This window comes from Williamsia sp. R60 (assembly GCF_054063855.1).
Genome location: NZ_JBSSGR010000001.1, coordinates 1,206,105 through 1,263,148, shown reverse-complemented (window position 1 = coordinate 1,263,148; position 57,044 = coordinate 1,206,105). Strand labels below are relative to the sequence as shown.

Sequence of the window (57,044 nt, the reverse complement as noted above, 5' to 3'; positions counted from 1 at the left end):
TACTGTCAGATATCGACTAAAGCGGATTTCGGACATAACTGGCCGCGATCCGATGAACCCGCGAGATGCGTACGTACTTAGGGTTGCCACAACTGTCGGCAGATTGGCACGAGTTCGACACGACATGCGCACAGTTTTCTCTTCAGTCACACGAGCAACAGGACACTAGGGGCCAAGGTGACAATTGTGCATCACTTCACATTCGGCTAACGCATATCGATGTGGTGACGATGCAGGCACGCTGATGTGGTCATTTGTGGGAACCCCACAAAGGCCTTGCTCAAGGTTCATCGCGTCCAACACCCTCACCACAGGCCGATAGGGTGTTCTCTTGTCAGGTGCTCTCCTTGCTTGCGCCCGGACAGGGTTCCCAGACCGTCGGTATGCTCACCCCTTGGCTAGAGCTGCCCGGCGCCCGCGACCAGGTTTCGACCTGGTCGAAGATGACGAAACTCGACATCGCACGACTCGGCACCATCGCGACGGCTGACGAAATCACCGATACCGCCGTCACCCAGCCGCTGGTCGTGGTGTCCGCACTGCTCGCATTCGACGAACTCTCCAAACGCTCTCCCCTGCCGGTCGACGCTCTCGTCGCCGGCCACTCTGTGGGCGAGCTGGCCGCAGCCGCCATCGCCGGTGTACTGACTGCCGACGAGGCCGTGGCCCTGGCTGCTGTCCGCGGCGCCGCGATGGCAAAGGCATGTGCACTCGAACCCACCACCATGGCTGCGGTGCTTGGTGGCGACGAAGCTGCCGTCCTGGCCCGTCTCGAAGAACTCGACCTGGTTCCGGCCAACCGCAACGCGGCGGGACAGATCGTCGCTGCGGGCGCAGTCGCGGCCATCGACGAGTTGATCGCGAACCCGCCGGAGAAGGCGCGCATCCGTAAGCTCGCGGTCGCCGGCGCCTTCCACACCAAATACATGGAGTCTGCGCAGGAAGCGGTGGCCCAAGCTGCCGCGGACATCGTCCCGCAAGACCCGAACAGGACGTTTCTCTCCAATTCCGACGGCCAGCCCGTCACCTCCGGGCGCGATGCGCTCGACAAACTGGTCGCCCAGGTCACCAGCCCGGTGCGGTGGGACCTGTGCTCAGCCACGATGCGCGACAAAGCCACCACCGCGCTCGTCGAGTTGCCGCCCGCCGGCACACTCACCGGAATCGCCAAGCGCGAACTCAAGGGAACTCCCACCCGGGCCCTCAAGACCCCCGACGACCTCGAGGGACTCACCGATCTTGGATAGCGGTGGCGACGCGCCTCGCGTCTCCATCCCCGGAAAGTGACAGACCGAGCACGCAGGTCGTCACAGTCCAACGCGGCGTTCGCACGCCGTCCGGAAGACACCCGCAATACGAAGAAGAAGGGAGCCACATAGTGGCCGCCGCACAGGAAGAAATCATTGCCGGACTCGCTGAGATCATCGAGGAGGTCACCGGCATTGAGCCCTCTGAGGTGACTGTAGAGAAGTCGTTCGTCGACGACCTTGACATCGACTCGCTGTCGATGGTCGAGATCGCAGTGCAGACCGAAGACAAGTACGGCGTGAAGATCCCGGACGAGGATCTGGCCGGACTGCGCACCGTCGGTGACGCCGTGTCGTACATCCAGAAGCTCGAGGCTGAAAACTCCGACGCCGCTGACGCGATCCGCGCCAAGATCGAGGCCGACAAGACCACCGGTGAGTGATTATCAGTGACTAACTCTCTTCGCGATTACTCCACCCTCGGCGGGAATTTCCCGAACGTCGTCGTGACATCGATGGTTGCCACCACTTCCGTCGGCGAAGACCTCGATTCCACGTGGAAGGGTCTTCTCGCCGGAGAGAGTGGCATCAAAACGCTCACCGACGACTGGGTCGAGGAGTACGACCTCCCGGTCCGGTTCGGTGGGCGGCTTGTCAAAGATCCGACCGACGAGGTCTCGCGGGTCCAGGCCCGCCGCATGGCCTACGTCGAGCGGATCGCCTATGTGATGGGCAAGCGTCTCTGGGTACATGCCGGCGAGCCCGACGTCGAGAAAGATCGTCTCGGGGTTGTCATCGGCACCGGACTCGGTGGCGGCGACGCTCTCATCGAGGCCGACAGGGTCATGAAGACCACGGGCAACTACCGCAAGGTGTCCCCGCTGGCAGTACCCATGTCGATGCCCAACGGTCCCGCCGCGGTCGTCGGCCTCGAGATCGGGGCCAAGGCCGGCGTCATCACGCCGATCTCCGCCTGCTCCTCGGGATCTGAGGCCATCGCTCACGCGTGGCGTCAGATCGTCATGGGTGACGCCGACATCGTCGTCACCGGTGGCGTCGAGGGTCACATCGACTCGGTGCCCATCGCGAGCTTCGCGATGATGCGTGCGATGAGCACCCGCAACGAGGACCCGGCCGCAGCCTCGCGCCCGTTCGACAAGGACCGCGACGGCTTCGTCTTCGGCGAAGCCGCTGCACTCATGGTCATCGAGCGTGAGGACCACGCTCGTGCCCGTGGCGCGCACATCCACGCGCGCGTGCTCGGTGCGGGCATCACATCCGACGGCTACCACCTGGTCGCACCCGACCCGGAGGGAACCGGCGCCGCGCGGGCAATGAAACGCGCGATGTCGACAGCTGGGCTGAGTGCCTCGGATATCACCCACGTCAACGCCCACGCCACGTCCACCTCGGTGGGCGATACGGCTGAAGCGTTCGCGATCAACGCGGCCGTCGGCGATCATGCCGCGGTCTACGCACCGAAGTCTGCCCTCGGGCACTCCATCGGTGCGGTGGGGGCACTCGAATCGGTTCTGACCATCAAGGCCATCGAAGAGGGAGTCATCCCTCCGACCTTGAACCTCGACAATCAGGATCCGGAAATCAACCTCGACGTGGTTCACGGTGAACCCCGTTACGGCCAGATCGAATACGCCATCAACAACTCGTTCGGATTCGGTGGGCACAATGTCGCGCTCGCCTTTGGGCGCTACTGACCCGTTGCCCCCTGTTCCTTCACGACAGGGCGCTTGAAGATCTACCTGTAAGGAGATTCCATGACCACCATGGCCCCGATCACCAAGCACGAAGAGTCGGTCGATCCGCGAGATCCATTGCTGCGCTTGACCAATTTCTTCGACGAAGCGTCGATGTCGTTGCTGCACCCCCGCGACAAGTCGGGAGTGCAGGCTGCAGTCGGGCGAGTCAACGGTGTTCGCACCGTCGCCTACTGCACCGACGGCACCGTGATGGGTGGGGCCATGGGGGTGGTGGGATGTAAGCACATCGTCAACGCCATCGACACCGCCATCGCCGAGCAGGCGCCGGTCATCGGTATCTGGCATTCCGGCGGAGCGCGGTTGGCCGAAGGCGTCGAAGCTCTGCACGCCGTCGGCGAGGTGTTCGAGGCGATGGTCCGCGCGTCGGGTTACGTCCCGCAGATCTCCGTGGTCGTCGGCTTCGCAGCCGGCGGCGCCGCATACGGCCCAGCCCTCACCGACATCGTGATCATGGCCCCGGCCGGACGCGTGTTCGTCACCGGCCCCGACGTGGTCAAGAGCGTCACCGGCGAGGTCGTGGACATGGAGTCGCTCGGCGGCCCACTCACCCACGGCAAGAAGTCGGGCGTCTCGCACATCACCGCAGACTCCGAGCCCGACGCCTACTGGCGAGCACGCCGGCTCATCGCCACCTTCAGCCAGCAAGGACACTTCAGCCGCCAGAAGGCCGAAGCCGGCGACACCGACCTGCGGGCCCTGCTGCCCGAGTCGAACCGTCGCGCGTACGACGTCCACCCGATCGTGCGGGCCCTGCTCGACACCGACATCGCGGCCGACGGCGAAACCGAGATCTCGAGTTTCGAAGAGCTGCAAGCAAAATGGGCTCCGAACATCACCATCGGGTTCGGCCGACTGTCCGGCCGAAGTGTCGGCGTCATCGCCAACAACCCGCTGCGCATGGGCGGCTGCCTCAACTCCGAAAGCGCCGAGAAGGCTGCACGTTTTGTGCGTCTCTGCGATGCATTCGGCATCCCCCTGATCGTGATGACCGACGTCCCGGGCTACCTCCCCGGAGTCGGCCAGGAATGGGACGGCGTCGTCCGACGTGGAGCCAAACTGCTCCACGCATTCGCCGAATGCTCGGTTCCCCGCGTCACCCTGGTCACCCGCAAGATCTACGGCGGCGCCTACATCGCGATGAACTCGCGTGCCCTCGGTGCCACCGCCGTGTTCGCATGGCCGGGATCCGAGGTCGCCGTCATGGGTGCCAAGGCTGCGGTCGGCATCCTGCACAAGAAAGCCCTGGCAGCAGCGCCCGACGACGAGCGCGAAGCACTGCATGAACGTCTCGCCGTCGAGCACGAAGCCATCGCCGGCGGCGTGGGTCGCGCACAGTCGATCGGCGTGGTCGACGAGATCATCGATCCCGCCAAAACCCGCAGCATCATCGCCGAAGCACTCGCATCGGCGCCGGCACGTCGCGGACGCCACAAGAACATACCGTTGTGAATTGTTCGCTTCGGTGTGGGCCTTGTTGCGTGCTCTTCGCTCGTCACGTGGCCGCTTCGCGACCGCGTTCCTCACTGCATCGCACGCGGCCCACACCTTCGCTCACGTAGGGCCGCGTTCCTCGTTGCATTGCGCGCGGCCCACACCTTCGCTCACGTGCGGCTAGCTAGCTGACATTCAACGCAAAGCGGGCCCGGACTTTTCAGTCCGGGCCCGCTTTGGTCTGTTCTCTACGTTCAGCCCACGCGCTGATGCAGCCAGGTGACCTCTGCGCCATCGCCGCCCATGCGGAACGACTCGAGGGCCTCGTCCCACGCGGTGCCGAGCGCAGCATCGAGCGCGCCGGCCAATTCCATTCCGTCGGTGTGCGATTCGATGAGTGCGCGCAATTGCATCTCGCCCACGATCACGTCGCCGTTGGCGCTCATCGAACCGCGCCACAATCCGAGACCGGGCACATGGCTGAAACGTTCACCGTCCACACCTTCGCTGGCGTTCTCGGTGACCTCGAAACGCAGGACCGTCCATTCACGGAGGGCATTGGCCAGTCGGGCACCTGTACCCACGGGCCCCACCCAGTCGACCGTGGCACGCTGCAACCCCGGCCCTGCGTCCTGCGCCGACCATTTCAGGTTGGCGCGGGCGTCAAGGGTCGACGAAAGAGCCCACTCGACATGTGGGCACAACGCGACGGGTGCGGAGTGTATGTACACAACACCCGATGTCACGTCCGCAAACTGATTCAGATTGCGCACTTTCCACCTCCGGTTTCGACGAGAACGTCTTCCCCAACGTCTGTCGCACCAGGAGCAGATATCACACCTTTGGTGTTTATTGTGCCTTAAGTGACCCGTGTTGCGCTAGTGCACGGTGATTTCAATGTGTTAGCGACTTGACAACTGAATCGTTGAACTCGCTCCACAACGGCTTCGCCCACGGCCCAAAAGCGCGGTCGGTCAACACAACGCACGCAGCCGACAACGCCGGATCGACCCATAAGAACGTGCCCGACTGGCCGAAGTGCCCAAAGGTCCCCGGGCTGTTGGCCGCACCGGTCCAGTGCGGATCTTTGTTCGAGCGCAATTCGAACCCCAGACCCCAATCGCACGGACGGTGCTTTCCGTACCCCGGCACGAAGCCGTCGAGCCCGGGAAACTGAACCGACGTCGCATCGGCGAACAACGAGGGCGACACCAATTTCGGGTTGAGCAGCTCGACCGCAAAAGCCGTAAGGTCCCCGACCGACGAGTGCGCCATGTGCCCCGCCGACCCCTGCAATGATGTGGACCCCATGCCGAGTGGCTCGCACACGCCCTGCTGCAGGTAGTCCGCGAACTCGATGCCCGTCTCCGCCCCGATCAGATCGGCGAGCACCTCGAATCCTGCACTGGAGTAGATCCGCTGCTCCCCCACACCCGCCGTCGGGGCACGGCCCTCGAACGGCAGGCCCGATGCGTGCGCCAACAGATGGCGAACGGTGGAGCCCTCCGGCCCGGCCGGCTGATCGAGCTCGATCGCCCCCTCTTCGACCGCAACCAGAGCTGCATGCGCTGTGAGCAGCTTGGTGACCGACGCGAGCAGGAACACCCGCTGCTGGTCGCCATGGCTTTCGACGACCTCTCCGCCGGCAACCACCGCGGCCGCCACCGTGTCGACCGGCCATTCCTCGAGTTGACTGAGCATGGGTTCATGCCATCACGACCGAGGCGACACGAGCAACACGCGGCAGCTACACACCTTGGAAATCGTTGCGGCGCATCGGTTGGGCACCGCCCGCGCGATGTGTCCGCCCGCGCCCGGAAGAAGAAGAAAAAATGGGGCCGGCGAGTGTGCGCTCGCCGGCCCCGGTGAGAGGGTTTCGGGTTGATCAGACCGCGTGGTCTTCTTCGGTGAAGCGGATGACTCCACGAATGTTCTTGCCGTCCAGCATGTCCTGGTAGCCCTCGTTGATCTGGTCGAGGCGGTACTGGCGGGTGACCATGTCGTCGAGGTTCAGCTTGCCCATCTTGTACAGCGACAGCAGCTGCGGGATGTCGAGCTTGGGGCTGGCGCCACCGAAGATCGTTCCCTGCAGGTTCTTCTGGAGCAGGGTCAGCATCGCGAGGTTGAGGGTGACGTCGGACTCCATCATGTTGCCCATACCGGTGAGCACGCAGGTGCCGGCCTTGGCCGTGATGCCCATCCAGAGATCGACATCCTTGCCGTGCACCTCACCGACGGTGACGATCACCTTCTTTGCCATCTGCCCGGCGGTCACCTCGGCGATGGTCATGGCTGCTTCTTCGACGCTGGCGAATGCGTGCGTGGCCCCGAATTTCATGGCCTGCTCGCGCTTCCACTCCACCGGGTCGATCGCGAAGACATAGCGCGCGCCCGAGAGCACAGCTCCCTGGAGAGCGGAGATACCGACACCACCGATGCCGACGATCGCGACGTCTTCACCCGCCTGCACGTTCGCACTGTGGGTGGCCGAGCCGTAACCGGTGGGAACACCGCAACCCACCAGGCAGGCGACCTCGAACGGGATCTCTGGATCGATCTTCACCACCGAGGTCTCGTGGACCACCATGTAGGGCGCGAACGTACCGAGCAGGGTCATCGGGTAGACGTTCTCGCCGTCTGCGGTCTGCACACGGAAGGTGTGGTCGGACACCGCTTCTCCCTGCAGGAGCATGGCCCCCATGTCGCAGAGGTTGCTCAGCCCGGAACGGCACGACGGACATTTGCCGCAGGAGGGAATGAACGAGAGGACCACATGGTCGCCGACCTGGAAGTCGGTGACGCCTTCGCCGATCTCGTCCACGACTCCGGCGCCCTCATGGCCGCCGAGCACCGGGAACCCAGCCATCGGGATGCCGCCGGTCACCAAGTGGTGATCGGAGTGGCACATCCCGGCGGCTTCCATCCGGATCTTGACCTCACCCTTGCGGGGGTCACCGATCTCGATCTCTTCGATCGCCCACTTCTCGTTGAAGTTCCGGAGCAAAGCGCCTTTGGTCTTCATTCAAACCCTCCACTCGCGGCGCCCGACGCGGCACCGCTCTTCTGCATTGAAGGTGACCACGTCACCACGGTTCGACCACTGCAGTGACGACGGTCACTGGTCTTCGAGAAGTGTAACGTGTTTCAGTTTTCAGGGCCAGAACGGGTCTTGACCTGTGTCAGAAGACTTTCCGAAAATCGGGCAAACGGCGAGAAATTACGAGGACCCCCGACCGTCTCGCAAAGAGTCGATCGGGGATCCCGCGGTGTCTCCTGGGTGTCAGTGCTTGAGACCGGCGTCCTTGCCGCCGTACTCCTTGCGCAGCGACGGCTTGACGACCTTGCCTGACGCGTTGCGTGGCAATTCGTCGATGACGATCATTTCCTTGGGCTGCTTGAAGCGCGCGAGATGTTCGTTCAAGAACTCAATCAGTTCGTCGAAGGTCAGCTCTTCGCCGGGCTTGAGCACCACGATCGCGACAGGTACCTCACCCCAGCGGTCATCGGCCTTCCCGACCACCGCTGCCTCGAGGATCTTCGGATGGGCGAACAGTGCATTCTCCACCTCGGCGCAGTAGATGTTCTCGCCGCCGGAGATGATCATGTCCTTCTTGCGGTCCACGACGTAGATGAAACCCTCGTCGTCCATGCGGACCAGGTCACCGGAATGGAACCAGCCGCCGGCGAATGCGTCGGCGGTGCCCTGCGGGTTCTGCCAGTAGCCCTCCATCATCGTGGGACCGCGGTAGACGATCTCGCCCACCTCGCCCGGAGCCACATCGTTCATCTCGGCGTCCACCACACGGGCCTGAACCGCGGGGATCACCTGGCCCACCGAACCCAGCTTCCGGAGCGCGTCCTTGCCCTCGAGCACACAGGTGATCGGCGACATCTCGGTCTGACCGAACACCGCGACGTTGATCGCTTCCGGGAAGGTGTCGGCCATGGCCTGCAAGACCGTGTCCGATGCGGGAGCCGCACCCCAGGAGATCACGCGCAACTTGAGGTTGCGGGGCTTGGCCTGCTGCACCGCGCACACCACCTGCCACTGAGCCGGGACCAGGAAGATCGAGGTGATCCCTTCCTTCTCCAGCACGTCGAGCAGCGATTCCGGGTCGAAGGCCCCGAGGGGATGGATCACGGTGCGGATGCCCATGTAGAACAGCGGAGCCATCGCACCCATCGCGGCGATGTGGAACATCGGAGCCACACAGGAGCCCACGTCATCGTTGCGGATGTGCAGAGCCGAGATGCAGGTGACCGCCTGCGCCTGCATGTTCGCGTGAGAAAGCATGGCGCCCTTAGGGTTACCTGTGGTTCCCGAGGTGTACATGATCATCGCGATCGAGTTCTCCGGCACGTCGATCGCCGGCAGATCGGAGGGGTCCTCTGCAACAAGGTGCTCGTAGTCGAGCGCGTCGGCGACGTCGGACGGGCCGACGATGATCAGGTTCTCGATGCCATCGGTGCCCTTGCGGACCGCATCGGCCAACGGCGCCAGCAGCGACTCGGTGATGACAACCTTCGCACCGCTGTCGGCCACGAGGAATCCGACCTCGGGAGGCGTCATCCGAATATTGACCGGCACCGCGATCGCGCCGATGAGGTTGGCGCCGAAGATCGCCTCGACGTACTCACTGCGGTTCAGCATCAGGATCAGCACCCGGTCGCCGAAACGCACACCCCGTCGGTACAGGGCCGCAGCGAACGCGACCGACCGGTCATTGAGTTCTTTCCACGTGGTGTCCTGGCCCTGGAAACGCAACGCCACGTCGTTCGGCTTCATCGTCGCGTGCCGCCGCACGTGGGTGTTCCAGTTGTTCCGGCGCGACCGGAAAGGCTCTTCTACCAAGTGGTCTGATTGGGCCAACGTGGTGCTCGTCATGTTCTGCTTCCTGTCGTGGAACCGCCCATTCGCGTCGAACGGGCCATTGTTGTCAATTACTGGTTGGACGCCGATACGGGCTTGCGTGCCTTGCCGCGGGAGGCGAATGCTTCGATGAGCGCCGCGAACTCGGGCGACTGCAGCAGTTCGATCTGACCCTCGCGTTCGAGGTCGAGTGCGAGGTCGAACCCAGCCAGCGTCTGAGCGTCGACTGCCTGTTTGGTCAGCTCCAATGCCCGTGGCGATGCGGCCAGCAGTTTGTCGATGACCTTGTCGACCTTGGCCTGCAGCGCATCCGGTTCCACCACCGCCGTCACCAGACCGTCTGCCCAGGCCTGCGCGGCCGGCAGCTTCTCTCCGAGGAGCGCCATCGCGTTCGCCCGGGCCCGGCCGACCGCGGCAGCGACAGTGGCGGTGGCGGCACCGTCCGGCATCAGCCCGATGTTCACAAAGGCGAGCAGGAAGTAGGCGTCAGACGCGGCGTAGACGAGGTCCGAGGCAAACGCGATCGATGCCCCGATACCGACAGCCGCCCCACCGACCACGGCGACCACGGGAACCTTGATCGCGCGAATGGCGCGGACCACATCTGAACCGGTGTCGATGGTCTGTTCGGCACGGGCCCTGGCTTCTTCCGGCGACTGCGGCGGCTCGGCTGTCGCCATCGCCACGATGTCTGCCCCGGTGCAGAAGTCGCGACCCGGTGCGCCCAGTACAACCACACGCACGGAGTCGTCCCTTGCCCACGCGGTCATCACCTCGATGAACGCCACACTGGTCTCGGAGGCCATGGAGTTCTTTCGCTCAGGCCTGTTGATCATCAGCCGAGCCACTCCACGTTCGTCGATCGACGTTGTCAGGCCGTCTTGCCCTTGCATAGATGCCACCCTCGGCTCAGATCTGGCAGCTGCGACACAGATCACGTGAATCCACATTAACTTCTCAGATCGTGGTCGGGGGCGTCAAGTGACGTCGCACCTCGCCTGTGGCGACGCACAACACAGGCGGACCACCCCTGCGCCCACGCGGTACCTGCAGCTAGCATGATCGGATGGCATCTGCCAACGGCCGGTTGAAGACGGCCCAGACAACCACCGGCGACACGCCGAAACCTCGGCAACGACCGAAGGATCGACGCGATCAGATCATTCGCGTCGCTGCCGAGTCGTTCAGCCAACGAGGATATTTCGCGACGGGCGTGGACCAGATCGCCGGCGAGGTCGGGATCAGTGGACCCGCCCTGTATCGCCACTTCCCCAACAAGTACGCGCTCTTCTCAGAGACGGTGCGGACGCTCGGCTCCGACCTGGAACGTGCCGTCGAAGTTGTCCCCGAGTTACCGGAAGACCCCGAACAGGAACTGCGCCTGTTGATCACCGAATTGACCCGGACCACGATCGACAACCGGTCGCGGGGGGCGCTGTACCGGTGGGAGGCGCGATACCTGACTCAGCCTGATCGGCAGGCACTGGGCGAGATGGTCGGCCGCATGCACACCCGCTTCGCAACGCCCCTCGGCAGGATGAGACCAGAACTCACCGAGACCAATCCGACCGTCGCCGGCCGACTCAACACCGATGCCAAATACCTCAGCGGATCGGTGCTGAGCGTGATCGGCTCGATCACCACGCACCGGGCGTCCCTGCCGCGCAAGCGCATCGAAGCGATCATCATGTCCGCGGCGATGACGGTGGCGTGCACCGAACTCCCGCCCGTGGAGGCCCCTGTCGGGGACGCCGCCGCCGGCCCGGTCGGAATGGCGATGGCGTCCAAACGCGAAGCCCTTCTGACCGAGGCCATTCGGCTGATGCGTGGGCGCGGTTTCCACGACGTCACGATGGAAGAGATCGGCGCAGCCGTCGGCATGAATCAGTCCGGCGTGTATCGGCACTTCGACACCAAGGTCGCGATGCTGACCGCCGCTTTCCAACGTGCCAGTGAGCGTCTCACGGCCGGGATCAGCGACGCCCTCGCGGAATCGGCCACCCCGCGAGAGGCCCTCGACAACCTGGTGTCGCGGTATGTCGAAATGTCTTTTGTCAACAGTGACCTGCTGAACCTGTACCTCTCCGAAATCGGTAGCGTGCCCGACCCGCTACGCGCCGAGCTACGCGACCAGCAACGCCGCAATGTCGAGGAATGGGCGCAACTGGTCGTCCAGATCAGGCCGGATCTCAACCCCGTGGAGGCACGGTATCTCGTGCACGCCGCCACCAACACCGTTCTGGACCTTGGGAACTGGGAACGCTACGACGCACGTCCCTCCACCCGCAGACGCATCGAAGCGGTCATGTCGGCGATCCTTCTCGGCAACGGGCAAAACATCACCTGACTTGCTTCAGATCACCTTGAAGTCGGCCAGCTTCCAGCCGTCCGGCATCCACTGGAGTGTCACCTCGACGCGCGACTGGTAGGGCACGCCGTCCGGGAACTGCTCCGCGGTCCCAGGCGCCGTCACGGTCTGGTCGATGGCCAGAAGGACAACTGCCTCGGTGGACGACGCCGAGACCACACCAGCAGAGACCACCTCGGCCTTGGCGACCGCCTGGGCGTTCGCCGTCCCTTCGCGGGCCTGCCGCGACCCTTCGATGAAGTCTCGGGCGAATGCCGGTGTGGAGATCTCGGTGATGCGCTCGTCGAGCGCGGCAAAGTTTGCCGAGTCATAGGTCAGGAGTGTGGTTGCGTACTCGCCGGCGAGCTGGACTGCGCCGGGGCGCAACTGGTTGACCTGGTCTGCCGAGTCGGCGCGGCTGTCCGCATCTCGGTAGAGGTAGACGAAGACACCTGCGACGGCCAGTGCGACAACAAGCAGTACCGACAGCATCCGAACGGTCCAACGGCCATCGCCGGATCGCTCGAGTTCGGCATCGGCGGACTCTGATTCGACGGCCGTGGCCGGTGCGGCGGCGGCCGACCGCCGCCACCACCGGCCCGACCGTCTGCGCGCGCGAGCCTCCTCCTTGGCACGGCGCGCTTGGGCAGCGGCCCGCATCTTGTCGCGGTTCCGGCGGTTGGCCTCGAGGAACTCCGCAGAATCGAACGGAGAAGGATCGTTCCCGGCCGCGGCGTCTCGGCCGGGGTTCGACGAAGTCGTGTCCGTCTCGGGAATGTCAGGAGCATCGGGCGGCGTCGAATCGGCACCACGATCGCCGGTTCCCCCCAGCTTGGCTTTCGGGCTCATGCCGACAATGTAGGCCCTGTGGCCCCTGACACAGCAACAGGCCATCAAATATATTTGATGTGATACCTTCGCGACAGCAGGCCACGAACTGATCTAGGAGCCATTTTCATGTCGATTCTCACCCCCGAGCAGACCGACTTTGCCAAGTCGGTCGCCGATTTCTGTCAACGCGAAGCGGGGACCCGCGAGCAGCGCGATGCCCTCACCGCCGCCGGTGCCGAACTGCACTCGGTGGAGCTGTACAAGAAGATGGCCGACCTCGGCTGGGCAGGCATCCTCGTTCCCGAGGAGTTCGGCGGAGCCGGCGCCGGCAATGTCGAGATGTGCATCCTCCTCGAAGAGGCCATGCGCGGCAACGCCCCCATCGGCGGCATCGGCCCCACCTTGATCGCCGCCGGCGCTTACCAGAAGTTCGCCGACGAGCAGCTCAAGAAGGAAGTTCTCGCCGATGTTGTTGCGGGTGAATCACTTTCCATCTCGATGTCGGAGCCCGAGGCCGGTTCCGATGTTGCCGCACTGACCTGCCGTGCCGAGAAGGTCGACGGCGGCTGGGTCATCAACGGTCAGAAGACCTGGTGCTCCAACGCGCACTTTGCCAAGAGCATCCTCCTCGTGGCTCGAACCGATCGCACCGGCAAGAAGCACGAGGGACTGACCTTCTTCCACATCCCTGCCGGCACCGACGGACTAGAGATCAAGGGCATCGACACGCTTGGCGGCCGAGAGGTCAACGACCTCTACTTCACCAACGTCCGTGTTCCCGACAGCGCAGTGGTCGGCGAGGTCGGAGGCGGCTGGATGCAACTCATGAGTGGCCTCAACACCGAACGCCTGATCCTGGCTGCCATGCAGCTCGGTGTGGCAGAACGGTCCTTCGCCAACACCCTCGAGTTCGTCACCGAGCGCAAGCAGTTCGGCCGCCCGGTCGGCACATTCCAGTCGCTGCGTCATCGGCTGGCCGACCACGCCACCGAGATCGAGTGCACCAAACTGCTCGTCTACAGCGTTGCCCAGAAATCTGACGCCAATCCCAAGAAGATGCTGCCGCGTGAGGCATCGATGGCCAAGCTCAAGGCCACCGAGGTGTCGAAGGCGATGACCATCGACGGCATGCAGATGATGGGTGGTTACGGCTACGCGACGGAGTTCGATGCAGAGCGTCTGATGCGGGGTGCGATCATATCGACCGTGTATGGCGGAACCAACGAGATCCAGCGCGACATCATCGGCAAGACGTACGGTCTCTGACGTCTTGACGACACCACCGCGAGCGACGATGCGCCGGCGACCTGGCCTCTCCGAGGAGGTCGCCGGTCATCTGCGTCACCTGATCATGTCCGGGACGATTCGGCCCGGCGAGTTCATCAGGATGGACGAGACCGCGGTGGAACTGGAGGTCAGCGTCACCCCCGTGCGAGAAGCCCTGCTGACGTTGCGGGGCGAAGGCATGGTCAACCTGGTACCGCATCGGGGGTACGTGGTCGCCGACCTCACCCGCCAGGACGTGGCCGACATCTTCTGGCTGCAGAGTGTGCTGGCCGTGGAACTGGCGGTGCGGACTGCTTCGACCATCACCTCTGCCGAGCTCGACCGCCTCGCCGAATTGAACGAGGCCCTGCAGGACGCGCTGGCCGCCGGCCGAGTGTCCGAGATCGTGTCGGCCGAGTTCGAGTTCCATCGGGTGCACAACCGAATCGCCAATGGCGACAAGTTGGCGTGGTTCCTGCTCAACGCCACCCGGTACACCCCGCAGGAGCTCTACGCGAACGACCCACAGTGGGGGCAGGTCGCCTACGACAGTCACCTCAAGCTCATCGACGCGTACCGGCGAGGCGACCGCGACGAGGTCGTCGAACAGACTCGCCGGCAGTTCACCGACGGCGCCGAGCGGCTGATGCGCCACCTCGAGAGCATCGGGTTGTGGTCTGACGACGCGGACAACGCGGCTGCCCCGGGCTGAACCGCCCGACAGGATCGTGGAGTTCGCCGGGTGATCTACCCGCTCGGGTGTCGAAGGTGCACCGATGTCTCTATCGTCGGTGTCTATGTCTGACATCTCGGTGCGAGTTCTCGGCGCACTCACCGTCATTCGCGACGGTGAACCGGTCACCCTCGGTGGTCCTCTCCCCCGCGCCTTGCTGGCGAGATTGATCATGTCGAACGGCCACATGGTCCCCGACTCCACCCTGATCCAGGATCTCTGGCGCGACAACCCGCCTCGTTCGGCCCAGCTGACGCTCCAGACATACGTGGCAGCTCTGCGCAAAGCCCTCGAACCCGAGCGCGGACGCGCGGCACCGGAAATCCTGGTCCGGCGGGGCACCGGGTATGCGCTGGTGGTCGACCCCGGCCAGGTCGACGCCGCCCGATTCGAGACGCTCGCCACCGCGGGCCGTGAACAGTTGGCCGCCGGGGACAGCGAATCCGCCCGGCGCACCATCTCTGAAGCACTCGAACTGTGGTGGGGCCCGGCGTATGCGGATGCGGCGAATTGGGAGTTCGCCGCCATCGAGACGGTGCGGCTCGAACGTCTGCGGGCAGATGCCACCGAAGACCTCCTTGCCGCGCGATCTGATTGCGGCGAGTTCACCGCCGTCACAGCGCAGCTCGAGTCGGTCATCGCGACCGATCCCCTACGCGAACGTGCCTGGGAGTTGCTCGCCCTGGCCCATTATCGAGCCGGCAACCAGGGCGACGCCCTCCAGACACTGCGCGAGGCACGCAGCCGGATCGCTGACGAGCTGGGTGCCGATCCCCGGCACAGCCTCCTCGAACTGCAGGACGCGATCCTGCGGCAGGACCCGACGCTGATGCCACGTGAACGACATTCGGCAACCGTCACCGCGCCCGGGCCAGTCGGTAATCCGGAACGTCCGACCGGCAACATCCCGTTGGCGCTGACCTCCCTGGTCGGCAGGGAAGAACAGATCGAACAGATCAGCGACCTCTTGAACTCACAGCGAATGGTCACCCTCACCGGTCCGGGCGGGATGGGTAAGACCCGCGCTGCCCTCGAGGTGGCCCGTGAACGCAAAGATGCCGATGGGCCCTGGCTGATCGAGCTTGCCGGGGTCACCCGTCCCGGTGACACGCTGGACACCGTCATCGCGACACTCGGGCTGACCGTCTCCGGCGGAATCGGCGTACTGACCTCACTCCTGCACGACCGCAATTTCCTTCTTGTTCTTGACAATTGCGAGCATCTGCTCGACGAGGTTGCCGCACTCGCCACCACGGTGCTACAGACGTGTCCGAAGATCCAGATCCTGGCCACGAGTCGAGAAGCAATCGGCGTCGCCGGGGAGACCGTCTACGAGATGCCGCCGCTGGACGATTCGGCGGACCTCTTTCTCGAGCGGGCGGGCTCGGCCGCGGCCGATGCCGAGCATCCTGATATCGAACACCTCTGTGCCGCACTCGATCACATGCCTCTGGCCATCGAACTCGCCGCCGGCCAGTCCTCCACCCTCTCCGTTCGCCAGATCATCGACATGCTCGACGACCGTTTCGATGTGCTGCGCGGCGGACCCCGTACCAACAAGCGGCACGCCACCATGCAGGCAGCCATCGACGGCTCGTACTTCTCCCTCACCGACAGTCAGCAGCAACTGTTCTGCGATCTGGCGGTGTTCAGTGGCGGATTCGATCTGGACGCGGCGAGACAGGTCACCCGGCACCGACATCTCCTCACCGACCTCAACGCCCTGATCGACAAGTCGATGCTCAAAGCCGTCGGCGGAGATCCGCGGCGTTATCTCATGCTCGAGACCCTGCGCAGTTACGCTCTCGTGCAACAAGATCCGGCTCGAGCGACGGAACTCGAAAAGGCCCACACCGCGTGGGTGGTTGCGGTGGCCACCGACGCCTACCTCGGACTGCGCGGCCCGCAATGCCTGGCGTGGACGCGCAGGCTCGGTGCCGACATGGACAACATCCGGGCAGCGCTCTCTCGGGAGAGCACCTCACCGGAGACGTACCTCGAAGTGGTCGGGAACGTGTATTGGTTCTGGTACCGCCGCGGGCACACCGACGAAGGTATGCGGATGCTCGCACCCGCCCTGACCGTCGCCACCGACATCCCGATCGCGACGAGGGTCCGAGCCATCGCCGGCCGGACCATCATGAGCTACCTGGCTGCCGATCTCCCGGCGTTGTTCGCGGCTCTCGGCACTCTCGGCGAGGTGTTTGCAACGTTCGATGTGGACTCTCCGGACGCAGGCGAACAGGTTGCCCGCGGCGACGCAGCGGTCACCCTCGCCTTTTTCGAATCCGGGTCGGGGCTGGTGGATGCCGGCCGGGAGCATGCCGCCATCGCGCTCGAGATCGCGCGGCGATACAACTACCCCTGGACTGCAGCCGAATCCTTGATGTCGCTGGGTACCGCAGATTTCCGTGCCGGCGATCACGCCGCCGCTGCAGCGCATTTCACCACCGCGCTGGAGACTGCCCGCGGTTGCGGTTATGACTGGTGTGCCGCCTCGATCCTCTGGATCCATGCCAAAAGCGATATTGCACAGGAGAACTGGAACGGCCCCGCCGAACGAAAACTCGGACACATGCTTGCGTACTGCGAGCGGGCCGATGACCTCACCTCGGCGATGGTGGGCCTCTTCACACTCGCCTACGTCCTGTTCCGGCGCTCTGAGCCGGCTGCGGCTGCGCAGCTGATCGGAGCCGTGGATGACCTGACCGAACTCACCGGGTTCTCACCCGAGCGGATGGATGTGGTGGAGCTCGCGGCGTTCGGGGCCACCATGCGCGACGAGATAGACCCGGATGTGTTCGCGGTGGAATCTGCCGTCGGGCGCACCCTGGGTCTGGCCGGCGTCCGGGACCTCGTGTACCACTGGGTCGGCGTACCCGACGTCAGGTGACGCGGTCTTCCTGGCCATTCTCCGGCTCGAGTGGACAGGCCCCGCAGCCGGTTCCATACTGGTCAGCAATGGTCTCCACCAGGAGGTTCAGCATCCAGCACGCCCCTCGGCAACCCGTTCCGATCACCGGTCGACGCCTGCCGGGTTCGGTCGGCGAGCGATGACTGCGCAGCGGGTGGACGTCGCCATCGTCGGTGCAGGACTGATGGGCGCGTGTGCCGCGTGGCAATTGACCGGGCGCGGGCTCTCGGTCGCGTTGATCGAAGCATTTGATCTCGGGCATACCCATGGCAGTTCGCACGGGCGCTCCCGGATCTTCCGCCGCGCGTACCCCGATCCCCTGTACGTCGCGATGACCGGTTTGGCACTGGAGAAGTGGCAGGCGCTGCAACAGGAATCGGGCACGACTCTGATCACCGGTACGGGTGGCCTCGACCACGGGGTCGAGCGGATGCCCGCGACGCTGGCCGACCAAATGGCCCTGCACGGCGTCGACCACGAGTTGCTCTCCCCCACCGAGGCCGCCCAGCGTTGGCCGGGCATGCGGTTCGACACCGACGTGATGTTCCACCCATGTTCGGGCGTGATCGACGCGGAGAGCACCGTGTTCGCGGCCGCGTCGCTCGCGGCTGCCGCGGGCGCGCAGATCCTTCCCCGGACCCGAGTCGTCGACGCGAATCCGACACCGACGGGCGAGGTCACCTTACGTACAGCCGGCGGTGATCAGATCATCGCCGACGTGACGGTTCTCACCGCGGGCGCCTGGTTACCCGACTTCGCCGGCGCACTTCTCGAGTTCGGTCGGCCTGATGACAAGTTGTTGCCTCCCTTGACCATTCGTCAACAACAGGTGTTCCACTTCCCGATGCGGCCTGGCCACCCCACCCTTCCCACTTTTGTCCACATGGACGGCCGACAGATGTACGGTCTGGCCTCGGGCGAGGACGTTCCGGTGCCGGCGATGAAGGTGGCCCGATTCGACGACGGCGTCGCCACCACTGCCGACAGCCGGGACGGTCGCATCACCGATGAGCAAAGACAAGACGTCGTCGACTACGTCAGCGAATGGCTGCCGGCCCTGCATCCCGAACCGATCGCCGAGTCGAGTTGCCTGTTCACGATGACCAGCGATGAAGACTTCATCCTCGACCGCAGTGGCCCCTTGGTGGTCGCCTCACCCTGTTCGGGACACGGGGCAAAGTTCGCGCCGCTGATCGGGAGCATGATCGCCGATCTGGTGACCGGCCAGGCACAGCCGGCACCTCGATTCCGGATGGATCGAGGCGCCGGGATGACGCCCACCTGACCGGACGTCGGATGCGTCTGTGATCAGCGCGCCAGCGCGTCCGCTAGTTCGTGCAGGTAGTTCGACACGGGTCCAAGAGTCAGCAATCCGCTTCCCGCTCCGGCGATCTCGCCCTCGGCCGGTAAAAGCGCCTGATGGGCACGAGCCATCATGCCGCGGTCATTCACAGCGATCGCGCCCCGCGCGGTGAGACACCACAGCGCCTCCTGCAGATGGTCCGGCGGCGGATCGGCGAGGCGTCGAAGGGCTTCTGTCGCTTCGTCTTTCCGGTGATGAGCGGCCAAGAGGAGCGGGCGCACCCAGGGTTCGTAGGGCCCCCAGTCCGTATCGCCTCCGTCTGGAGCCTGCGGCGAATGCGCCCGCTGAAGGCGCAACGACAGGAGAGCGAGAGCAAGCAGGCCGTGATGCAGTCCGGGCATACCCGCGTTCTCCGAACCGGAGGACGCCGCACGGTACGCCACGGTGACGTCGTCGAACGGCGCGTCGGTCAACGCGAGCCGCAGCGCCCGGAACCACTGCGTGAAGACGGCCACCAGCGGTGATTCGTAGCCTTCGGCGAGCCGATCCGCCGCAGCGGCATGATGGTCGGCGCCCGTCAGATCACCGATGGCACAGCAACTCTGCATCGCTATCAGATGCCCCAACACCTCGTACGTGACCAAGTCGTGCCGTGATGAGAGGGTGATCAGTTCACTGGCGATGGCGGCGCGCCTACCGGCCAGCCCCGCGCGCGAGAACGACTGCATGAACGCTCCGTTGAGCGCGAATGCCAAAAGGCCCGGATCATCGACGCTACGCGCGATCTGTTCGGCTTCGCGGGCGGCGGCCGCTGCTCGCGGATCCGATGATCCCCTGGTCTCCAGGGCAATCGTCGCCAGCAATCTGGCGCGGATCGAAGCCACATGCCCGGAGGGCAAGGTCGCCAGCGCCCGCTCGGCCGCAGCGACAACTGCTGCCGCGTTCTCCGGATCGTCTGACCGTGACCAGATCGCCGGGACGTCGTATGCCCCGATCACCTTGGCCGTCAGACCAACATCACCCAGTTCCTCGGCAGCGGCAATCGTGGCGAGGCGCTGTTGCTGCGCCACCCGCAGCCCCTCGCCTCCGGTGGTGGCGAGACTGCGCAGGAGGTCGACGGTGGAACGTAGCCGAGCTCGCGAGCCGGTCGCCACAGCCCGGTCGTATGCCGCGGTGGTCTGCGCCCACACTCCTTGCGCGCTTTGCCGGATCGGCGAGGTGGATCCAAGATTCGGCGACTGCCGCAAGATGTCGGTGTACAAGTCGGTGAGGGCGGGCCCCGGTTCGACGCCCAGTTGATCGACCAACAGCCCACGAGCCCGCCGGAGAACGGTGAGCGCATCCCCCTGTCGGCCCGTCCGATACAACGCGAGGGCCAGCAACCGCCAGCCTTCCTCGCGCCAAGGATGTTCTGCGACATGGGAATCGAGATCGGGAATCGCCTCGGCGTCGAGAGCCAGGTCGAGGCGAGCCATCGCCAGGAGTTCCACCGCGTGCAGGCGGACCTCGGTGAGGCGGGATCGTTCAGAGCGGCTCCAGTGTTCGTCGAGAAAGTCCGCGTATGCAGGGCCACGCCAGAGTGCCAGCCCGTCGAGCAGTGTGGTCAGCGCGTCGTGTGGGCTGAGGTCTCGTACCGACTCGACGGCCTGGCCGAATCGCCATGCGTCCACATCCGATGCGCGTGCACGCAGCGCATAGCCGGTTCCCTCGGTCACGAGCAGTCGGGCCGGCGACCGTGGTGCCCGTTCGGGTTCGATCGCTCGTCGCAAGGCGCTGACGAATGTCCTCATCGCGCCGACGGCGTCCGGCGGCGGGTCCTCCCAGAGGTCGTCGATGAGCGTTGCCAGAGGCACACTCCTGCCCCGGGCGATGAGCAACCGGGCGAGTACGGCTCGATGGCGGGGGCCTTTGAGGGCGATCGTGTTGCCTTCGCCGTCGTGGGCTGTGACCGACCCCAAGACGCTGAACTCGATCGACACGTGACCATTGTCCCCGCCGAGTCGGCTCTGCCGTGGCGAGGGGCGTCGCGAGGGGGCTTTGTGCTGACTGGATGCTCATCGGAGCGCGGCACGGTGACGAGGTACATCCAACGTTCGCCAGAGAGGCCTCCCATGAAGCCGTCCATTCCCGACTTCCGGTACCAGAAGATCCCCGTCGCCGACGGCGTCGCACTGAATGTCGCGACCGCAGGTACGGGCAGCCCGATCGTGCTACTGCACGGATTCCCGCAGACCCACCTGATGTGGCGTCACGTTGCGGCGGATCTGGCCGCGGACCACACCGTGATCTGTCCCGATCTGAGGGGATACGGCGACAGCGACAAACCCTCCGACACCGATGCCTCCACGTATTCCAAACGAACCATGGCCGCGGACATCGTGGCGGCCGCCGCGGCGCTCGGTCATGAGCGGTTCGCGCTGATCGGGCACGACCGCGGCGCGCTGGTGGCGTTCCGGGCCGCCCTCGATCATCCGGGCGTCGTGTCCCATCTGGCGTCGCTTGATGTGCTTCCCACGCTCGACATGTGGGACGTCATGCACGGGACTTCCGCGGCAGTGGGTTTCCATCTCTACCTGATGGCACAGCCGCCCGGCCTGGCCGAGATCATGATCGCGGCGAGCGCCGACGCCTTTTTCGGCTACTTCCTCGACATCTGGACGCGGGATCCACAAGCCATTCCCGGCGACGTGCGTAATGAATATCTCGCCGCAAGTGCGAAGGCGGTGCCCTCGATCGTTGCCGACTATCGCGCTTCGGCCGGCATCGATGTTCAGCACGATCTCGAGGATCTGAACTCATCCAGGCGGTTGTCGATGCCGGTGACCGTCATTGCTCAGGACTGGGGCTCAGCTCTGGGATTCGATGCCGAGGCACTATGGCAGAAGTGGGCAATCGATGTGCAGCACCGCATCATCGAGAGCGGGCATTTCATGGCGGAGGAATCACCGGACGAAATCTCCGGAGCAATCCGCGAACTGCTATTGCGATAGTTCGCCAAGAGATCCGCGCACACGGCTGGCAGTTCGATACACCCTGCATTACCGCGTGCGCGGATGTACTTTCATTCGGTGACTTCTGCGAACAAATCGCCCTTGGGCTCGTCAGCGCGCTCCACCCTGGCGTGGTTTTGCGTCCTCGCCGGCGTACTGCTGACCGCTCTTGCGGTTTACGACCTCATCGACGGCGAACGCAACGTCAGCTTGTGGGTCGGGATCGTCTGCTGGCCGATCGTGGCGATCTCGGGCGCACTGCAGCTGGTTCGGATTCGTCGAGAAGGCTGAGTTCGCGGGCTTTGCTCGCAGCCGATTTCACCGCCGCGGGCTGCCGCTTGGTCCATGATGATCCGATGGACGACAATTCGAACCGCGCACCGGATGAGCTGAACGACGACGAGCTCATCGCATTGATCCACGACCAGACAAAGCTCGTGCAAATGGAGTTCGACTCACTCCAAGCAGACGGTGATCGCGCATCGTACGACGAGAGAATCGCGCAATTGGACAATGCAAACAAAATCGCTGAGCAGCGTGGCCTCGAGGTTCCGCGGCGCGCCTGATCAGTCGGAGTTGGATTTCCCGGTGAGTTGCGAAACGGATTCGCGACCGACCCATCCAGACCCATAGATGAGTCGAACCACTGGTGCTGGGAGATCCCCCCGACCCTTCCGGCACAGATGCCCCCTGGCTCACGCCAAGGGGCATTTCTGTGTCCGCGATGGTGGTGGGGCGGGCGGGGCTCGAACCCGCGACCAATGGATTATGAGTCCACGGCTCTAACCAACTGAGCTACCGCCCCGAAGCTGCGTCATCGACGCTGCGAACGTGCTGATGCTACCGAGCCGCGCGCACCACGTCGTACTCGACCCGCCGCGAGCCCCACCCGCGCGACCCTTGGATACAAAAGAGCCCAGGCGGTCCGGCGAAAACCGGTCTACCTGGGCTTATCTGCTCCCCCAACTGGACTCGAACCAGTAACCGTCCGATTAACAGTCGGAAGCTCTGCCAATTGAGCTATGGGGGAATATCTGGCGCGAGCGCCGAACAATGACTTTAGCCTACAGGTGCGGGGACATGCCAAATCGCCTGCTCGCCGGGCGTCCGACCAGGCGAGTTCCGCGTGCGGAGACCACATCAGGCAGGATGGGGCGAGCAATCGCGAACACGGCGCCGTGTTCGCCCGTCACCTGCACTGGAGGCAAGACTTCCTATGGTTCGATTCCTCGCCGCTGTCAGCGTCGGTTACGTCCTCGGGGCGAAAGCCGGTCGCAAGCGCTACGAGCAGATCAATCGCGCCTACCGCACCGTCGCCGCATCGCCCGCCACCAAGAAGGCTGTGGACGTGGGCCGGCAGAAGTTGTCGGAGAAGCTCAGCACCCAGCCCAAACTCACCGAGTTGCGCGAGATCGACGACACCACCACTGTGTTGGGCCCCGACGAGGTCCGCAACAACTGACCCCAACCGGTCAGCCGGCGTCCTGGGTGGGCGCCACGGCCTGCTCGAGCAGGCTGCGTCGATAGGCCTCCAAGGCCACCAGATCGCCGAACAGCGCGTTGTAGGCATCAGGGTCGTCGCCGGGTGACATACGACGTAGCTTCGACTTGAGGTCGGCGATCTGGGCCCCGACCCACACTTCTTGCAGCCGCGCCAGCACGCTGCCGACGTACTTCGGGATCATGTACTCCGACACCGGCATCGACTCGACGGCGAGTTCGGTCACCAGCGACTCCAGCACAGCGCCTTCAAGGCACTGACTGACGCTGTCCACCCACTGCGCTCCCCCGTGCGACGTCCCCGTGCCCCCGGCAGTGGCGATCGCTTCGCGGATGACCTGGTACGCGGGCTCGGTGAAGCATTCGGGCGGCAGGGAATCGAACACCGTCCCGGCGATGGCGGGGTACTGCAATGCCGCCTTCAACGCCTCACGTTGCGCCCACAACCGCGGATCGGACGGACGTGGGCGAACCACGGTCGGCGTCTTCGAGTCGGCCTTCGGCCGATCTGCGTCCTGCACTGCATCAACCCGACGGTCTCGGTTCTTCGACGTGTCCGCGGCGCCGGAGCGAGCCGCTTTGGCCTGCTTGCCCGCTTCTTCGCGTACCCGCCGCAACACCTGCGAGGTGTCGTCCCAGCCGACCCATCCGGCCAGCTGCCGCGCATACTCGTCCCGCAGCGCCACGTCGCGGATCCGGGCGACAACGGGCACCGCCTCCCGCAGCGCGTGCACCCGCCCCTCGGCCGTATCCAGGTCGTAGTTGCCCAGCAGCGCCTTCACCGCGAACTCGAACATCGGGATGCGCCTGGCGATGAGATCCCGGACGGCCGCATCCCCGTGTTGCTGGCGCAGCTCGCACGGATCCATCCCGTCTGGTGCCACGGCGACAAACGTCTGACCGGCGATGCTCTGTTCACCCTCGAATGCCTTGAGCGCGGCGGCCTTTCCGGCCTCGTCACCGTCGAAGGTGTAGATCACCTCGCCACGGAAGTAACTGTCGTCCATCATCAGTCGACGCAGCAGCGCGAGGTGGTCCTCACCGAATGCGGTGCCACACGAGGCGATCGCCGTGGTCACGCCGGCCTGATGCATCGCCATCACGTCGGTGTAGCCCTCCACCACGACGGCTTGATGGCCCTTGGCAATTGACTTCTTCGCGTGGTCGAGACCGAACAGCACCTGGGACTTCTTGTACAACATGGTCTCTGGCGTGTTCATGTACTTGCCCATGTTGTCGTCGTCGAACAACTTGCGGGCACCGAAACCGATGACGTCGCCACCGAGGTTGCGGATCGGCCAGAGCAGACGGCGATGGAACCGGTCGATGGGGCCGCGCTGTCCCTGCTTCGAGAGCCCCGCGGCCTCGAGTTCGGCGAACTCGAAACCCTGAGACAGCAGGGCTTTGGTCATCTTGTCCCAGCCGGCCGGCGCATAGCCCAAGCCGAACTTCAGCGCCACAGCGCCGTCGAACGACCGCTCGGTGAGGTAGTCGCGGGCGGTCTGGGCTTCGGGAGTCTTGAGTTGCTCCGCGTAGTACTTCTGGGCGGCGGCATTGGCCGCCACCAGTCGTGCCCTGGTTCCCCGATCACGGGCGACGCTGGTGCCGCCCCCTTCGAAGCTGATCTGGTACCCGACCCGGTCCGCGAGCTGCTCGACAGCCTCGACGAAGCTGACGTGTTCCACCTTCTGCAGGAACGTGTATACGTCGCCGCCTTCACCGCAGCCGAAGCAGTGGAAGTGACCGTGATTGGGCCGAACATGGAACGACGGCGACTTCTCGTCGTGGAACGGGCACAGTCCCTTGAGTGAATCGGCGCCGGCCTTGCGCAGGGCGACATACTCACCGACAACTTCCTCGATGTGTGCCTTTTCGCGGATAGCGGTGATGTCGCGATCGGGAATTCGGCCTGCCACGACAGCAAGTCTAGGCCGCTGCGGGCGACCGGTACCCGCCCCCCGAAAATGGTGGGTTTCGGCGACGCCGACCTGCACAAACGCTCACCCGAACCCACCGGGACCGGGCTAGCCGAGGTGGGCTGACGCTCCGAGGTTCTGCTTGTCCATGCGCTCGAGACGGCCCTCGGTCATCGACGCGATCTGGTCGATGATCACCCGCATGCGTCCTGCGTCGTCGGTTGCCTGGTGCCACGCGGGAACCAGCAACGGGTCGAGACCGCCGGGGGCGGCGTGCACCAGCCAGTTGGCGACCCGGTGGATCCGGTCACGCTGGCGGGCCTGATGGGCACGATGGCGTGGATCGGAGAAGATGAACCGCAACGCCAGGGTCTTGAGCACCGCGACCTCGGCTGCCACGGCAGGCGGGATGACCAGATCCGCTTGATAGCGGCTGACACCGCGCTCCTGAGCCTCTCGACGGGTCATGCTGATCGCGGCGGACGCGAAACGGCCGACCAGTTCGCTGGTGAGCCTCTTGAGCGCGACCGAACGAGCCAATGTCCCGTCGTACTCCCCCACCTCGTTCACGATGTCCATGCCCCACAGCCGGGCCGCCGCATCGATCAGCACGTTCACTTCGAGGCCGGGGAACTCTCGCAGCCCGACGGCGGCCAGGTCGCGCTGATCGGTGGGGTTGCCGAGGCTCCGCAGGTCGATGCGACCGGCCATCACCCCGTCCTCGACATCGTGCACCGAGTAGGCCACGTCATCCGACCAATCCATCACCTGGCATTCGAGCGATTGCCGGGTATCGGTGCGGCCGTTGCGGATCCAGTCGAGCATCGCCGAATCGTCACCGTAAGCGCCGAACTTCGCGCCGGGAGACGGCCGCGTCCAGGGATACTTCAACGTGGCATCCAGCGACGCCCTGGTGAGGTTGAGCCCTGCGCTGCGTCCTTCCGCGTCAAGGATTTTCGGTTCGAGTCGAGTCAGGATGCGAAGGTTCTGGGCGTTGCCCTCGAAACCGCCATACTCGCTGCTGACCTCGTCCAACGCGCGCTCACCGTTGTGGCCGTAGGGCGGGTGTCCGATGTCGTGCGCCAGGCCCGCGAGGTCCACCAGGTCGGGATCGCATCCCACCCCGATCGCGATCCCGCGGCCGATCTGGCCGACCTCGAGGGAATGGGTGAGCCTGGTACGGGGGGTGTCACCCTCGTGCGGACCGACGACCTGGGTCTTGTCGGCCAACCGGCGCAGCGCAGCACAGTGCAGAACCCGCGCCCGATCCCGGGCGAAGGCACTGCGGTAGTCGTTGCGGGTGCCGGCGAGTCCGGCCACCTTCGAGCCTTCGGGGACCAGCCGCTCTACATCGGCCTCGTCGTACTCGGCTCGTAGGACCGGCGGGGGCGTTCCCGCGGACGAGTCAGTCAAACACCCAGCCCCGGGCGATGGCGAAGTCGGTGACCCGCTGCCGGATCGCCAGGATCTGCGCGGCGGTCAGAGTTCCCGAAGCGTCGAGGAGGAGCTCGGTGATCTCCTCCGAGAAGGTGCCCGCATCCAGGGTGGCCGCATCGTTGTGCCGCGGCTTCCGGCGGTCGTCGCGGCTGTCGTGCTTGCGATCCGGGCGTCCGCTGTCGCGCCCGCCCTCTGAACGCCGCGGACGCTCCGGAGCAGACCCGGCGGGTGCCGCACCGGTCACCACCAGATTGATCGCTTTGGATCCCCGGTCGGTCTCTTCGATGTCGAACTCGACGGCCGCACCCGGTTTGAGCGAATGCTCGTCGATGTCGATGTCGTTGATGTGGAGGAACACATCCGAGCCACCGGCATCGGGTGCCAAGAACCCAAATCCCTTGTTGGGATCAAAATGAACGATTTTCCCGCTTACAGACACAACTACCCACTCTCCTGCCGTCACTCTCGGCCGCGCCCCATGCGCGCCCAGACGGCTTGCTACAGAACCCGAGTATCCCAGATCAGACGGATTTCAGACAGTTCAGCTGCCGAATCCGTCCACGGCGCGACCACACTGGTCGTCAGCGATTGTCTTTCTTCGCCTGCCGACGTTTGCCCGCAGCCTTCGACGACGCCGCAATCTTCTTGCGGCCGGGCGACTTCCGCGTCTTGTCAGCGCGGGTGGTGCCCTCGGAGATCACTGTGCCCTTGCCGTCGGCAGGGCCGCTGAACGAAGTGCCCTCGCCCTTCGCATTCGACAGGCGTTCCTTCTTCAGCTCGGCAGCGCTGCGTTTCGCGACAACACCCAGCTGCCTGCTCACCCGCGCCAGAGCGGCCTCGAAGGCCTCCGCCTTGGCCGCATTGTGCTTGGTGGCCGGCCGGGCGGCACCGCGTCCGCCCTTTACGCGTACGGATTGGGCAGCGGCCTGCCGATAGTTCTTCACGTGTTTGTTGCGGGCCCGCCGAGTTCGCATGTGCAACTCGATCAGGGAGTCCTCGTCCAAGTCGGTCAGTTGCTTTCGCTTGGTTTGACGAACCAAGCGGTACTCGTCCTCGGACAGAGACTTCAAGACCTTCTTCATGACCCGCTCCTGACTGATCGGCGACGCTGCCTACGGCGATCATAGGCAGCGGCGCCTGCGGTCAGCAGCCGATCAGGCGGACGGCCAGATACTCGACGACCTTGTCCAGGGCGACTCGCTCCTGGGTCATGGTGTCGCGCTCGCGCACTGTCACCGCATTGTCCTCGAGGGTGTCAAAGTCGATGGTGACGCAGAACGGCGTGCCGATCTCGTCCTGGCGGCGGTACCGCTTGCCGATGCCCTGGGCGTCGTCGAAGTCGACGTTCCAGTTCTGGCGCAGCTCGGCGGCGAGGTCTTTCGCCTTGGGTGACAACTGCTCGTTGCGGGACAGCGGCAGCACGGCGACCTTCACCGGGGCCAGTCGCCGATCGAGCTTGAGAACCGTGCGGGTGTCGGTGCCGCCCTTGGCATTCGGCACCTGCTCTTCGGTGTACGCGTCACAGAGGAAGGCCATCAGCGAGCGGGTCAGGCCGGCGGCCGGCTCGATCACGTACGGCACGTAGCGCTCACCGGATGCCTGATCGAAGAACGACAGGTCCTCGCCCGAGTGCTTGATGTGGGTTCCGAGGTCGAAGTCCGTGCGGTTGGCCACACCCTCGAGCTCGCCCCATTCGCCTCCGGCGAAGCCGAAGCGGTACTCCACGTCCACCGTTCCCTTGGAGTAATGCGACAGCTTCTCTTTGGGGTGGTCGTACAGACGCAGATTGTCCCGATCGATGCCGAGGTCGGTGTACCACTTGAGCCGGTAGTCGATCCAGTACTGATGCCAGGTCTCGTCCTCGCCGGGCTTGACGAAGAACTCCATCTCCATCTGCTCGAACTCACGGGTACGGAAGATGAAATTTCCCGGCGTGATCTCGTTGCGGAAGCTCTTGCCGATCTGCCCGATGCCGAACGGCGGCTTCTTGCGCGTTGTCGTCATCACGTTCTTGAAGTTGATGAAGATGCCCTGCGCGGTTTCCGGTCGCAGATAGTGGAGGCCGGCCTCGTCGTCGACCGGGCCGAGGAAGGTCTTCATCAGACCGGAGAACGCCCGGGGTTCGGTCCACGATCCGGGCTGGCCGGTCTCCGGGTCGTTGATGTCGGCCAGTCCGTTGGGCGGAAGGTGGCCGTGCTTGTTCTCGTAGGCCTCGATCAGATGGTCGGCGCGGTAGCGCTTGTGCGTGTGCAGCGACTCGACCAGGGGGTCACTGAAGGTCTCCACGTGGCCGGATGCTTCCCACACCTGGCGCGGCAGGATCACCGATGAGTCGAGACCGACGACGTCATCGCGCGAGGTGACCATGTTCCGCCACCACTGCTTCTTGATGTTGTCCTTGAGCTCCACGCCGAGAGGGCCGTAGTCCCAGGCCGACTTGGTGCCGCCGTAGATTTCTCCACACGGATACACCAGCCCCCGTCGTTTACAGAGGTTGACGACGGTTTCCACGAGATTGGTTTTGCCTGCCACGCGACTAGCCTAACGGTCGCGCGCGGGGCCTCTGTCCCCCGGCAGCGCGCGGCCGGGACACGGCCGCGGACGTCCTGGCCGAGCGCGCCACGTTTGACATAGCGTCCAACGCATATGAAAATGGTTGTCAAGAGCTTTCGTTCGTTCGAACCCCGGGAGTAGTCGTGACAACCCAACCCCTCAGCGGCCGTTCCGCCGGTACCGGCCAATCAGAGATGGCTGCTGCCGCGGGAACAGTCAGGCCATCCGCCGAGAACCGTGTCGACAAACAGGTCCTCGACGCTGCCGGCGAATTGCTCCGCGCGCTGTCGGCTCCTGTCCGGATCGCGATCGTTCTCGAACTGCTCTCCGGCGGACGATGCGTACACGAACTCGTAGGTGCATTGTCGGTACCGCAGCCGCTGATCAGCCAGCATCTACGGGTGCTCAAATCGGCGGGCGTCGTCGAGGGCCGCCGTTCGGGCCGAGAGGTGCTGTACACGCTCGTCGACGACCACCTCGCGCACATCGTCACCGATGCGATCGCACACGCGACCGAGGAGTCCACGAACGGTGAGGCCCGGCCATGAGCTCAGGCACCGAACAGCGTCCGGTCACCGGCGTCCGATCCACCAGGCAGCGCAGCGCCATCGCCGAATTGCTCTCGGGCAGCGACGAATTCCGGTCCGCGCAGGACCTCCACGATCAGCTCAAGGCCTCCGGACAATCCATCGGGCTGACAACGGTGTATCGCAACCTGCAGGCCTTGGCCGACGCCGGTCAGGTCGATGTGCTGCGGACCGATTCGGGCGAATCGGTATACCGGCATTGCTCGTCGAACGATCACCATCACCACCTGGTCTGTCGCGAGTGCGGCACCACCGTGGAGGTGCAGGCCGACGTCGTCGAACAGTGGGCCACCGAGGTCGCGGCCCAACACGGGTTCGTCGACATCAGTCACACGGTCGAGGTGTTCGGCCGCTGTAGCGCCTGCTCCTGAACCGGCCGTCGAAACAGCCGAGACACCGGTCATCCGCGGATCCGGGCACCCACCTCGGCCCCTACACCGAGCACCATCATCAGCATCGTGCGCAACGCTTCGTCGGACAGGGTGCCGGCCGGAAACGTGTAGTGCAACAACACATCTGCGGTCACTTCGTGCACCGCGAGTTTGACGGTGCCGAAATTGGACGATCCCGACGACTGCTCCACGTCGGCTCGGAGTTGATCGGTCACCGGTAGGTCCCACGCGAGCACCTGGGTCAGGGACAGCACGTCGAGTCCGGGCGCGAGAGACAAGGCACGCATCGAGACCACGGTGCCCTGAAAATACACGGTGAGCGAATCATCCTCGCCCGGCTGCACCGAAACCTCCGACGCCAGCACCTCGGCGGTTCGCGCGATGAGTCCGGCCTCGCCCTGCGCCTCAGGCACCGGAAGACCCCGGCACGCCACCGAAACGTCGGTCGCGGCTTGCGTATTCGACGCACGCATCCCACAGGTCCCGGCGATCGAAATCCGGGAACAGTTTGTGCTGATAGACCATCTCCGCGTAAGCCGATTGCCAGAGCAGGAAATTGGAGATGCGCTGTTCCCCGGAGGGGCGCAGGAACAGATCCACGTCCGGCATGTCGGGTTCATCGAGATAACGCGCGAAGGAGGCCTCGGTGATGCGTTCGGGGTCCAGCGTTCCGGCGGCTGCGCGACGGGCGATCTCGCGGGCGGCATCTGCGATCTCTGCCCGGCCGCCGTAGTTGACGCACATCGTCAAGGTCATGGTGGTGTTGTCCTTGGTCAGCTCCTCGGCGACCTCGAGCTCACGAATGACGCTGCGCCACAGCCGTGGTCGTCGTCCGGCCCAGCGCACACGCACACCCATCTCGTGCATCTCGTCGCGCCGACGCCTGATGACGTCGCGGTTGAAACCCATGAGGAAACGGACCTCGTCCGGACTGCGGCTCCAGTTCTCGGTGGAGAACGCGTACGCGGACAACCACCCGACACCCATCTCGATGCACCCGCAGACCGTGTCCATGAGCACCGCCTCGCCGCGCTTGTGGCCTTCGGTGCGCGGGAGACCGCGGTCGGTGGCCCAGCGGCCGTTTCCGTCCATGACGAGGGCGACGTGTTTGGGGACGAACTCGGCCGGTATCTCCGGAGGCCGAGCGCCCGACGGATGCGGGTCGGGCGGACGGATCACCCGTGATGTCGCATCAGCTGCGGCCTGTGCCTCAGCTTGCCGCGCCGCGCTGCGTCGTCGCTGGATCACTGATGTCCTTTCTGGCAGGGGCGATGGGCACGCCGGCGGGGATGAGCCCCCGGTGTGGCGCCTCGCGTTCGATCAGCGGCAGTGTGCGCAGCTGGCGTTCGAGATGCCATTGCAGATGCGCTGCGGTCAAACCGCTGGCCTGCCGCCGAGCCGATTCGGTGATCTCGGTGGTGTGTTCCCACTGGCCACGGTAGAGCGCATCCATCAGGTCGAGTACCCCGGGTGAAGGCGTCGCCGAACCGGGTGGGCGGCAGTGCACACAGACCGCACCGCCGGCCGCCACGTGAAAGGCACGGTGAGGCCCGGGATCACCGCAGCGCGCACAGTTCTCCAGCGCCGGCATCCAGCCGGCGAAATCCATCGCGCGCAACAAAAATGCGTCGAGTACGAGCTCTTTGGGCCGATCCGCCGCCGCGACCGCTCGCAACGCACCCACCGTCAACCTCTGGAGGCGGGCCGCCGGGGCCCGTTCTTCACCGGCCAGACGCTCCGCGGTCTCCAAGATCGCACAGGCCGTGGTGTACCGGCCGTAGTCGGAGACGATGGCCGAGGCGAACGTGTCGAGACTGTAGACCTGGGTGACGATGTCGAGGTTGCGACCCGGGTGGAGCAACACGTCGACGTGCGCAAACGGTTCGAGCCGGGCACCGAACTTCGAGCGGGTACGCCGCACTCCTTTGGCGACGGCACGGACCAGCCCGTGCTCCTTGGTGAGCAGCGTGATGATGCGGTCGGCCTCGCCCAGCTTGTGCTGGCGGACGACCACCGCCTCATCCCGATACAACCTCACCCGGACATTGTTCCACCGGGCACCGACCTGCGTCCGATCCGACATGCCTCACCAGGCCCCCGATCGGGTCCGGCGATCACGCCAGTTGCACGATGGCCGTCGCCCTACCGAAGATGCGGCTTCCGCGAGCGGTGGCGTTGAGCACGATCGTGGCGGTCCGGGTCGACTCGTCGAGCTCTTTGATCTTGCCGGTGTAGGTCACTTCTGCCGGCGTGGTCGCCTCGACGAACACCGGCCGGGTGAAACGCACGCCGTACTCGATCACAGCCCCGGGGTCGCCCACCCATTCGGACAGATAGCCGCCGCCGAAGGCCATGGTGAGCATCCCGTGTGCGACGACGTTGTCGAGGCCGGCGAGATCGACCACCTGCTCGCTCCAGTGGATCGGGTTCTCATCACCCGACACCCCCGCATAGTTCACCAGATCGCCGCGGGCGACCTGCACGGTGCGGGCCGAGATCTCGTCACCGACGGAGACGTCGGCGAACCGCCGCTTGGGTTGCGGCGCAACGGAGTCGGCGACTTCCAGCGCGCCCGTGTCGTCCTCCACGAGATGCACGATCGACGAGCCGATCTCGCCGCCGGCCTCGGTGGCGGCACGCATCAAGATACCCTCCACGGCCTGGGCGATGTTCTCGTCGACAACCCCGCCCGAGCGGGCGACCGCGGTGGTCCACCCGGTCTGCACAAGGGCGCCGGTTTGATCCGACATGTCGGTTCTCAGGACAAACGAGTCCTGTCCGTGCCCGGCCCGGAAGGCATCGAGAGTGATCCGGCAGTTGATGTCGTCGCCCGCGCGCAACGGCCGATGCTGGCGGATGCGCTGTTCGGTCTGCAACACCTGGCTCAAGTCGTAGCCGGGCAGGAACTGCTCGAAGACACAGCGCTGCGATATGCCGCCCAGGATCGCGGTGAAGGTGACCGGCGCCACCAACCCCTCGTGTCCCAGAGCGCGCGCGACCCGCACGTCGTAATGCGCAAGGTGGTGGTCCTGCACTGCCCTGGCGAACTCCCGGATCTTCTCCCGCCCGACCTCATAGGTGTCGGACAGGCGGTAGGGCCGACCCAGGAGGGAGGTTGCCACGTCTGCGGTTGGAACCGCTTCTTGCTGCACGCTCATTGCTGCGCTGAAAGAGGCTGCTTCTTGGACAAACTGAATTGCATGACGTCGATATAGCCTTTCCGGAAATAGTCCACACATCCACTGAGGTATTTGACGTAGGTGTTGTACACCTCGGGTGAAGCGATGGCGATCGCCTGGTCTTTCTTCTCTTGCAGCGTGGCCGACCAGATCTCCAAAGTCCGCGCGTAGTGCTGCTGCAGAGGGTGGATCCGCTCGACGGCGAAGCCTGCGGCCTCCGCGCCGTCGACAACCCACTTGGGTTCGGGCAACTGACCTCCGGGGAAGATCTCGTTCTGGATGAATTGGGCGAACTCCAGCACTTCCCTGTTGATCGGGAGACCACGCGCACGGATGTCGTGACGATTGTATTGCGTGATGGTGTGCAGCAACATTCGACCGTCCGCGGGAAGAATGTTGCGACACTTGTCGAAGAATGCGTCATAGCGCTCACGCCGGAAATGTTCGAACGCGCCGATGCTGACGATCCGGTCGACCGGTTGGTCGAAGTCTTCCCAACCCTGCAGTCGCACTTCGGCACTGCGACCGGTGTTACCCCGCTGCTCGAGCAGCGATGCCACGTGGTCGTGCTGGTTCTGGCTCAACGTCAGTCCGATGACGTTGACGTCGTACTGGTCCAGTGCTCGCAACATCGTCGAACCCCAGCCACAACCGACATCGAGCAGAGTCATACCGGCCTGCAGATCGCATTTGCCCAGCGCAAGATCGACTTTCGCGCGCTGCGCCTCTTCGAGCGTCATACCGTCGCGTTCAAAATATGCGCAGCTATATGTCCTGGTCGGGTCGAGGAAAAGCTCGAAGAACTCGTCAGACAAGTCGTAATGAGCTTGGACGTCGTCATAGAAAGGAGTCAGGTCATTCGTCATCGCGGCATGGCCTTTCAGCGTTCGAACACGTGGAATTGCCGTGCCGCTGATTGGACACCGCGTCACCGGCATCAGCCGATGTCCCTACCGCTGCGGCGCATGCCCCGACTCACTCGCCGCCGTCACGGATTGAACGTGTTATTCCCCACTAAGCGACGGATCAAACGTCATTTAATCGCCAGTATTTGATACCACGCGTATTCAGATGGCTGATTTCGACGATTCCGCAAGGTGGCGAGGAGCCAATCCCCCGGGTGCACGCAGCCAGCCCTTGCGGTCGTACAACTGGGTCACCACGGCGCCCAGTACCAACCCGATGACCAGGCCCACGCCGGTCATCACCAGCGCTCGACCGAGCCCGGCAGAGAAGTTGACGTCGAAGTACAGGATCGCTCGCGTGCCCAGATACACCTGATGCATCGGTTCGAACCACGCGAGCCAATGGAACACCGAGGGGGTGGCCTCCAGCGGGACGGTGCCCCCCGAGGACGGCAGTCCCAGCACCACGAACACCACCATGTTCACCAGCAGACCAAAGGATCCGAGGGCCGCGGCCACCGACATGCACGTCACCCCGACCGCCGTGATCACCAGAACCCCGAACATCCAGAGGGCGAAGGCATTGGAGAGATCCATCCCGACCACTCGGCACACCAGCAGATATACCGACGCCAGAACCAGAGCGATCACGAACATGATCCACCACTTGATCACCAGGGTCCCCCACCGCGAGATCTTCAGCGGAGCCATCAGTCGATACAGGGGTCCGACCTCCATCGGACCGAAGCCGAGCATGCCGTCGACGAGGGTCTGCACGATCACCGACCCCGTGAACCCGGCGAGCACCAGCAGCAACGCAAAGTAGAACGCCGTCAGTCCGTTGCCGGCGTTGCCCGGGAGTGGATCAGCAGGGTCGATCCGGATGTCGATGGGAGCGGCCAACCCGAGCAGGGACGCTCCGGTCACGGTCAACCCGGCCTGTTTGGCCTGATCGATGACCCCGGCCGCCAACTGCTTGCCGAACGTGGTGTTGGCCTCGGTGAGAGCGGTATCCGCGTAGGCGGTGACTATCGAGGACGCGAGTGCGCCGGCACCCGGATTGGTCCAGACCTGGATCACCGGGCGATCGACCTGGGTGAAACCCACAGCCGATCCGGCGAACTCGATCGATGTCGAGGTGAAGTTCCGCGGGATGACAATCGCCCCATAGGCCTCGGCGTTGTCCAGACGGCGGAACGCGGTGTCCGAGTCGACCACCTCGAGATCGAATTTCTGTGTGTCCGAGCCCTTCTCGAGCCCAGACACGATCTGCGCGCCGAAGTTCTGCTCCGGTCCCTCGCCGCCCCCCGGCGCGGGCAACCGACCCCCGTCGTCCTCGTTCACCAAGAGCACCGGGAACTTCTCGAGGTGTTTCTGCGGGTCGGCCACCGAACCCACGTACGTCGCGGCCAGCAACGACATCAGCACCACCACCGCGCCGACGGGAACGAGCCAGAGCCACGGTGAACGGATTTTGCGCGCTACGTCCGGATCCATCGGGCTCCCTCGATCGTCGTTGTCGCGCGCCCGTCAGAAGCCGAGTCGTCCCAACTGCTTTGGGTCGCGCTGCCAGTCCTTGGCCACCTTCACATGAAGGTCCAAGTACACCTTGGCACCCAGTACTTTCTCGATCTGAACGCGGGCCACCGTGCCGACCTCTTTGAGTCGAGCACCCTTCTTCCCGATGATGATGCCCTTCTGGCTGTCGCGTTCCACGTACAAATTCGCGTGCACGTCGACCATCGGGATCTGCCCTTCCGGAGCCTCCCGTTCGATGATCTCCTCGATCACCACGGCGAGGGAATGGGGCAGCTCGTCGTGGATTCCCTCGAGTGCGGCCTCGCGGATGAACTCGGCCATCAAGGTGGTCTCGGGTTCGTCGGTCAATTCGCCGTCGGGGTAGTACGCCGGGCCCGGCTCCATCAATCCGCGTAGGACGTTGACGAGCACGTCCAATTGTTTGCCCTTGGCAGCGGAGATGGGCACCACCTCGCTGTCGGGCCCGAGCAGTTCGGACAATGCCATCAGCTGCTGAGCGACGCGGTCGGGTTTGACCTTGTCGATCTTTGTGACCAGGCCGACCACGGGCGTCTTCGGGGCCATCTCTTTGAGCTGCTGAGCGATCCAGCGATCCCCGGGCCCGATCTTCTCGTCGGCAGGGACACAGAATCCGATCGCGTCGACTTCCGAATACGTGTCGCGCACAAGGTCGTTCAGTCGCTTACCGAGGAGGGTGCGGGGCCGGTGCAAACCTGGGGTGTCCACCAGGATGAGCTGGGTGTCCTCGCGGTTCACGATGCCCCGGATGGTGTGCCGGGTGGTCTGCGGCCGGCTGGAGGTGATCGCGATCTTCTCCCCCACCAGCGCGTTGGTCAACGTCGATTTACCGGTGTTCGGCCGGCCGACAAAACAGACGAAACCCGACCGGAAGTCGGAGTCGCTCTCTGGAACACTCACGCTGGTACCGCCAGATGCCGGACATCGCCCGAAGAGTCCACTGCCAGCGCGTACGCCTTGGCGCTGACCTCGGTCAGCGGTGCCAGACCCGGATCCTCGCCCACATCGGCACCGGACGCGATGACCGCCGCCTCGAATCCCTCGGCGCCGCTGGCCACTGCCATCGCCACTGCCACCTGCAGCGCAGACAGCCGGAGCGAGGTGAGAGCGACGGGACCGGCGGCATACGTCCTGCCATCGGTGTCCCGTACCGCCGCGCCGGTGTCGCCGCCGGATCGAGCCATCGCACCCCGCGCCAACGTCAACAGTTTGCTGTCCTCGTCATCGAGTCCGGAAGCCGCTGGTCGGCTCATGACGCCTCCTCGTGTAGCTGGGTGGTGCGTTCTGCGGTGTCCGGCTGGTGGTCGGCCGTGTCGACGTTCTCGGCTTCGGGGACGTCGCGCTTCTTCTTCCGCTTCTTCTTCTTCTCGAGTTCTTTCTCGGGAACCCGGTGGACCACAACCGACGTGATCCGTACGCGCCCCTGCCGATTCGGCCCGCCCTCGGCGATCAACTCGAGTCCGTGCAATTCCACAACGGCTCCGGGCAGCGGAACCCGGCCGAGGACAAGGCCGAACAATCCACCGACGGTCTCCACGTCGTCTTCGTCGAACTCCACGTCGAACAACTCCGCGAGGTCCTGGACCGGCAGTCGCGACGACACCCGGTATCCGTCCGTGCCGTCGTCGAGAGCCTCGATGGGCGGGGTTTCGTCGGTGTCGTACTCGTCGTTGATCTCGCCCACGATCTCCTCGAGCACATCCTCGATGGTCACCAGACCGGCGATACCGCCGTACTCGTCGACCAACAGCGCCATGTGATTGCGACTGCGCTGCATGTCGGCGAGCACCTTGTCCAGGGGCTTGGAATCGGGGATGAACTCGGCTTCGCGCATCAGTTCGCGTACTTCCACCGCAGTCGGCTGAGCCGGTGGAAGTCCGCGCTGCACCAGGTCTTTGAGGTACACCACCCCAAGAACGTCGTCGGGGTTCTCGCCGATCACCGGCAGACGGGAATGTCCCGACCGTACGGCCAGCGACGTGGCCTGGGCAGCGGTCTTCGTCGCCTCGATCCACACCATCTCACCGCGGGGAACCATCACCTCGCGTGCGCTGGTGTCGCCGAGGTCGAACACCGACTGGATCATGCGTCGTTCGCCCGCGGCCACGACACCGGTGAGCTCGGCCATGTCGACCACCTCACGCAACTCGACCTCGGTGGCGAACGGTCCGTTGCGAAAGCCCTTTCCGGGGGTGATCGCGTTACCGAGAGCGATCAGCAGCCGGGTCAGCGGGGTGAGCAGCACCCCGATGATCTGCAGGACAGCCGCGGAGTTCACCGCGAACGAGTAGGCGTTCTGGCTGCCGAGGGTGCGTGGGCCCACTCCGATCACCACGTAGCTGACCACTGCCATCACGCCGATGGCCACCACGACACCCCAGGGGGTACCGAGCACCTCGACGGCGTATCCGGCGGCGAAAACCGTTGCAGCAGTTTCGCAGACGATGCGCAGCAGCACGGTCAGAGCAACGTACTTGGACCGATCGGTGAGCACGTCGCGGAGCCGGCGAGCGCCAGGACGGCCGTCTTTGACCAGGTCCTCGACCCGCGCGGGCGACACCGTCACGAGTGCGTTGTCGATGGCCGCGAAGACGCCGCCGATCGATACCAGCGCAACAGCGGCGATCAGCGGGGCTATATCAGCGGGCACTGGTGATCAGCTTCCCTCGGGGGTCGGTGAGTCGTCGTCGAAACCGGTGCTGTGCAGCAGCTTCGCGTCTCGCTGGGCCATCCGGGCGGCACGGGCGCGAGCGCGCCGGTCGTCATACCAGTCTTCGATGATCTGGCCCTGTAGACCGAACATCGCCTTCTCTTCGTCGGGCTCGGCATGGTCGAAGCCGAGGAGGTGCAGCACGCCGTGCACGGTGAGGATGGACAATTCGTGGTCGGTGGAGTGCCGGGCGGTCGCGGCCTGCTCCGCCGCGAACTCCGGACACAGCACGATGTCACCGAGCATCGAAGGCCCTGGTCCTGCGGTGTCGGGGCGTCCGCCCGGACTCAGTTCGTCCATCGGGAAGCTCATCACGTCGGTGGGACCGGGCAGGTCCATCCAGCGCATGTGCAGCTCTGCCATCGTCTCGCTGTCGACCAGCACCATCGACAACTCGGCCGCCGGATGTACATCCATGCGGCCGAGCGCGAAGGTGGCGACGTCGATGAGCATTTCTTCGGGCACCTCGATGCCGGACTCGTTGGAGACCTCGATACTCACAGGTCTCCGCCCGTCGTTCGGGGTGAGTCCGCGTTCATCGGTGACGCCCGCCGGCTGCGGCACGGCGCTGTGCGCGATTGCCGTGCAAGTCTGCCGCTGCCTCATCTCGGCCATAGGCGTCGACGATGTCGGACACCAGGCGATGGCGTACGACGTCGGCGCTGGTGAGGTGCGAGAAGAAGATGTCGTCGATGTTCTCGAGGATGCGGCTTGCTGCACGCAGCCCACTCTCGGAGTTGCCCGGCAGGTCCACCTGGGTCACGTCGCCCGTCACCACGATCTTCGACCCGAAGCCGAGCCGGGTGAGGAACATCTTCATCTGTTCGGCCGTGGTGTTCTGCGCCTCGTCGAGAATGATGAACGCGTCGTTCAGGGTGCGGCCACGCATGTAGGCCAGCGGTGCCACCTCGATGACCCCGGCTTCCATCAGTTTCGGGATCGCCTCGGGATCCATCATGTCGTGGAGGGCGTCGTGCAGTGGCCGCAGATACGGGTCGATCTTCTCGTGCAAGGTGCCCGGCAGGAACCCCAGACGCTCGCCGGCCTCGACCGCAGGACGGGTCAGGATGATCCGGCTCACCTCTTTGGCCTGCAACGACTGCACAGCCTTGGCCATCGCGAGGTAGGTCTTGCCGGTACCGGCCGGACCCATCCCGAAGACGATGGTGTTCTTGTCGATGGCGTCGACGTAGTGCTTCTGGTTGAGCGTCTTGGGCCGGATGGTCTTGCCGCGCCTGGAGATGATGTCCAGACTCAGCACCTCCGCAGGCGAAGCCCCCGACCCGTCGGTCAGCATGCCGACGCTGTGGCGGACGAGGTCCGGCGTCAACGGGGTTCCGCGCCGCACCACCGAGGACAGTTCTGCGAGAACGCGCTCGGCGATCGCCACGTCGGCGGGTTCTCCGGTCAACTTCACGGCATTGCCACGTACATGGATGTCGGCGGTCAGATCGGACTCGAGCTGCTTCAGATTCTTGTCACCAGCGCCCAGCAGTCCGAAGATGACATCCGGTGACACTTCGAGGGTTGTTGTCACCGTTGTACGCGCCGATGTCCCGTCCGCGTCGTCGCTGGTTCGGGTCGCGCTGTTGTCATCTCTCACGAAGTTCTTTTCTCCTGCTCTGCCGCTGGGTTCGATTGATTCTACGTCGATGAAACGCCCGGTTTCACGTCAATATTTCGCCTGCTCGCCGAAGGCGGACCTCGCGCCGTCAGATACCGAGTACCCGGACCGTCTCCCGATGACCCCTGCTGCGCGGATTGACGAACACGTCATGACCCTCACCGGGGACCACGATCAGTTCGGCCGACTGGCCGTAGTGCACCACGCGGTGCACATAGTCGCGACTCACCTCGACCGGCACGGACTCATCGAGTTCGCCGTGGATCGCCACGACATGGGCGGGAAAGGGAGCCTGCTCCGCCGGCGAGGCGTCGCGGTAGAGCTGCGGCGCCTGCTTGATCGAAGCCCCCATCAGCGCACGCAGTGACGGGCGTCCGGCGCGTCCACCCGACTGCAGATCGAGCGGTGCTGCTTGCGCGATCACCGTCGAGATCGCTGCTCTCTTGGTCACGGCGCCCAGCTGGGCCACGGCCCACACCCCGAGCTGGCCGCCCGCCGAGTGTCCGATGACGGTGACCCGCGACCAGTCGGCCGCGGACGCGATGTGCTCGGGCAAGGCGTATCGGACCGGGCCGTCGAGCGCGGAGATCGCGGCGACGACGTCGTTGCCCGTGCGTGGCCATCCGCCGCCTTCTTCCCCGACGCGGCGGTACTCGATGTTCCAGACCACAGCTCCGCGGGCGGCGAGATCGCGAGCGATGGCGGTCTCGATGGTGAGCCCGAACTCGGTGCTCCAGTAGCCGCCGTGCACGAGGACGATGACCGGCACACCGTTCTCGGCGGGCGATGTCGGCAGATAGACGTGACCGAACTGCGAATTACGCTCGCCGTAGGCAAGTTTCACCCTTTTGACCCTCACCTCCACGGCGTGCCCACCGCCCAACGCGGGGTCAGCGCGCCGATGGCACCGAGCGCGACCGCTGCGGCACTGGAGGTGCGCAGCACCTCGGGTCCGAGCAGGACCGCGACCGCACCGACCGACACGAGGGCATCGATTTCCGAATCGTCCAGTCCGCCTTCGGGTCCCACGATCAGCATGATCTCCGCAGCGCTCGACAGGTCCAGCGCGGCAAGGCTCGTCCGGGCACTCTCGTGCAGGACCGCGACGATGCCGCCGGCAGCGACGACCTGTTGTGCGCGTGCCACGACGTCCCGCGTCGCCGCCAGGTCTTCCACCTCCGGGATGAAGGCCCGCCGGCTCTGCTTGGCCGCCGACCGAGCGGCCGCTCGCCACTTCGCCACACCCTTGTCCGCTTTGGGCCCAACCCATTTCGCCACGCAGCGCGCGCTCTGCCACGGCACGATCGCGTCGGCGCCGGCCTCGGTGGCGAGGTCGACAGCGAGCTCGGATCGTTCAGATTTGGGCAGGGCCTGCACCACGGTCACCCGCGGTCGCGGCGCGGACCTGCCGACGTGATCGAGTACCCGCGCCTGAAGCGACGCCTTGCCCTCGGTCGTGATCACCTCGGCCAGCCCGGAGGTCCCCATACCGTCGGCCACGATGATGCGTTCGCCCGGCGAAACCCGGGTGACGGTGACGGCATGGCGACCCTCGTCGCCGTCCACGGTGGCGATCTCCCCGGCAGGCGGCACGGTGCCGACCCAGAACAGCGGCGGACTCATGACGGCGTTCTCGGCACGGCCCTGCGTCAGCGCCCGGCGAAGGCGTTACGCAGCCGCGAGAACAGTCCCCCGGTGTTCGACGACCCGGCGTGCACCAGTTCGATCTGGTCCTCGAGTGTCAGCTTCCGGAACTCCTTGAGACGCTTGGTCTGTTGCGAATCGAGACGCGTCGGCACCACCACGTCGAGGTGCACATGCAGGGTGCCGCGCACCCCGGTGTGCAGGTGCGGCATTCCCTGACCACGGATCTTGGCGATCTGGCCCGGCTGCGTTCCGGGTTCGATGACCACGCGGGTGGAGCCGCCCAGGATCGTGTCGATGTCGATCTCGCCACCGAGGGCGGCGTCGACCATCGGGACGCGAACGGTGCAGTGCAGATCGTCGCCGTCGCGGACGAACACGCTGTGTTGCTTCTCCTGAACCTCCACGTAGAGGTCGCCGGCAGGACCGCCACCGGGCCCCACCTCGCCCTGGCCGACGAGACGAACCCGCATGCCATCGGCGACACCAGCGGGGATCTTGACCGTGAGGGTGCGGCGCGAGCGCACTCGTCCGTCACCACCGCATTTGTGACACGGATCGGGAATGGTCTCACCGGCGCCCCCACAGGTGGGGCATGGCCGCGACGTCATCACCTGGCCGAGGAACGAGCGTTGCACCGACTGCACTTCGCCTGCGCCACGGCAGGTTTCACACACGACGGGCTTGCTGTTTCCGTTTGTGCCCGACCCGGTGCACACGTCGCAGAGAATTGCCGTGTCGACCGTCACCTCTTTGCTGACACCCGCCGCGCACTCGTCGAGGTCGAGTCGCATCCGCAGCAGCGCATCGGAACCTGCTTGGACGCGACCACGCGGACCCCGTCCGCCGCCGCCTCCCGCGCCACCGAAGAACGCCTCGAAGACGTCGCCGAGGCCACCGGTGAACCCGCCATTGCCGAAGCCCCCGAAGCCACCGGCGCCTGCCGATTCGAGCGGGTCACCGCCGGCATCCACGATTCGCCGCTTCTCGGGGTCGGTCAGCACCTCGTAGGCGGCGGTCACGTCCTGGAAGCGGTTCTGGGCCGACTCATCGGGGTTGACGTCGGGGTGCAATTCGCGCGCCAACTTGCGGTACGCGCGTTTGATTTCCTGGTCGCTGGCGCCTCTGTCCACACCAAGGATCCCGTAGTAGTCACGTGCCACGGCGATGCATTTTCCGTTCTTTGATTCATCTCCGGGAGCACCGAGCAGGCGCGTCCGGATGGGTTGTTCAGGTCAGTGTGCGGCGTTGCACGTCATCGATCGGCGAGTACCTCGCCGACGTATCTGGCAACGGCGGCGACGGACGCGATCGTTCCCGGATAGTCCATCCGGGTCGGTCCGAGCACGCCGAGACCACCGAACACAGTGCCCGAGGCACCGTACCCGGTGGAAACCACGGCGGTGCCACGCAGGTTCTCTTCTCGGGTCTCCTCGCCGATCTGCACCGTGACGGTGCCGGTGTTCTGTGTGGCGGCCAGCAGTTTGAGGACCACCACCTGCTCTTCGAGCGCTTCGAGGACCGATCCCATGGCGCCGGCCATCGGCGCGAAATCGGCGGCGGCCCGGGTCAGATTGGAGGTGCCACCCATCAGCAGCCGATCGGCCGATCGCTCGACCAGTGTCTCCACCAGGACGGTCGCGACCCTGATGAACGGCTGACGCAGGTCTTCGGGCGCCTTGTTGGCCAGCTCCGCGACCGCGTGGGAGGCGACCTCGAGCCGCTGACCGTTCAGCGCGGCACCGAACATGTCGCGCAGCCGGCTGATGTCTTCGTCGTTCAGGTCGGAGCCGAGGTCGACGATGCGCTGTTCGACACGGCCGGTGTCGGTGATCACCACCAGCAGCAACCGCGCCGGGGTCAGTGCGACCACCTCGAGGTGACGGACCGAGGACGACGAGAGCACCGGGTACTGGATCACCGCGACCTGCCGCGTGAGTTGCGCCAGCAACTGCACCGACCGCCGGAGTACGTCGTCGAGGTCGACGCCGGAATCGAGGAAGCTGAGGATCGTGCGCCGCTCCACCGGTGACAGCGGCTTCACCTCGCTGATGCGGTCGACGAACAGGCGGTATCCCTTGTCCGTCGGAACGCGGCCGGAGCTGGTGTGCGGCTGGGTGATGTACCCCTCGGCCTCCAGGACGGCCATGTCGTTGCGGACGGTGGCGCTGGACACACCGAGGTGGTGGCGATCGACCAGTGCCTTGGAGCCGATCGGCTCCTGCGTCGCGACATAGTCGGTGACGATGGCGCGAAGTACTTCGAAACGACGTTCATCGGTGCTCGACATGAGCAGTTCACCTCCAGCCCTCGGCTTTGGACAATGGGCACTTCACAGCATTCATCAAGTCTACGGCGACGGAGAACCGATACGGTGAACCGGTGATTTTCAAGGGCGTCCGCGACGGGAAGCCGTACCCGGACCATCAGTTGTCCATTCGCGATTGGGCCAAGATCCCCCCGCGCCAGTTGCGGCTCGATCAGCTCATCACCGTCACCACGGTGCTCGCGCTGGACAAGCTGCTCTCGGAGGACTCGACCTTCTACGGAGACCTGTTCGCACACGCCGTGCGCTGGCAGGGCGACATCTATCTCGAGGACGGTCTGCATCGCGCAGTCCGGTCGGCGTTGCGCAACCGGCACGTCATCCATGCACGACTACTCGACCTGGACAACGTGTCCGAACTCACCCGCGAACCGAGTACCGGTGTCGAGAGTGTCAGCCCGCCAACAGGTCACGGACCACGCCATCAGCCAGCAGACGTCCACGGTTGGTCAGAACCAGGGACGATCCGACCCGTTCGGTGAGCCCGTCGGAGATCGTTCGCGCGGCCCGCTGTTGCTCGTCGGGACGGAGTTCGGACCACGCGAGCCCGACCGAACGGCGGATCGACAGCATCACCCGTTCAGTGTGCTGATCGTCCGGAGTCAGCTGTTCGTGGCCGGCAACCGGTAGTTCCGCGGCGGCCACCGCGGCGGCATACCTGGCCGGGTGTTTGTGGTTCCACCAGCGGACCCCCGCGACGTGCGAGTGCGCCCCGGGCCCGGCACCCCACCAGTCGGCGCTGTCCCAGTAGCCGAGATTGTGCCGACAGAACGCGTCGGGCACCGAGGTTCGCGCCCAGTTCGACACCTCGTACCACCGAAGTCCCGCGGCCGAGAGGCGCTCGTCGATCATCTCGTACCGGCTCGCGAGCACGTCGTCATCGGGAGCAGGCAGCTCTCCCCGACGTACCCGGCGGGCCAGGGCGGTGCCATCTTCGACGATCAGCGCGTATGCCGACACGTGGTCGACCCCGGCATCGAGAACCGCATCGAGGGACGAGGCGAGATCCTCGTCGCGCTCTCCGGGGGTGCCGTAGATCAGATCGAGGTTCACATGCCCGAGCCCGGCGGCCCTGGCCTCACGCGCGGCGGTGACGGCCCGGCCGGGGGTGTGCGTGCGGTCCAGCACTGCGAGAACGTGACCCGCGGCCGATTGCATGCCCAGTGACACGCGGGTGAACCCGGCCGCGAGGATGCCCTCGAAGAATTCGGGCGACGTCGATTCGGGATTCGATTCGGTGGTGATCTCGGCCCCCGGCGCGATGTCGAAGTGAGTCCGCACCGATGCCATGACGCGCCCCAAACCCTCCGCGCCCAGCAGGGATGGGGTCCCACCGCCGACGAAGATCGTCGACACGGGCCTCGACGGATCGAGGTGCGTCGCCGCCATCGACAGTTCACCGTCGAGTGCGGAGAGCCACTGCTCCGGTGATGAGCTGCTGCCCAGCTCGCCGGGTGTGTAGGTGTTGAAGTCGCAGTAGCCGCACCGCGTCGCGCAGAACGGGACATGGATGTAGAGCCCGAGAGGGGTCTCGGATCGCGACTTCGGGATGAAGGTGTTCGGCATCGTGGTTCGATCATCCCAGTACCGGCGGCAAACATCAGAATCAGCGCAACTGGTGAGGGGCGAATCCATGACGGGACCCGGTGGGTCGGGCGACTTCATCCAACTGCCGAAGAGCCTGATCGTCTGGGCGATGGTGCGGTCGGTCGGCACGGTCGTGGTCTATCTGGCGGCGTACTTCGCGGTGCCGTGGACGGTGCTCGACGGCTATGGGGCGGTGATCCTGGTGGCGGCGTTCCTGGTGGTCGCGGCCCTGACAGCCGTCTGGCAGATCGGGCGGATCCTGCGGGCTCCAGCGCCCGCGGTCCAGGCGATCGAAGCTCTCGCGATCATCGCCCCGCTCTACCTGCTGGGCTTCGCACTCGGATACTTCATGCTGTCGGCGAGTGACCCTGCGCAGTTCAGCGAGCCGCTGTCCCGGATGAGCTCGCTCTACTTCACCCTCTCGGTGTTCGCGACCGTGGGCTTCGGGGACATCACCGCGGCCGTCGATCTGACCCGCGCGATCGTGACGGTTCAGATGGTCCTCAACCTCATCGTCGTCGGCGTGGGCATCAAGGTCATCGTCGCGGCCGTCCAGTGGAGCAGGACAAAGAAGAAAGAATCTGGCGGGGAGGAATGACCACGACTCGACCGGTGTTGACACCTGAATACGTCGGCGTCGACCGCGCCGACGGACTTCGGCTCAGAGTGAGCCAAAGTAATCCCAAGTAGACGCATCGAGGAAGGCCGTGGCACTATGGGCGACGTGACTTCTCAAGGGGTGTGGCTCGCGATGCGACGGCACATCGATCTCAAGCGCGTATGCAGCGCTTTCTGTCTTAACTGACAAGCGGCACAACCCACGGTCCACAGCCCGGACCGCAGATGGTGACAAGCCCGCGCCACGCTCTTCCCTTGTACCAAGCCTTTGCAGGACTCCCGGGTGCCTCGAGCCCTGAATCACCCATGCTGCCCGGAGTCCGCCAGACAGGAGAATCAATGACGTCGACCGCAGACGCCCCCGGCAAACCGGCGCGGCGGGCACGTCCGACGAAGCGCCGCGCCGAGGGCCAATGGAAACTCGGATACCGGGAGCCGCTCAACCCCAACGAGCAGGCCAAGAAGGACGACAATCCGCTCAACGTCCGCGCCCGCGTCGAGAACATCTATTCCAAGCAGGGCTTCGATTCGATCGACAAACAGGATCTGCGAGGCCGGTTGCGTTGGTGGGGTCTCTACACCCAGCGCGCCGAAGGTTATGACGGCACCTGGACCGGTGACGACAACATCGACCTCCTCGAGGCCCGCCATTTCATGATGCGGGTCCGCTGCGACGCCGGCGCACTGACTGCCGAGCAATTGCGCACGATCGGTCAGATCTCCACCGAATTCGCTCGCGATACAGCAGATCTCTCCGATCGTGAGAACGTCCAGTACCACTGGATCGAGATCGAGAACGTCCCCGAGATCTGGCAACGACTCGAGGCCGTCGGCCTCAAGACCACCGAGGCGTGCGGGGATTGCCCCCGCGTGGTGCTAGGTTCCCCGCTCGCCGGTGAGGCCGTGGACGAGATCCTCGACCCCACACCCGCGATCGACGAGATCGTCCGCCGGTACATCGGCGACCCGAAGTACTCGAACCTCCCCCGCAAGTTCAAGACGGCGATCTCCGGCCTGCAGGACGTAGCCCACGAGATCAACGACGTCGCCTTCATCGGCGTCAACCATCCCGAGCACGGGCCCGGACTCGACCTGTGGGTCGGCGGCGGGCTCTCCACCAACCCGATGCTGGCGCAGCGGGTCGGTGCGTGGGTCGCACTCGACGACGTCCCGGATGTCTGGGAAGGCGTGGTCTCGCTGTTCCGCGACTACGGCTACCGGCGTCTGCGCACCAAGGCCCGGCTGAAGTACCTGCTCAAGGACTGGGGCATCGAGAAGTTCCGCCAGGTGCTCGAGGACGAATACCTGGGCCGCAAGCTGATCGACGGACCGGCGCCTGCCCCGCTCACCGCACCGCGCGACCACGTGGGTGTGCAGAAGCTGAAGAACGGCCTCAACTCCGTCGGGTTCGCGGCCATCGCCGGACGTGTGTCGGGCTCCAAGCTCACCGCTGTCGCCGATGCCGCAGCCCGGGTCGGCTCCGACCGCATCCGCTTCACCCCGTACCAGAAGCTGGTTGTTCTCGACGTCGCCGACGACAAGGTCGAGCAGCTCATCTCCGAACTCGCGCCTCTCGGGCTGATCGCCAGGCCGTCGCCCTGGCGGCGCAACCTGATGGCATGTTCGGGCATCGAGTTCTGCAAGTTGTCGTTCACCGAGACGCGTAAACGGTCGCAGGTGCTGGTGCCCGAGTTGGAGTCGCGGCTCGCCGACATCAACGACCAGCTCGACGTCCCGATCACGGTGAACATCAACGGCTGCCCCAACTCGTGCGCCCGCGCACAGATCGCCGACATCGGATTCAAGGGCATGCTGGTCGAGGACGCCGATGGCAACACCGTGGAAGGCTTCCAGGTTCACCTCGGCGGCAGCCTCGGTCAGGATTCGGCATTCGGCCGCAAACTCCGTCAGCACAAGGTGCTCTCCGGAGAGATCGGTGACTACATGGACCGCGTGGTCCGCAATTTCGTGAAGCAACGCAGTGACGGTGAGCGTTTCGCCCAGTGGGCGGTTCGCGCCGACGAGGAGGATTTGCGATGAGTACCGCAGTTCGCAGTGAGACGGAGTTGCGCGATCTGGCGGCGGAAGGTGCAGCACTGCTGGGCCCGGACGCCTCAGCACACGACCTGATGCGCTGGACCGCAGACACTTTCGGCACCGATTTCATCGTCGCGTCCAACATGCAGGATGCGGTGCTCGTGGACGTTGCGGCCTCTGCCGTCACCCCCGAGCAGTTGAACGGCAGCAAACTCAAGGTGCTGTTTCTCGACACCGGCTATCACTTCGCCGAGACCCTCGGCACCCGCGACGCCGTCGAACAGGTCTACGGCGTCGAGATCGTGAACGCCAAAGCCGAGCAGAGCGTCGCCCAGCAGGATGCGGTCGTGGGACGAAACCTGTTCGCCTCGAATCCCGGCGAGTGCTGCCGGTTGCGCAAGGTGGTGCCGCTCAAACGTGAGCTGTCGGGATACCGGGCCTGGGTCACCGGCATTCGCCGAGTGGAGTCCCCCACCCGCGCCAACGCGCCTCTGATCTCCTTCGACGAGGCGTTCGGGTTGGTGAAGATCAATCCGATCGCCGCCTGGACCGACGACGAGTTCCAGGACTACATCGACCGCAAGGGCGTACTGGTCAATCCCCTTGTGGACGAGGGATATCCGTCGATCGGATGCGCTCCCTGCACCACCAAGCCGATCAACGGCGCCGATCCCCGAAGTGGCCGATGGGCCGGACTGGCCAAGACAGAATGCGGGTTGCACGCGTCATGACAATCGACCAGAACACCGACGTACTGCCCATCGAGACCGCGGATGAGTTCAGCACTCTCGACGCCCTCGAGTCCGAGGCGATCCACATCTTCCGGGAGGTGGCAGGCGAGTTCGAACGCCCGGTGATCCTGTTCTCCGGAGGCAAGGACTCGACGGTGCTGCTGCACGTCGCACTCAAGGCGTTCTGGCCTGCGCCACTGCCGTTTTCACTGCTGCACGTCGACACGGGGCACAACCTGCCCGAGGTGCTGCAGTTCCGTGACGACGTGGTGGAGCGGCACAGCCTGCGCCTGCACGTCGCCAAGGTCGAGGACTACCTTGCCGATGGCAGGCTGACCGAACGCCCCGACGGCATCCGGAATCCGCTGCAGACCGTTCCCCTTCTCGACGCGATCACCGAGAACCGGTTCGACGCCGTGTTCGGTGGCGCCCGCCGGGACGAGGAGCGTTCGCGCGCCAAGGAGCGGATCTTCTCGCTCCGCAACGCCTTCGGGCAGTGGGATCCCAAGCGCCAGCGGCCCGAACTGTGGAACCTCTACAACGGCAAGCACGCACCCGGCGAGCACGTTCGCGTGTTCCCGTTGTCGAACTGGACCGAACTGGACGTGTGGCGGTACATCGCCCGCGAGCAGGTGCTCCTCCCCTCGATCTACTACGCGCACGAGCGCGAGGTCTACTCACGCGACGGCATGTGGATGACGCCCGGACCCTGGGGCGGACCCGCCGACGGTGAGCAGATCCAGAAGCTCTCTGTCCGGTACCGGACAGTGGGCGACGGATCGACCACCGGGGCCGTGTTGTCCGACGCCTCCGACAACGAGGCCGTCCTGGCCGAGGTCGCGGCATCGCGCCTGACCGAACGCGGTGCCACCCGCGGCGACGACCGGGTCTCGGAGGCCGCGATGGAAGACCGTAAGCGCGAGGGATATTTCTGATGAGTGCTTCACCTGATCTGCTGCGTCTGGCCACTGCCGGCAGTGTGGACGACGGCAAGTCGACGCTCGTCGGCCGGTTGCTGTACGACACCAAGTCCGTGCTGGCCGACCAGATCGACGCGGTCACCCGCGCCTCGGTCGACAAGGGCCTCGATCAACCGGACCTGTCGCTGCTCGTCGACGGTCTGCGCGCCGAGCGCGAACAGGGCATCACCATCGATGTCGCCTACCGCTACTTCGCCACACCGACGCGTTCGTTTGTGCTGGCCGACACGCCAGGGCATGTGCAGTACACCCGCAACACGGTGTCCGGCGCGTCCACTGCCGGCCTGGTCATCCTGCTCGTTGATGCCCGCAAGGGTGTCATCTCGCAGACCCGTCGGCATGCTGCGGTGATGGCCTTGCTGGGTGTGCCCCGACTTGTGTTGGCAGTCAACAAGATCGACCTGGTCGACGACCCGGAAAAGGTGTTCGGCGAGATCCGGACCCAGTTCACCGACATGACGACCTCGCTCGGTTGGAGTGCCGATCGGGTCGTTTCGATCCCGGTGTCGGCGCTACACGGCGACAACGTCGCCGTGCGTTCGGACAACACGCCCTTCTACGACGGACCGACACTGATCGAGCACCTCGAGTCCGTGCCCGTCGAAGACGACCGCAAGCCGGTCGGTTTCCGCTTCCCTGTGCAGTACGTGATCCGACCCCGCACACCTGAGTACCCCGACTACCGGGGATACGCCGGACAGGTCGCCGCCGGACGGGTCACCGTCGGCGACGAGGTGGTTGTCCTGCCTTCGGGCACGCGCACCACCGTCGAACGCATCGACACCGCGGACGGTTCACTGCAGTCCGCACACACCGGTCGCAGCGTGACCGTGCTCCTCGCGGACGACGTCGACGTATCCCGTGGTGACGTGATCGCCGCAGTCGCCGATGCGCCAGAACCCATTTCGCAGTTCAGTGCCACGGTCTGCTGGCTCGGCGACAAGGCTCTGCGCCCCGGTGCTCGACTGCTGCTCAAGCACGGCGCCCGCACCACCCAGGCCATCGTCGGCGAACTCGAGGTGCTGTTCGACGAGCAGGAACTGGTACTGCGCGATCAGCCCGAATCGCTGGAACTGAACCAGATCGGCCGGATCTCCGTGCAGACCGCACAGCCGATCAGCGCCGATGACTACAACACCAACCGCGAGACCGGCAGTTTCCTGTTGATCGACCCGCAGGGCGGCAACACCCTCGGCGCCGGACTGGTGGGCGACGCCCTGTCGCAGCTGCACCTGAAAGAACTTGTGTGACAACACTTGTGCTCGCCGCCCATGGCAGCCGCGACCCCCGGTTCGCGGCCACCATGGAACGGATCACCCACGGTGTCCGCACCCGGCTCCCCGGGGTCGATGTGCGCCTCGGCTACCTCGACCTCAATTCCCCGAGCGTCGCCGACGTCCTCACGGGCTGCACTGGCCGGGTGATGGTCGCTCCCCTGCTGCTGTCCAACGCTTTTCACAGCAAGGTCGATCTTCCGGCGATCGTCTCCGACGCCTGCGCCGCCAACCCCGACATCGAGGTCCGGCAGTTGCCGCCACTCGGAGATGATCCCCGGATCGTCAGCGCGCTGATCGGCCGGCTGGACCAGGCAGGCATCCGCGCCACCGACGGCGTCGTGTTGACCGCGGTCGGATCCAGCGATCCCACTGCCGACGAGGCCGTTCGGGCCCGCGCCGCAGAACTCGCCGTCCGGCTCCGGACACCGTTGGTGCAGACGGTCTTCGCGACCCGACTGGGCCGGGATCACAGCAATCTGCATCAGGCTCTACGGAGTCTGCGTCGCGGCGGTGCACGACGTGTTGTTGTCAGCCCGTATTTCTTGTCCGCAGGATTGCTGACCGAACGCGTCGACGCGGCCGTAGACCATCTTGCCCCGGGGTCTTTGATAGCCGGCCCGATCGGGGCTCATCCTGACCTGATCGACGTCGTGTGCGACCGCTTCCGCGACGCGACCATGGCCACCCCGGCTCCGTTCTCTGCGTTCAGATAGAACGCTTGGTCGCCGCTTTCTCGGTCAGCGGCACCCCTTGGTAAGTACCTGCCAAGGCCGCCCCGGCCGCGAGTAGTGGCGCGGTGTCGCGCAGGGTCCGGGTCATCACAAAGGCCCCCTCCAACGCGCAGATGATGGCGATGATGACCTCCCTCGCCGTGTCCGGATGGACGCCTCGACTCTCGAAGTACGCCGTTCCCAGCGTGATCCAGTCACCGAACACCGATGCTGCGGCCAACCGGAGCGATTCGTCGGCATTTGCGACCTCACCGGCAACGGTGGACACCGGACACATGTTCGCAAAACCGGTCTGCTCGATGTCCTCGGCAGCCAGGGCGAACGCCGCTCTGATGCCGTCTCCGAGGTCGGTCTGGTCAGCGAAGACCGCTGGGATGATCGCGGCGTAGGCGACGCCCGCGTTCACCAGTGCCTCACGGGCGATCTGCGTCTTGCCCTCGGGAAAGTGATGGTAGATGGACCCTATCGGCGCGCCGGAGCCGGCGACGATCTGCTTCATGCTCAGCGCTGCGTACCCGTGCACCCGCATCAGTTCGACCGCCGTGGTCAGGATCGTTTCGCGCGTTCCTCTTGCCATCAGCACCTCCGCGTCCCATACTAGAGCAATCGTTCTAGAACGATTGCTCTAGTACCGCGGAGGTCACCATGCAGACAGTGCAGCTGAGCGCAGGAACCATCGAGTACCGCGAGGTGGGAGATCCGGAAGGCCCTCCAGTGGTGCTCACCCACGGATTGCTGATGAACGACCACCAGTGGGATCTGGTGCTGCCACTCCTGCCTGACGGCTTCCGCTACCTGTTGCCTGTGCTGCCATTGGGCGGCCATCGCATCCCGATGGACCCCGATGCCGACCTGACGATGCCCGGAATGGTCGGCATCCTGTCCGAGTTCTTGGCGGCACTGAACTTGCAGCAGGTGACGCTGATCCTGAGCGACTGGGGCGGCCCGTTGTTCTTGCCCGAGCTCACGTCCGGTGAACGGATCACCCGCCTGGTGGTCTGCCCGGCCGAAGCGTACGACAACTTCCCACCGGGGTTCCCCGGCAAGGTGGTGAAGGTCGCGGTCTCGGTACCGGGCGGAATCCTGTTCGCGCTGCACCAGTTTCGCAACCGCTTCTTACGCCGGACTCCGATGGTCCTCGGGCTGATGGCAAAAAAACGCATTCCGGACGACATCATCGCGCAATGGACCGATCCCGGGGTGGCATCAGCCGACGTCCGCCGAGACGTACTGGCCTACTGCCGAACGAGATTCGACAAGGCAGCTCTGATCGCTGCAACCGAGAAACTGCGCGACTTCGCGGGGCCTGTGCTGATCATCTGGGCGCCGGAGACCAACGTGATGCGGCGCGAGCACGGGCAACAGCTCGCCGACCTGTTCCCCAAGGGCACCCTCGCCGAGGTCGACGACGCCTACGTCTTGATCATGCTCGATCAGCCCCAGCGCACCGCCGAGCTCATCGGTGAGTTCCTGGTGAGCACCTGACTCTCGCCCGGGGGCGTACACACGTGAAAACGACCCAACCGGCCGGCTGGGTCGTCTTCACGTCAAAGGGTCAGGCGCGCAGCTAGGCGAGCGCGGCATCGGGCACCCGAGTAGCCCTGACGTACACGTCGTCGCCATCCCTCAGGCCCAGCGCCGCGGCATCACCACGGGTGATCTGGGCGTGGAAATCCTCGTTCGTGGCAGCGTTCTCGAGTTCGACACGCACCTCGAATCCGAGGTATACCACGCGTTTGACCCGCGCCTTGAGTACTCCGGTCTCCGCCGCGTTCTTGTCTGCGGACGCCAGTGCGAGGTCGGGGGTTCGGCCGACGCGGATGTCGTGTGGCCGGACGAGTACCCCGTTCAGCTTTGCCACCGAGCCGAGGAACGACATCACGAACTTGTTGTCCGGCCGGTCATAGAGGTCGGCCGGTGAGCCGATCTGCTCGATGCGACCCTTGTTCAGCACTGCGATACGGTCGGCGACGTCAAGCGCCTCCTGCTGATCGTGGGTGACCAGCACGGTGGTCACCTGGACCTCGTCGTGAAGCCTGCGCAGCCATGCCCGCAGATCCTCTCGGACCTTCGCGTCGAGTGCGCCGAACGGCTCGTCAAGCAACAACACCTTGGGGTCCACGGCCAACGCTCGCGCCAGCGCCATGCGCTGTCGCTGTCCGCCGGACAGCTGTGCGGGATAACGGGTCTGGAAACCTGCCAGGCCCACCACCTCGAGCAACTCGTCGACCTTCGCCTTGATCTCGTTCTTGGGCCGCTTACGGATCTTGAGCCCGAACGCCACGTTGTCCCGCACCGTCATGTGCTTGAAGGCCGCGTAGTGCTGGAACACGAACCCGATGTCGCGACGCTGTGGGGAGATCCGCGTGACATCGTCACCGTTGATGAGCACGGTCCCCGAGTCGAGCTGATCCAGTCCTGCAATGGCGCGCAGAAGCGTCGACTTGCCCGATCCCGACGGTCCGAGCAGTGCGGTCAGCGAGCCGACCGGGATGTCGATGGACACGTTGTCGAGGGCGGCGAAGTCGCCGTAACGCTTGTTCGCGTCGATAACCGAGATCGTCATACCAGTTCACTCTCCTGCGTTTTCGGGGCTGTCTCGGCCGGGTCTGCGGCAGCGTCGGACTCGTTGCTCGCCTGTCGGCGCTCGATTTGATTGGTTCCGGTACGCCGCTGCACGAGTGTCATCAGCAGCAGCACGATGATGGCGATGATCATCAGCAACGTCGCCGCCGCGTAGGCGCCGTATTCGTTGTAGTCGTCGGTGTACCGCGACGACACCAGCAGCGTGAGGGTCTGAGAGATGCCAGGCAGATTCGACGACACGATGATCACCGCGCCGTATTCGCCGAGCGAGCGTGCGATGGTCAGGACCACGCCGTAGGAGAGTCCCCATCGGATGGCGGGCAACGTGATCCGCCAGAAGGTCTGCCAGCCGTTGGCCCCCAGCGTCGCAGCAGCCTCCTCCTGCTCGGTTCCGATCTCGCGCAGCACCGGTTCCACCTCACGGACCACGAAGGGCAGTGTGACGAAGATGGTTGCGAGCACCATGCCGGGCAGCCCGAAGATCACCCGGAAGCCGAGGCTCTCGACTCCGCCGAACCAGCCTCCGTACCCCCACAACAGGATCAGGGCGACACCGACCACGATCGGAGAGACGGCGAACGGCAGGTCGACGATTGCCTCGACGACGCCTCGACCGCGGAAACGTCCACGTACCAGAGCCATTGCGGTGAACACACCGAAGACCACGTTCAACGGGACTACGATGAGAACGATCAGCAGACTCAGCTGCAGAGCGGAGATCGCTGCGGGCGTGGTGATCCAGTCCCAGAACTGGCCGATGCCGTGCTCGAACGACCGATAGAAGATGAGTGCCACCGGTACCACCAGCAGCACAAAGAGATACAGCAGTGCGATCACACGCAGGGTGAGTTGCGGGAATCTGGAGATCTTCATCAGTTCGCCTCCTCACGGCGCGAGGTCCAGCGACCGAGTACTCGCAGGACGAGCAGCACGACAAAGGCGATCAGCAGCAGGGCCACCGATACCGCGGCGGCATCAACTGGTGAGTCGATCTCGAGTTGCTGCTGGATGTATTGCGACGCCACCTGGGTGTCGCCGGGGATGTTGCCGCCGATCAGCACAACCGATCCGAACTCGCCGATGGCGCGGGTGAAGGCCAGACCTGCACCCGAGAGCACCGCCGGAGCCAGTGACGGGAAGATGATCCGCCACCAGATGGTCCAGTTGCCTGCGCCCAGAGACGCGGCTGCTTCTTCGACCTCTTTGTCGATCTCGATCAGCACGGGCTGCACCTGACGGACGACAAACGGCAACGTGACGAAGGTCAGCGCGATCACCAGTGCCGGGCGGGTCGCGTTGAGTTCGATGTCGATCGGACTGCTCGGTCCGTACAGGGAGAGCAGTACGAGGCTGGCGACGATGGTGGGGAGCGCGAACGGCAGATCGATGAGCGAGTTGACGATTCGCTTGCCCGGGAACTCGTCCCGGACCAGGACCCAGGCCACGATGGTGCCCATCACCACGTTGATCAGTGCCACGACCAGTGAGACGAGGACCGTCACCTTCAGGGCGTCGACCGCGCCGTCGTCGCTGACGGCGGCCCAGAATCCACTCCAACCGTCGTCGAACGCCTCACTGGTGATCGCGGCGAGCGGCAGGAGCACGATGATGCTCAACCACAGACCGGCGATACCGATGCTGAGCGGCCCGACGCTGCCCCATCCTCGCTTGGGTGGACCTGATGAAGCGGGTGGCTTCAACGGCGTCACTGTGGCGGTCATACCTTGCCTCCGGCGTCGTAGATCTCGGTGATTGCCCCGGAGGTGCCGAACAGCGCTTTGTCCACTGCCGGCCAGCCTTTGAGGTCTTTACCTTTGTTCTTCGCGGCAGTGCCCTCGCCGAGGACCTTGCCCAATTCGCTGATCGTCCACAGTTTGGTGATCACACCGGGGAACAGATCCTTGGTCTCCTCGATGACCGTCGGGTCGACGGGACGGAAACCCTGCTGCGCCCAGAGCCGTTGCGCCGGTGGGGTGAACAGATAGCTGACGAAGGCGTTGGCCGCCTCCTTCTCCTTGCTGAAGTTCACCACTGCGACCGGGTTCTCGATCTTGAACGTCTCGGGTGGAATGACGTAGTCGACGCGCTGCCCCGGCTTGGCGGTGGGGTTCTGGTTCTTGAGGAAGATCGCCTCGTTCTCGTAGCTGATCAGCACATCGCCTTGACCCTGCTCGAATGCGGTGGTCGCCTCACGGCCGGACTTGGGCTGTACCCGGGTGTGGTCGCGGACGAGTTCGGCCACGTAGTCCAGCCCGGCTTGCTCGTTCAGCCCACCGTTGCTCTTGGCGGCGAATGGCGCCAGCAGGTTCCATTTGGCCGATCCCGAACTACCGGGGTTCGGGGTGACAACCTGGACACCGGGCTTCAAGAGGTCGTCCCAGGTACGGATGTTCTTCGGATTTCCCTCGCGGACCACGAGCGCGACCACGGACCCGAACGGGGTACTGCCGTTGGGGT

The 57,044-nt window shown here is 64.9% G+C and carries 57 protein-coding genes and 2 tRNA genes (2 of these 59 cut by a window edge); 24 read left to right on the top strand and 35 right to left on the bottom strand.

The window, feature by feature from the left end; all coding sequences use genetic code 11:
• From ACVWY6_RS05665 to ACVWY6_RS05645, 5 genes are all read left to right on the top strand, one after another.
• A protein-coding gene (locus ACVWY6_RS05665; RefSeq protein WP_023953892.1) for a PucR family transcriptional regulator crosses the window boundary here: on the top strand, positions 1–169 show its 3' end. It extends 1,124 nt beyond the left edge of the window; 169 of the gene's 1,293 nt are visible here — the last part of the coding sequence; its start codon lies beyond the left edge, outside the window; the stop codon is at positions 167–169.
• A gap of 169 nt (positions 170–338) precedes the next feature.
• Positions 339–1,247, top strand: coding sequence for an ACP S-malonyltransferase (locus ACVWY6_RS05660; RefSeq protein WP_457536589.1), 909 nt, complete (start codon positions 339–341; stop codon positions 1,245–1,247).
• Positions 1,248–1,378: 131 nt separating this feature from the next.
• Positions 1,379–1,690: a meromycolate extension acyl carrier protein AcpM gene (gene acpM, locus ACVWY6_RS05655; protein WP_023953897.1), complete on the top strand. Its 312-nt coding sequence runs from the start codon at positions 1,379–1,381 to the stop codon at positions 1,688–1,690.
• Between the two features lie 6 nt (positions 1,691–1,696).
• On the top strand, positions 1,697–2,962 hold the full coding sequence (locus ACVWY6_RS05650; RefSeq protein ID WP_030171718.1) for a KasA/KasB family beta-ketoacyl-ACP synthase: 1,266 nt from the start codon (positions 1,697–1,699) through the stop codon (positions 2,960–2,962).
• Positions 2,963–3,022: 60 nt separating this feature from the next.
• A complete protein-coding gene (locus tag ACVWY6_RS05645) occupies positions 3,023–4,474 on the top strand; it encodes an acyl-CoA carboxylase subunit beta (RefSeq protein WP_023953901.1) in 1,452 nt (483 codons plus the stop codon).
• A gap of 236 nt (positions 4,475–4,710) precedes the next feature.
• On the opposite strand, the gene ACVWY6_RS05640 is transcribed toward ACVWY6_RS05645, so the two are convergent.
• From ACVWY6_RS05640 to ACVWY6_RS05620, 5 genes are all read right to left on the bottom strand, one after another.
• The gene (locus ACVWY6_RS05640; RefSeq protein WP_023953903.1) at positions 4,711–5,229 is read right to left on the bottom strand and encodes a DUF3145 domain-containing protein; all 519 of its coding nucleotides are present in this window, start codon (positions 5,227–5,229) and stop codon (positions 4,711–4,713) included.
• Positions 5,230–5,350: 121 nt separating this feature from the next.
• The gene (locus ACVWY6_RS05635; protein WP_457536587.1) at positions 5,351–6,157 is read right to left on the bottom strand and encodes a serine hydrolase domain-containing protein; all 807 of its coding nucleotides are present in this window, start codon (positions 6,155–6,157) and stop codon (positions 5,351–5,353) included.
• Positions 6,158–6,341: 184 nt separating this feature from the next.
• Entirely contained in the window at positions 6,342–7,478 is a 1,137-nt protein-coding gene (locus tag ACVWY6_RS05630) for an NDMA-dependent alcohol dehydrogenase (RefSeq protein ID WP_023953907.1), read from the bottom strand.
• Positions 7,479–7,736: 258 nt separating this feature from the next.
• The gene (gene fadD5, locus ACVWY6_RS05625; protein ID WP_400727674.1) at positions 7,737–9,341 is read right to left on the bottom strand and encodes a fatty-acid--CoA ligase FadD5; all 1,605 of its coding nucleotides are present in this window, start codon (positions 9,339–9,341) and stop codon (positions 7,737–7,739) included.
• 56 nt (positions 9,342–9,397) lie between these two features.
• Positions 9,398–10,219, bottom strand: coding sequence for an enoyl-CoA hydratase-related protein (locus ACVWY6_RS05620; RefSeq protein ID WP_457536585.1), 822 nt, complete (start codon positions 10,217–10,219; stop codon positions 9,398–9,400).
• 173 nt (positions 10,220–10,392) lie between these two features.
• Here ACVWY6_RS05620 and ACVWY6_RS05615 point away from each other — a divergent pair, with 173 nt between their 5' ends.
• Entirely contained in the window at positions 10,393–11,673 is a 1,281-nt protein-coding gene (locus ACVWY6_RS05615) for a TetR/AcrR family transcriptional regulator (RefSeq protein ID WP_400727680.1), read from the top strand.
• 6 nt (positions 11,674–11,679) lie between these two features.
• Here ACVWY6_RS05615 and ACVWY6_RS05610 read toward each other — a convergent pair whose 3' ends face one another.
• A complete protein-coding gene (locus tag ACVWY6_RS05610; protein ID WP_457536583.1) occupies positions 11,680–12,522 on the bottom strand; it encodes a hypothetical protein in 843 nt (280 codons plus the stop codon).
• Between the two features lie 108 nt (positions 12,523–12,630).
• Between ACVWY6_RS05610 and ACVWY6_RS05605 the strand changes: the two genes are divergently transcribed.
• From ACVWY6_RS05605 to ACVWY6_RS05590, 4 genes are all read left to right on the top strand, one after another.
• Positions 12,631–13,770, top strand: a complete 1,140-nt coding sequence (locus tag ACVWY6_RS05605; RefSeq protein ID WP_457536581.1) for an acyl-CoA dehydrogenase family protein — start codon at positions 12,631–12,633, stop codon at positions 13,768–13,770.
• Between the two features lie 28 nt (positions 13,771–13,798).
• Complete coding sequence (locus tag ACVWY6_RS05600) at positions 13,799–14,482, top strand: GntR family transcriptional regulator (protein ID WP_023953919.1); 684 nt, start codon at positions 13,799–13,801, stop codon at positions 14,480–14,482.
• Between the two features lie 85 nt (positions 14,483–14,567).
• Positions 14,568–17,396, top strand: coding sequence for a BTAD domain-containing putative transcriptional regulator (locus tag ACVWY6_RS05595; protein ID WP_457536579.1), 2,829 nt, complete (start codon positions 14,568–14,570; stop codon positions 17,394–17,396).
• A 160-nt stretch (positions 17,397–17,556) separates the two neighbouring features.
• The gene (locus ACVWY6_RS05590) at positions 17,557–18,702 is read left to right on the top strand and encodes an FAD-dependent oxidoreductase (RefSeq protein ID WP_023953924.1); all 1,146 of its coding nucleotides are present in this window, start codon (positions 17,557–17,559) and stop codon (positions 18,700–18,702) included.
• Positions 18,703–18,725: 23 nt separating this feature from the next.
• Here the strand turns inward: ACVWY6_RS05590 and ACVWY6_RS05585 are convergent, their stop codons facing one another.
• Positions 18,726–20,699, bottom strand: coding sequence for an AfsR/SARP family transcriptional regulator (locus ACVWY6_RS05585; protein ID WP_457536577.1), 1,974 nt, complete (start codon positions 20,697–20,699; stop codon positions 18,726–18,728).
• Positions 20,700–20,831: 132 nt separating this feature from the next.
• Between ACVWY6_RS05585 and ACVWY6_RS05580 the strand changes: the two genes are divergently transcribed.
• From ACVWY6_RS05580 to ACVWY6_RS05570, 3 genes are all read left to right on the top strand, one after another.
• Positions 20,832–21,710: an alpha/beta fold hydrolase gene (locus ACVWY6_RS05580; RefSeq protein ID WP_457536575.1), complete on the top strand. Its 879-nt coding sequence runs from the start codon at positions 20,832–20,834 to the stop codon at positions 21,708–21,710.
• Between the two features lie 78 nt (positions 21,711–21,788).
• A complete protein-coding gene (locus ACVWY6_RS05575; RefSeq protein ID WP_156045590.1) occupies positions 21,789–22,001 on the top strand; it encodes a hypothetical protein in 213 nt (70 codons plus the stop codon).
• Between the two features lie 65 nt (positions 22,002–22,066).
• Positions 22,067–22,276 (top strand): hypothetical protein, encoded by a 210-nt coding sequence (locus tag ACVWY6_RS05570; protein ID WP_457536573.1) that lies wholly within the window; start codon positions 22,067–22,069, stop codon positions 22,274–22,276.
• Between the two features lie 162 nt (positions 22,277–22,438).
• On the opposite strand, the gene ACVWY6_RS05565 is transcribed toward ACVWY6_RS05570, so the two are convergent.
• Positions 22,439–22,515, bottom strand: a tRNA-Ile gene (locus ACVWY6_RS05565).
• 152 nt (positions 22,516–22,667) lie between these two features.
• Positions 22,668–22,740: transfer RNA gene (locus ACVWY6_RS05560), tRNA-Asn, on the bottom strand.
• Between the two features lie 186 nt (positions 22,741–22,926).
• On the opposite strand from ACVWY6_RS05560, the gene ACVWY6_RS05555 reads away from it, so the two are divergent.
• Positions 22,927–23,172, top strand: coding sequence for a hypothetical protein (locus ACVWY6_RS05555; protein WP_023953933.1), 246 nt, complete (start codon positions 22,927–22,929; stop codon positions 23,170–23,172).
• A 10-nt stretch (positions 23,173–23,182) separates the two neighbouring features.
• Here ACVWY6_RS05555 and dnaG read toward each other — a convergent pair whose 3' ends face one another.
• The 5 genes from dnaG to ACVWY6_RS05530 all read right to left on the bottom strand — a co-directional run bounded on the left by dnaG (position 23,183) and on the right by ACVWY6_RS05530 (position 29,095).
• Complete coding sequence (gene dnaG, locus ACVWY6_RS05550; RefSeq protein WP_023953935.1) at positions 23,183–25,126, bottom strand: DNA primase; 1,944 nt, start codon at positions 25,124–25,126, stop codon at positions 23,183–23,185.
• Between the two features lie 108 nt (positions 25,127–25,234).
• Positions 25,235–26,539 carry a deoxyguanosinetriphosphate triphosphohydrolase gene (locus ACVWY6_RS05545; RefSeq protein WP_457536570.1) on the bottom strand — a complete coding sequence of 435 codons (1,305 nt, stop codon included), beginning with the start codon at positions 26,537–26,539 and terminating at the stop codon, positions 25,235–25,237.
• Positions 26,532–27,002: a cold-shock protein gene (locus ACVWY6_RS05540; protein WP_023953939.1), complete on the bottom strand. Its 471-nt coding sequence runs from the start codon at positions 27,000–27,002 to the stop codon at positions 26,532–26,534. The genes ACVWY6_RS05545 and ACVWY6_RS05540 overlap by 8 nt, the downstream gene beginning before the upstream one ends.
• Before the next feature lie 142 nt (positions 27,003–27,144).
• Complete coding sequence (locus ACVWY6_RS05535) at positions 27,145–27,645, bottom strand: hypothetical protein (protein ID WP_457536568.1); 501 nt, start codon at positions 27,643–27,645, stop codon at positions 27,145–27,147.
• A gap of 61 nt (positions 27,646–27,706) precedes the next feature.
• Positions 27,707–29,095, bottom strand: coding sequence for a glycine--tRNA ligase (locus tag ACVWY6_RS05530; protein ID WP_023953943.1), 1,389 nt, complete (start codon positions 29,093–29,095; stop codon positions 27,707–27,709).
• A 215-nt stretch (positions 29,096–29,310) separates the two neighbouring features.
• Here ACVWY6_RS05530 and ACVWY6_RS05525 point away from each other — a divergent pair, with 215 nt between their 5' ends.
• The gene (locus tag ACVWY6_RS05525; protein WP_033335928.1) at positions 29,311–29,664 is read left to right on the top strand and encodes an ArsR/SmtB family transcription factor; all 354 of its coding nucleotides are present in this window, start codon (positions 29,311–29,313) and stop codon (positions 29,662–29,664) included.
• Complete coding sequence (locus ACVWY6_RS05520; RefSeq protein WP_457536566.1) at positions 29,661–30,074, top strand: Fur family transcriptional regulator; 414 nt, start codon at positions 29,661–29,663, stop codon at positions 30,072–30,074. The genes ACVWY6_RS05525 and ACVWY6_RS05520 overlap by 4 nt, the downstream gene beginning before the upstream one ends.
• Before the next feature lie 29 nt (positions 30,075–30,103).
• Here the strand turns inward: ACVWY6_RS05520 and ACVWY6_RS05515 are convergent, their stop codons facing one another.
• The 15 genes from ACVWY6_RS05515 to hrcA form a co-directional block, all read right to left on the bottom strand.
• On the bottom strand, positions 30,104–30,508 hold the full coding sequence (locus tag ACVWY6_RS05515) for a hypothetical protein (RefSeq protein ID WP_457536564.1): 405 nt from the start codon (positions 30,506–30,508) through the stop codon (positions 30,104–30,106).
• Positions 30,501–31,274, bottom strand: a complete 774-nt coding sequence (locus ACVWY6_RS05510; protein WP_120802956.1) for an isoprenyl transferase — start codon at positions 31,272–31,274, stop codon at positions 30,501–30,503. The genes ACVWY6_RS05515 and ACVWY6_RS05510 overlap by 8 nt, the downstream gene beginning before the upstream one ends.
• A gap of 31 nt (positions 31,275–31,305) precedes the next feature.
• Complete coding sequence (gene recO, locus ACVWY6_RS05505; protein ID WP_030171823.1) at positions 31,306–32,133, bottom strand: DNA repair protein RecO; 828 nt, start codon at positions 32,131–32,133, stop codon at positions 31,306–31,308.
• A gap of 76 nt (positions 32,134–32,209) precedes the next feature.
• Entirely contained in the window at positions 32,210–33,253 is a 1,044-nt protein-coding gene (locus ACVWY6_RS05500; RefSeq protein ID WP_457536562.1) for a fused (3R)-hydroxyacyl-ACP dehydratase subunits HadA/HadB, read from the bottom strand.
• Positions 33,250–34,140: a cyclopropane mycolic acid synthase family methyltransferase gene (locus tag ACVWY6_RS05495; protein ID WP_457536560.1), complete on the bottom strand. Its 891-nt coding sequence runs from the start codon at positions 34,138–34,140 to the stop codon at positions 33,250–33,252. Before ACVWY6_RS05495 ends, ACVWY6_RS05500 begins: the two co-directional genes overlap by 4 nt.
• Before the next feature lie 201 nt (positions 34,141–34,341).
• Complete coding sequence (locus ACVWY6_RS05490; protein WP_457536558.1) at positions 34,342–35,676, bottom strand: YhgE/Pip domain-containing protein; 1,335 nt, start codon at positions 35,674–35,676, stop codon at positions 34,342–34,344.
• A gap of 33 nt (positions 35,677–35,709) precedes the next feature.
• Positions 35,710–36,636, bottom strand: coding sequence for a GTPase Era (era, locus tag ACVWY6_RS05485; protein ID WP_030171836.1), 927 nt, complete (start codon positions 36,634–36,636; stop codon positions 35,710–35,712).
• Entirely contained in the window at positions 36,633–36,989 is a 357-nt protein-coding gene (locus ACVWY6_RS05480; protein ID WP_457536556.1) for a cytidine deaminase, read from the bottom strand. The genes era and ACVWY6_RS05480 overlap by 4 nt, the downstream gene beginning before the upstream one ends.
• Positions 36,986–38,386, bottom strand: a complete 1,401-nt coding sequence (locus ACVWY6_RS05475) for a hemolysin family protein (RefSeq protein WP_457536554.1) — start codon at positions 38,384–38,386, stop codon at positions 36,986–36,988. Before ACVWY6_RS05475 ends, ACVWY6_RS05480 begins: the two co-directional genes overlap by 4 nt.
• A 6-nt stretch (positions 38,387–38,392) precedes the next feature.
• Positions 38,393–38,947 (bottom strand): rRNA maturation RNase YbeY, encoded by a 555-nt coding sequence (ybeY, locus tag ACVWY6_RS05470; RefSeq protein ID WP_457536552.1) that lies wholly within the window; start codon positions 38,945–38,947, stop codon positions 38,393–38,395.
• 34 nt (positions 38,948–38,981) lie between these two features.
• A complete protein-coding gene (locus ACVWY6_RS05465) occupies positions 38,982–39,983 on the bottom strand; it encodes a PhoH family protein (protein ID WP_457536911.1) in 1,002 nt (333 codons plus the stop codon).
• Between the two features lie 175 nt (positions 39,984–40,158).
• Positions 40,159–40,914, bottom strand: coding sequence for an alpha/beta hydrolase family protein (locus tag ACVWY6_RS05460; protein ID WP_457536550.1), 756 nt, complete (start codon positions 40,912–40,914; stop codon positions 40,159–40,161).
• Between the two features lie 11 nt (positions 40,915–40,925).
• Positions 40,926–41,693 (bottom strand): 16S rRNA (uracil(1498)-N(3))-methyltransferase, encoded by a 768-nt coding sequence (locus ACVWY6_RS05455; RefSeq protein WP_457536548.1) that lies wholly within the window; start codon positions 41,691–41,693, stop codon positions 40,926–40,928.
• 26 nt (positions 41,694–41,719) lie between these two features.
• Positions 41,720–42,877: a molecular chaperone DnaJ gene (gene dnaJ, locus ACVWY6_RS05450; RefSeq protein WP_023953972.1), complete on the bottom strand. Its 1,158-nt coding sequence runs from the start codon at positions 42,875–42,877 to the stop codon at positions 41,720–41,722.
• A 92-nt stretch (positions 42,878–42,969) separates the two neighbouring features.
• Positions 42,970–44,004 (bottom strand): heat-inducible transcriptional repressor HrcA, encoded by a 1,035-nt coding sequence (gene hrcA / locus ACVWY6_RS05445; RefSeq protein ID WP_030171876.1) that lies wholly within the window; start codon positions 44,002–44,004, stop codon positions 42,970–42,972.
• Positions 44,005–44,096: 92 nt separating this feature from the next.
• Between hrcA and ACVWY6_RS05440 the strand changes: the two genes are divergently transcribed.
• Positions 44,097–44,522 carry a type II toxin-antitoxin system VapB family antitoxin gene (locus ACVWY6_RS05440; RefSeq protein WP_030171878.1) on the top strand — a complete coding sequence of 142 codons (426 nt, stop codon included), beginning with the start codon at positions 44,097–44,099 and terminating at the stop codon, positions 44,520–44,522.
• Here the strand turns inward: ACVWY6_RS05440 and hemW are convergent.
• On the bottom strand, positions 44,434–45,606 hold the full coding sequence (hemW, locus tag ACVWY6_RS05435; protein WP_062799734.1) for a radical SAM family heme chaperone HemW: 1,173 nt from the start codon (positions 45,604–45,606) through the stop codon (positions 44,434–44,436). The genes ACVWY6_RS05440 and hemW overlap by 89 nt on opposite strands.
• Positions 45,607–45,673: 67 nt before the next feature.
• Between hemW and ACVWY6_RS05430 the strand changes: the two genes are divergently transcribed.
• From ACVWY6_RS05430 to ACVWY6_RS05405, 6 genes are all read left to right on the top strand, one after another.
• The gene (locus tag ACVWY6_RS05430; RefSeq protein WP_457536546.1) at positions 45,674–46,225 is read left to right on the top strand and encodes an ion channel; all 552 of its coding nucleotides are present in this window, start codon (positions 45,674–45,676) and stop codon (positions 46,223–46,225) included.
• 359 nt (positions 46,226–46,584) lie between these two features.
• A complete protein-coding gene (locus tag ACVWY6_RS05425; protein ID WP_116914856.1) occupies positions 46,585–48,285 on the top strand; it encodes a nitrite/sulfite reductase in 1,701 nt (566 codons plus the stop codon).
• Positions 48,282–49,013 (top strand): phosphoadenylyl-sulfate reductase, encoded by a 732-nt coding sequence (locus ACVWY6_RS05420; protein ID WP_457536543.1) that lies wholly within the window; start codon positions 48,282–48,284, stop codon positions 49,011–49,013. Before ACVWY6_RS05425 ends, ACVWY6_RS05420 begins: the two co-directional genes overlap by 4 nt.
• On the top strand, positions 49,010–49,948 hold the full coding sequence (cysD, locus tag ACVWY6_RS05415; RefSeq protein WP_038252058.1) for a sulfate adenylyltransferase subunit CysD: 939 nt from the start codon (positions 49,010–49,012) through the stop codon (positions 49,946–49,948). Before ACVWY6_RS05420 ends, cysD begins: the two co-directional genes overlap by 4 nt.
• Positions 49,948–51,243, top strand: a complete 1,296-nt coding sequence (locus ACVWY6_RS05410; RefSeq protein ID WP_023953986.1) for a sulfate adenylyltransferase subunit 1 — start codon at positions 49,948–49,950, stop codon at positions 51,241–51,243. Before cysD ends, ACVWY6_RS05410 begins: the two co-directional genes overlap by 1 nt.
• A complete protein-coding gene (locus ACVWY6_RS05405; RefSeq protein ID WP_457536541.1) occupies positions 51,240–51,983 on the top strand; it encodes a sirohydrochlorin chelatase in 744 nt (247 codons plus the stop codon). The genes ACVWY6_RS05410 and ACVWY6_RS05405 overlap by 4 nt, the downstream gene beginning before the upstream one ends.
• On the opposite strand, the gene ACVWY6_RS05400 is transcribed toward ACVWY6_RS05405, so the two are convergent.
• Entirely contained in the window at positions 51,976–52,578 is a 603-nt protein-coding gene (locus ACVWY6_RS05400) for a TetR/AcrR family transcriptional regulator (RefSeq protein WP_457536539.1), read from the bottom strand. The genes ACVWY6_RS05405 and ACVWY6_RS05400 overlap by 8 nt on opposite strands.
• A 68-nt stretch (positions 52,579–52,646) precedes the next feature.
• Here ACVWY6_RS05400 and ACVWY6_RS05395 point away from each other — a divergent pair, with 68 nt between their 5' ends.
• On the top strand, positions 52,647–53,486 hold the full coding sequence (locus tag ACVWY6_RS05395) for an alpha/beta fold hydrolase (protein ID WP_457536537.1): 840 nt from the start codon (positions 52,647–52,649) through the stop codon (positions 53,484–53,486).
• A gap of 82 nt (positions 53,487–53,568) precedes the next feature.
• Here ACVWY6_RS05395 and ACVWY6_RS05390 read toward each other — a convergent pair whose 3' ends face one another.
• The 4 genes in view from ACVWY6_RS05390 to ACVWY6_RS05375 are tightly spaced (each overlapping or abutting the next) and all read right to left on the bottom strand, a layout consistent with a single transcriptional unit that may run on beyond the window.
• A complete protein-coding gene (locus tag ACVWY6_RS05390) occupies positions 53,569–54,567 on the bottom strand; it encodes a sulfate/molybdate ABC transporter ATP-binding protein (RefSeq protein WP_062799742.1) in 999 nt (332 codons plus the stop codon).
• Positions 54,564–55,460 carry a sulfate ABC transporter permease subunit CysW gene (gene cysW, locus ACVWY6_RS05385; RefSeq protein ID WP_023953994.1) on the bottom strand — a complete coding sequence of 299 codons (897 nt, stop codon included), beginning with the start codon at positions 55,458–55,460 and terminating at the stop codon, positions 54,564–54,566. The genes ACVWY6_RS05390 and cysW overlap by 4 nt, the downstream gene beginning before the upstream one ends.
• Entirely contained in the window at positions 55,460–56,308 is an 849-nt protein-coding gene (gene cysT / locus ACVWY6_RS05380; protein WP_023953996.1) for a sulfate ABC transporter permease subunit CysT, read from the bottom strand. Before cysT ends, cysW begins: the two co-directional genes overlap by 1 nt.
• Positions 56,305–57,044 carry the 3' portion of a sulfate ABC transporter substrate-binding protein gene (locus tag ACVWY6_RS05375; RefSeq protein ID WP_030171908.1) on the bottom strand. Its footprint extends 328 nt past the window's final position, so 740 of the gene's 1,068 nt are visible here — the last part of the coding sequence; the start codon falls outside the window, past its right edge; it ends in the stop codon at positions 56,305–56,307. The genes cysT and ACVWY6_RS05375 overlap by 4 nt, the downstream gene beginning before the upstream one ends.

What these genes read in the sequence shown, in the direction of transcription:
- ACVWY6_RS05645 (WP_023953901.1), top strand. Translation starts at nt 3,023, where the DNA reads ATGACCACCATGGCCCCGATCACCAAGCACGAAGAGTCGGTCGATCCG.
- ACVWY6_RS05635 (WP_457536587.1), bottom strand. Translation starts at nt 6,157, where the DNA reads ATGCTCAGTCAACTCGAGGAATGGCCGGTCGACACGGTGGCGGCCGCG.
- ACVWY6_RS05630 (WP_023953907.1), bottom strand. Translation starts at nt 7,478, where the DNA reads ATGAAGACCAAAGGCGCTTTGCTCCGGAACTTCAACGAGAAGTGGGCG.
- fadD5 (WP_400727674.1), bottom strand. Translation starts at nt 9,341, where the DNA reads ATGACGAGCACCACGTTGGCCCAATCAGACCACTTGGTAGAAGAGCCT.
- ACVWY6_RS05620 (WP_457536585.1), bottom strand. Translation starts at nt 10,219, where the DNA reads ATGCAAGGGCAAGACGGCCTGACAACGTCGATCGACGAACGTGGAGTG.
- ACVWY6_RS05615 (WP_400727680.1), top strand. Translation starts at nt 10,393, where the DNA reads ATGGCATCTGCCAACGGCCGGTTGAAGACGGCCCAGACAACCACCGGC.
- ACVWY6_RS05610 (WP_457536583.1), bottom strand. Translation starts at nt 12,522, where the DNA reads ATGAGCCCGAAAGCCAAGCTGGGGGGAACCGGCGATCGTGGTGCCGAT.
- ACVWY6_RS05605 (WP_457536581.1), top strand. Translation starts at nt 12,631, where the DNA reads ATGTCGATTCTCACCCCCGAGCAGACCGACTTTGCCAAGTCGGTCGCC.
- ACVWY6_RS05600 (WP_023953919.1), top strand. Translation starts at nt 13,799, where the DNA reads ATGCGCCGGCGACCTGGCCTCTCCGAGGAGGTCGCCGGTCATCTGCGT.
- ACVWY6_RS05595 (WP_457536579.1), top strand. Translation starts at nt 14,568, where the DNA reads ATGTCTGACATCTCGGTGCGAGTTCTCGGCGCACTCACCGTCATTCGC.
- ACVWY6_RS05590 (WP_023953924.1), top strand. Translation starts at nt 17,557, where the DNA reads ATGACTGCGCAGCGGGTGGACGTCGCCATCGTCGGTGCAGGACTGATG.
- ACVWY6_RS05580 (WP_457536575.1), top strand. Translation starts at nt 20,832, where the DNA reads ATGAAGCCGTCCATTCCCGACTTCCGGTACCAGAAGATCCCCGTCGCC.
- ACVWY6_RS05570 (WP_457536573.1), top strand. Translation starts at nt 22,067, where the DNA reads ATGGACGACAATTCGAACCGCGCACCGGATGAGCTGAACGACGACGAG.
- ACVWY6_RS05555 (WP_023953933.1), top strand. Translation starts at nt 22,927, where the DNA reads ATGGTTCGATTCCTCGCCGCTGTCAGCGTCGGTTACGTCCTCGGGGCG.
- ACVWY6_RS05535 (WP_457536568.1), bottom strand. Translation starts at nt 27,645, where the DNA reads ATGAAGAAGGTCTTGAAGTCTCTGTCCGAGGACGAGTACCGCTTGGTT.
- ACVWY6_RS05525 (WP_033335928.1), top strand. Translation starts at nt 29,311, where the DNA reads ATGGCTGCTGCCGCGGGAACAGTCAGGCCATCCGCCGAGAACCGTGTC.
- ACVWY6_RS05520 (WP_457536566.1), top strand. Translation starts at nt 29,661, where the DNA reads ATGAGCTCAGGCACCGAACAGCGTCCGGTCACCGGCGTCCGATCCACC.
- ACVWY6_RS05500 (WP_457536562.1), bottom strand. Translation starts at nt 33,253, where the DNA reads ATGAGCGTGCAGCAAGAAGCGGTTCCAACCGCAGACGTGGCAACCTCC.
- ACVWY6_RS05495 (WP_457536560.1), bottom strand. Translation starts at nt 34,140, where the DNA reads ATGACGAATGACCTGACTCCTTTCTATGACGACGTCCAAGCTCATTAC.
- ACVWY6_RS05490 (WP_457536558.1), bottom strand. Translation starts at nt 35,676, where the DNA reads ATGGATCCGGACGTAGCGCGCAAAATCCGTTCACCGTGGCTCTGGCTC.
- ACVWY6_RS05480 (WP_457536556.1), bottom strand. Translation starts at nt 36,989, where the DNA reads ATGAGCCGACCAGCGGCTTCCGGACTCGATGACGAGGACAGCAAACTG.
- ACVWY6_RS05455 (WP_457536548.1), bottom strand. Translation starts at nt 41,693, where the DNA reads ATGAGTCCGCCGCTGTTCTGGGTCGGCACCGTGCCGCCTGCCGGGGAG.
- hrcA (WP_030171876.1), bottom strand. Translation starts at nt 44,004, where the DNA reads ATGTCGAGCACCGATGAACGTCGTTTCGAAGTACTTCGCGCCATCGTC.
- hemW (WP_062799734.1), bottom strand. Translation starts at nt 45,606, where the DNA reads ATGCCGAACACCTTCATCCCGAAGTCGCGATCCGAGACCCCTCTCGGG.
- ACVWY6_RS05430 (WP_457536546.1), top strand. Translation starts at nt 45,674, where the DNA reads ATGACGGGACCCGGTGGGTCGGGCGACTTCATCCAACTGCCGAAGAGC.
- ACVWY6_RS05425 (WP_116914856.1), top strand. Translation starts at nt 46,585, where the DNA reads ATGACGTCGACCGCAGACGCCCCCGGCAAACCGGCGCGGCGGGCACGT.
- ACVWY6_RS05420 (WP_457536543.1), top strand. Translation starts at nt 48,282, where the DNA reads ATGAGTACCGCAGTTCGCAGTGAGACGGAGTTGCGCGATCTGGCGGCG.
- cysD (WP_038252058.1), top strand. Translation starts at nt 49,010, where the DNA reads ATGACAATCGACCAGAACACCGACGTACTGCCCATCGAGACCGCGGAT.
- ACVWY6_RS05410 (WP_023953986.1), top strand. Translation starts at nt 49,948, where the DNA reads ATGAGTGCTTCACCTGATCTGCTGCGTCTGGCCACTGCCGGCAGTGTG.
- ACVWY6_RS05400 (WP_457536539.1), bottom strand. Translation starts at nt 52,578, where the DNA reads ATGGCAAGAGGAACGCGCGAAACGATCCTGACCACGGCGGTCGAACTG.
- ACVWY6_RS05395 (WP_457536537.1), top strand. Translation starts at nt 52,647, where the DNA reads ATGCAGACAGTGCAGCTGAGCGCAGGAACCATCGAGTACCGCGAGGTG.
- ACVWY6_RS05390 (WP_062799742.1), bottom strand. Translation starts at nt 54,567, where the DNA reads ATGACGATCTCGGTTATCGACGCGAACAAGCGTTACGGCGACTTCGCC.
- cysW (WP_023953994.1), bottom strand. Translation starts at nt 55,460, where the DNA reads ATGAAGATCTCCAGATTCCCGCAACTCACCCTGCGTGTGATCGCACTG.
- cysT (WP_023953996.1), bottom strand. Translation starts at nt 56,308, where the DNA reads ATGACCGCCACAGTGACGCCGTTGAAGCCACCCGCTTCATCAGGTCCA.